Consider the following 42914-nt stretch of genomic DNA (forward strand, 5'->3'; position numbering starts at 1 on the left):
CGGGAAACTTTCACGGCGTTCGAACTCAGAATTAGCGTATTAGGAGTGCTCTCATGGCACGCGTATGCCAAGTAACTGGGAAAGCGCCGATGAGCGGCAACAACGTTTCCCACGCGAATAACAAAACCAAGCGCCGGTTCCTGCCGAACCTGCAAAACCGCCGTATTTGGGTGGAAAGCGAAAACCGTTGGGTGCGTCTGCGTATTTCGAACGCCGGCCTGCGCCTGATCGACAAGAACGGTATCGACGCTGTGCTCGCAAACTTGCGCGCACGCGGTGAAGCCTAAGGAGTAAATCATGGCGAAAGGCGCACGCGACAAGATCAAGCTGGAATCGACCGCAGGCACGGGTCACTTCTACACGACGACGAAGAACAAACGCAACATGCCGGAAAAGATGCTGATCAAGAAGTTTGATCCGGTCGTCCGTAAGCACGTTGACTACAAGGAAACCAAGATCAAATAAGTCTTGGCTCCTGCCGCCTGACGACGGCAAGACATACAAAAAGCCTCGCATTCGTGCGAGGCTTTTTTTGTTTCTGGCTTATCAAAACAGCCCACTCCTGATCGCCATTTTGCGCGATAGCAGTCCTATATCGTTCAGCCAACTTTCCGTCGACCGTCGCGGCGCGTATCCTTTCTCGTTTTGGCAGCGCGTGAATGGCACGCTGTCACAGCAAAACGAAAGACGGAGATGCAAGCGATGGAATTCGATGTGGCAATTGTCGGTAGCGGCCTGGCGGGACTGAGCGTCGCGCTCAATCTCGCGCAGACGCGGCGGGTTGCGGTGATCGCCAAGCGGTCGATGACCGAAGGTGCAAGCGATTGGGCGCAAGGCGGCATCGCTGCGGTGCTCGATTCCGCGGACAGCATCGAAAATCATGTGCGGGACACGCTGATTGCGGGCGGCGGCCTCTGCGACGAAGCCGCGACGCGCTTCATCGTCGAGCACGGGCGCGCGGCGATCGAATGGCTGATCGAACAGGGCGTGCCATTCACTAAGGACGACGCAGCGGAACTCGGCTTCCATCTGACTCGAGAAGGCGGCCATAGTCATCGGCGGATAATTCATGCGGCGGATGCGACGGGCCACGCGGTGGTCGCAACGCTGAGCGAGCGTGTGCGCCAGCATCCGAACATCACGTTGCTCGAAGATCACTGCGCAATCGACCTGATCACGTCCGACCGGCTGGGACTGCCCGGCCGCCGTTGTCATGGCCTGTATGCGCTCGATGTGCAAAGCGGACGCACCGTCACAATCGAAGCGCCGCACACAGTGCTCGCCACCGGCGGCGCCGGCAAGGTCTATCTGTACACCACCAATCCCGATACCGCGACGGGCGACGGCATCGCAATAGCTTGGCGCGCAGGCTGCCGCGTGTCGAACATGGAGTTCATCCAGTTCCACCCCACCTGCCTGTTCCACCCGTACGCCAAGTCGTTTCTGATCTCGGAGGCCGTGCGCGGCGAAGGTGGCGTTCTGAAACTGCCGGACGGCACGCGTTTCATGCCGAATCACGATGAACGCGCCGAACTGGCGCCGCGCGACATCGTCGCGCGGGCGATCGACTTCGAGATCAAGAAGCGCGGCATCGATTGCGTATATCTGGACATCAGCCATCAACCGGCCGATTTCCTCCGCGAGCATTTTCCGACGATCATGGCCCGTTGCCTCGAATTCGGCATCGACATCACGAAGGAAGCCATTCCCGTGGTGCCGGCGGCGCACTATACGTGCGGCGGCGTGGTGACCGACCTGGCGGGCCGGACCGACCTCGCGGGGCTTTATGCAGTCGGCGAAACGTCTTGCACCGGATTGCATGGCGCAAACCGTCTCGCCAGCAATTCGCTGCTGGAATGTCTAGTGATTGGCCGTTCGGCAGCATGCGCGATCGAGGAAGAAGGCTTTAGTGCAGCGGTCCACGCACCCCTGCCCGATTGGGACGAAAGCCGCGTTTCGGACCCCGACGAAGAAGTGGTCGTCGCGCACAACTGGGACGAGCTTCGCCGGCTCATGTGGAACTACGTCGGCATTGTGCGCACGGACAAGCGGCTCGCGCGCGCCAAACACCGGCTCGCGCTACTGCGTGACGAGATTCACGAGTACTACGCGAACTTCAAGGTAAGCCGCGACTTGCTCGAGTTGCGTAATCTGGTTGACGTGGCGTCGTTGATCGTCGAGGGCGCGCGCTCCAGGCGCGAAAGCCGCGGCCTGCACTTCAGCCGCGACTGGCCGGCAACGCTGCCTAAAGCGCTGCCAACCGTGCTTTCGCCCGAGCATGTGCGCAACCGCAACGTGTGATGTGAATCGGAACGCCATCGCCGGCTGGCAAGCCTGCGATGGCGTTTCATAAAAGGCAATCGCTCGAAACTTGCGTCAGACGATTCGCAACGAGTAGTCAGTCGCCCGCACGTCTTTCGTCAGGGCGCCGATCGATACCCGGTCGACGCCTGTTTCCGCGATAGTCCGCACCGTTTCGAAGTTCACTCCGCCCGACACTTCGAGCACGGCGCGCCCGGCTGTGATGCGCACTGCCTCACGCATTGCATCGAACGAAAAATTGTCCAGCAGGATGGATCGCGCACGATGCGCCAATGCGGTTTCCAACTGCTTGAGCGTTTCGACCTCGATCTGGATAGAGACACCTGCGTTGAGCGCAAGCGCCGCACCCATCGCCGCGCCGACCCCACCAGCGGCAGCAATGTGGTTTTCCTTGATCAGAATGCCGTCGTACAAAGCGAGGCGTTGATTCGCTCCGCCGCCCACGCGCACCGCGTATTTCTGCGCGAGCCGCAAGCCAGGCAGGGTCTTGCGCGTATCCAGGACGCGCGTGCGCGTATGGGCGATCGCGTCGACATACCGGCGCGTTGCGCTCGCCACGCCTGATAGAAGCTGTAGAAAGTTGAGCGCGTTGCGTTCGGCGGTGAGCAGCGCACGGACCGGTCCGCGCAGTTCGCACACCGGCGTGTCCGCAGCCATGCGATCGCCCTCACCGTAGAGCCACTGCGCCTCGATCCGCGAGTCCACTTGCTGCATTACTGCGTTGAACCACGGCACGCCGCACAACACCGCGTCCTCCCGGACGATGACGCGTGCGTTGCGCACTTCATCGGCAGGGACGAGACGGCCGGTTTGGTCGCCCGCGCCGATGTCTTCCGCAAGCGCGTCGGCTACGTTGCGTGCGAGCGCTGCGTCGAAGGCCGCGCCGTACTGCGTATGGATCTCCGCGAAAAGCGGCGACGCCGCTCCCGCCTGGCTGTATGAAACCAAGCGGGGCTCTGCCGAACTCTGCACCGCGGCGTTCATCAGGCGGCTCCCACGTTGGCATACAACTGCGCGTCGCGCGTCAGATCGCCGCTTGCCTGCACGCGCTTCTTGTGACGCGCCGCAAAGTCGAGCATGCGATCGATCGGTACTCGTGCCCGCTCACCAATAGCACGTTCGACGAAAATCTCGTTGTGGCCGCGCTCCAGGACATCGGCGAGATTCGCGAGGCCGTTCATGGCCATCCACGGGCAGTGCGCGCAGCTCTTGCATGTCGCGCTGTTGCCGGCTGTAGGCGCGGCAATCAACGTCTTGCCGGGCGCGGCGAGTTGCATCTTGTGCAGGATGCCGAGGTCCGTCGCCACGATGAAGTGCGTCGCGTCCAATTTCTGCGCAGCATCGATCAACTGAGTGGTGGAACCCACGACATCCGCTTGCGCAACCACGTTGGCCGGAGATTCCGGATGCACCAGCACCTTCGCGCCCGGATACTCGGCGCGCAGCAAATCGAGCTCAATTCCTTTGAATTCGTCGTGCACGAGACACGAGCCCTGCCACATCAGCATGTCAGCGCCGGTCTTGGTCTGGATGTAACCGCCGAGGTGCCGATCCGGTGCCCAAATGAGCTTTTCGCCGTGCGCGTGCAGGTCGGCTACGATCTCAAGTCCAATCGACGAGGTCACCATCCAGTCCGCGCGGGCCTTCACCGCCGCGCTTGTATTCGCATAGACGACCACCGTGCGATCCGGGTGAGCGTCGCAGAAAGCCGAGAATTCATCGACGGGGCAGCCGAGATCCAGCGAACATGTCGCGTCGAGATCCGGCATCAGAATGCGCTTGTCCGAGCTCAAAATTTTAGCCGTCTCGCCCATGAAACGCACGCCGGCCACCACCAGGGTTTGGGCTTCGTGGTCGCGTCCAAAGCGGGCCATTTCGAGCGAATCGGCCACGCAGCCACCGGTTTCGTCGGCAAGCTCCTGCAGTTCGGCATCGACATAGTAGTGGGCGACGAGCACGGCCTTCTCGCGCTTGAGCAATGCGCGAATGCGCTCTTTCAGCGCCACTTTTTCCTGCGCCGACGGCATGTCGGGCACCTTCGCCCACGCCTGTCCGATCCCGCACGATGTGCCTTGCGCCTGCGGCCGGTCGTATTCGACGGTCCTGATCGCCTGCTGATCCATGATCTCCTCTGCCCTCGCTCTGCCGCCGTAGACTGCGAAACGCCTCATGCCAATTCCACGGCCCAAAAAGCAAAACCCCGCCAACGCGGGGTTTTGTGACGTAACGAAATTTTAATGGATTTCGTGGTCAAGCATAGCGGCGCAGTCGCATCGCGAATTCCTGCAGCGTTTTAATGCCGCTAGCTTCAGCGCGATGACACCAGTCCTGCAACTGAACGAGCAACTGATCACGGGACGCGTTCGAACGCTCCCACATTGCCGCAAGTTCGTTGCGCATGTCGATGTAGGTCTTCAGCTTCTGGCTGTTCGCAAAGATTTGCGGCAACAGACGCTTCTGCGGCTCGTCCAACCCGGCTTCTTCCTTATGGAACCAGCCGCGCGCGCTGCGCATGACCTGATATTTCTCACGCGCACCGACTTCCTTCAGATGCGCGAGTTCTTGGCGATACGCACGCTTGAGCGCCTTGCCGTAGCGCGCCATCACTTCGTAGCGGTTGGCCAGCACGGCCTGCAACGTGTCCTCGTCGGGCACCAGTTTGCCCGTAGTCAGACGCGGAGTAGGCGCGATCTTCTTAACTTTCGCGAGGCGAAACGCCGACATGATGCGGATGTACATCCAACCGATGTCGAACTCGTACCACTTGTTCGACAGCTTCGCCGACGTCGCATACGTGTGGTGATTGTTGTGCAACTCTTCTCCGCCGATGATGATGCCCCACGGGAAAATGTTCGTGCTGGCGTCCGACGAGTTGAAGTTGCGATAGCCCCAGAAGTGCGCGAGACCGTTGACCACGCCGGCCGCCCAGAACGGAATCCACACCATCTGCACAGCCCAGATAGTCAGGCCGACCACGCCGAACAGCGCGACGTTCAGCACCATCATCAGGCTCACGCCCAGAATCGGGTACTTTGTGTAGACGTTGCGTTCCATCCAGTCATTCGGCGTGCCGTGACTGAACTTGCGCATCGTTTCTTCGTTTTTGGCTTCGGTGCGATACAGTTCCGCGCCTTCGAGCAGCACCTTCCAGATGCCGCGCGTTTGCGGGCTGTGCGGATCTTCTTCCGTCTCACACTTGGCGTGGTGCTTACGGTGGATGGCCGCCCATTGCCCAGTCAGCATGCCGGTGGTCATCCACAGCCAGAACCGGAAAAAATGACTGACGACAGGGTGCAACTCCAGCGCGCGGTGCGCCTGGCAGCGGTGCAGATAAACCGTCACGCCGATGATCGTGACGTGCGTCACGGCCAACGTGAACAGAACAAGTTGCCACCACGAGAAGCGCATCAGACCGTGGGCAAGGAAATCGAGCAAAGAATTCAACAAGGCAATTTACCTGTGGAACGAGAGACACGAGACACCCGCGAACCGCGTGTGTCAAGAAAGTGAAAGCATACAGCGGGATTGGACGATATTCTACTGGAAGCGTTCCAAGTGTTTGTAACAAATAGGGATTTTTTGTGCGGTATCAACGCGCAGAGCCCCGCACCAAGCCATTTTAGACTCGCCGCAGGCTTGCGAGTGCCCGTTAAATAGCGTTGTCCGCCTGATTCGCCGCCGCAGCGGTCACAGTTACCGACTGCGGGACGGCGCCGCCGACATTTGCAATATTGGCGACATTGCCCACGATCCGCACTTCGCGTTGCGCGAAGGGAATGGAGATGCCGTGTGCGGAGAAGAGCTGCCAGATATTGCGATTGACCGCCGAGCGCACCGCCGACGTGCCCGTTGCCGCATCGGCGATCCAGAAACCGAGTTCCAGATTGATGCCGTCGGCGCCGAATCCCGCCAGATACGGCGTCGGCGTGGGATCGGTCAGCACGCGCGGCACGCCGTCGGCGGCCTGGACGAGCAGCGCCATAGCCTGCTCGACGTCTGCGGTGTAGGCGATCTGTACCGCCGCCTTCGCATAACCGCGAGTCAGATATGACGACTGGTTCTGCACCACGTCGGTAATCAGCTTCTCGTTCGGAATCAGCGTTTCGATGCCGTCGAGACCGCGCACGACCGTGTAGCGGGTGCGGATCTGCGTGACCATGCCTTGCAGGCCGCTCACATTGATCGTGTCGCCGATTCGCAGCGACCGGTCGATCAGAATAATGAAGCCCGACACATAGTTGCTGGCGATCTTCTGCAAGCCGAAGCCGAGCCCCACGCCGAGCGCGCCGCCGAACACGCCGAGCACCGTGATGTCGATGCCCACGAGCGACAGGCTGATCAACACCGCCGCCAGCACGAAAGTCGCCCGGCCGACACGCGCCACCACGACCTTGAGATTCGCATCGAGCGTCGCGGCGCGCATCAGACGGTCTTCGAACGCCGAACCAAGCCACATCGCGACGATCATCGTCACGCACACCCACACCAGCCCCGTGACGAGCGAAAGCAGCGTCATGTGCGCGTTGGCGAGACGGAAATGCACGCTCGCCATCCATGCGATCACGTCATCCTGAATGCCCATCACGGTGAGCACCATCGCCACCCACACGACCAGCGAAACCATCTTTTCGACGAGGAAGAGCCACGCGTGCGTCTCGCCGTCGTGACTAAAAACCCGCCGCGCAAAGAAAAACACGATGTAAATCAGGCCGATGCCAAAGAGCGGCACCAACGCCAGATCGAGCAGCGACGTGTGGATGAACTGGCCCGCGATCGTCCGTGCGAGCCACACGAGCACGGCGCCGATCAGCGGGAAGAACGCACGGTTGAGGCTCTCCGCGCCGAAACGCAGCGTCTGGTACCGCGTCTGACGGCGCAAATCGAGCGCCCGGCGCAGCACGCGCGCGAGCAGCCACGCGAGCGCGAGCGTCGCGATCAGCACGCCCGCTTGCCAGAGCATGACGGGGTGACCGAAGTCGCGCGCGAGATCGCCGAACAGATGAGAAAAAATACGGTTTTGCATGATGTCGCCGGAATGGCCGGCTCGCGGTTCGGACAATCGATCCGCGAGCCGGCTGACAGACGGTCGCCCTTAGCTCTGGCGTTCGAGCACAGCGGCGAAGAAACCGTCGGTCGCGTGGCGGTGCGGCCAGAGCGACAGATAATCGCCCATTTCCAGGTCGATACGTTGTTCGGCCAGCACCTCACGCGCCGGCACCAGCGCAAAGTCCGGGTGATCCGCGAGGAATTGCTGCACGACCGCTTCGTTTTCCGCTTCCAGAATCGAGCACGTCGCATACACCAGGCGCCCGCCCTTTTTCACCAGACGCGACGCGCTCGCCAGAATCGACGCCTGCTTCGGCGCGAGTTCGGCAACCGACTCCGGCGACTGGCGCCACTTCAGGTCCGGATTACGGCGCAGCGTGCCTAAGCCGCTGCACGGCGCATCGACCAGCACGCGGTCGATCTTGCCGGCAAGCCGCTTGATCTTGGCGTCGTGTTCACTGTCGATCAGCACCGGATTCACGTTCGACAAACCGCTGCGCGCAAGGCGCGGCTTGAGCTTGGCCAGACGCCGCTCGGAGATGTCGAACGCGTACAGACGCCCGGTCGAGCGCATGGCCGCGCCCAGCGCCAGCGTCTTGCCGCCCGCGCCCGCGCAGAAGTCGACGATCATCTCGCCGCGCTTGGGCGCCACCAGCGAGCACAGCAACTGGCTGCCCTCGTCCTGCACTTCGACCCAACCCTGCTGGAACGCGTCGAGCTTAGTGAGCGGCGGCTTGCCGACCACTCGCACGCCGAACGGCGCGAACGGCATCGCGCCGCCTTCGATGCCGGCCTTCGACAGCGCGTTCAGCACGTCGTCGCGGCTCGCCTTGATCGGATTTGCGCGCAGGTCCAGAGGCGCTGGGTAGTTCAGCGCGGCGGCCAGTTGAGCCAGTTCCGCGGCTTCGAAACGCTTCGCAAGCGCCTGATAAATCCAGTCGGGCAGGTTCAGCCGAATCCGTAGCGGCAAACTTTCCGGGTCGATCATCGCGACGTGTTCGAGCCACTTCGACTCGGCGTCCGACACGAACGGTTTGAGCGCCGTGCGGCCGGCCGTCTGCATCAGGCCGAGCAAGGCCATGCGGCGGGCGGGGCTCCCCGCGCCGCTTTCGGCCAGATGCGCGAACTCCATCCGGCGGCGCAGCACCGCGAAAACCGCCTCGGCGATCACGCCGCGCTCGCCGTGCCCGAGCTTCGGATGCGCCCGAAAAAAGCGGCTCGTCGTGGCGTCGGCGGGGCCGTTCAGTCTTAGGACTTCAGCCAGCAAAGTCTCAGTTTGTCCAATCAAAAAACCATGCAATCTCATGCGCCCTCTCCGGCGGTGTGACCGGCAAAGAGCCATTGCGGCTCCGGCGGCGTAAGCGTGACACGCAGGCCGTCGAGAGCGAGACGCCCTTCGACGAACCAGCGCACCGCGCGTGGATAAATAATGTGTTCGGTCGCCAGCACGCGCTCGGCAAGCATGGCGGGCGTATCGCCGGTTTCGACGGGCACAGCCGATTGCGCGACGATCGGCCCATGATCGAGCCGCGAAGTGACGAAATGCACCGACGCGCCGTGTAGCCGCACGCCGGCATCGAGCGCCTGCTGATGCGTTTTGAGACCAGGAAAGCTTGGCAGCAGCGACGGGTGCACGTTCAGCATGCGCCCCGCATAGCGGTCGACGAAACCGTCCGTCAGCACGCGCATGAAGCCGGCGAGCGCGACGAGATCGGGCGAGAAACTATCGATTTGTTCGGCGAGCGCGGAGTCAAAACTGTCGCGATCGGGAAACTGGCGGTGATCGACCACCGCCGTGGCAATGCCGTGCGACGCCGCGAACGCAAGGCCCGCGGCATCCGGACGGTTGGCAATCACAGCGGCGACCTTAGCCGGCCAACCTTCGTCCGAACAGGCTCGAACGATGGCTTCCATGTTGCTTCCCCGCCCTGAAATCAGGATGACGAGTTTTTTCATGCGCGGATTTTATCATTCGAAGACACCCAAACCGCGACGCGCCGCCGTCCGCTGCGCCGAGCGTTTATAATCGTTTGTTTTGCGGCACCTCGCCCGCTCTATCCCGACGCGCTATCGTGAGAGTCTTCCGCGGTCTTCCCAACGCCGAAAGCCGTGCGCCCTGCGCACTGACCATCGGCAACTTCGACGGTGTCCACCGCGGCCATCAGGCGTTGCTCGCGCACGTGCGCGCGGCGGCCAACGCGCGCGGCCTGCCCGTCTGCGTGATGACCTTCGAGCCGCACCCGCGCGAGTTCTTCAATCCGGCCGGCGCGCCGCCGCGCATCGCGATGCTGCGCGACAAGCTCGAGGCGCTGCGCACCAACGGCGTGGACCGCGTCGTGGTGGAGCACTTCAATCACACGTTCGCGAGCCAGTCGCCGGATGCGTTTGTCGAACGGATCATCGTCAACGGGCTGCACGCGCGCTGGGTGATGATCGGCGACGACTTCCGCTATGGCGCAAAGCGTGCCGGCGACTTTGCGTCGCTAAAGGCGGCGGGCCAGCAATACGGTTTCGAAGTCGAACAAATGGCCACGGTCGCCGATCCGTCCGGCGCGCGTATTTCCAGCTCGGGCGTGCGCGCGGCGCTGGTAGCGGGCGATCTCGACGCGGCGCGCGCCGCGCTGGGCCGCGATTATCTGATCAGCGGCCACGTCGTGCACGGCATGAAGCTCGGCCGCGATCTCGGCTTTCCCACGCTCAATGTGCCGATTGCGCATAAGCGTCCGGCGCTTGCGGGCATTTTCGTCGTGCGCGTGCATGGCGTGGCGGATGAACCGCTGCCTGGCGTCGCGAGTCTCGGCCTGCGCCCCACCGTCGACGATTCCGGCCGTGTGCTGCTCGAAGTGCATCTGCTCGACTGGCACGGCGACGCATACGGCAAACTCGTGCGCGTCGAATTCCTGAAAAAGCTGCGTGACGAGGAAAAGTACGTCGACCTCGAAACGCTCACCGCCGCCATTGCGCGCGACGTCGCCAACGCGCGCGCATGGTTCGCGGCCGTTGGCGCGGGCACGCCGGGCAGTCGTTCCACCGGTTTCGCCACCTCGGCCACCGACCGAATTAGATAGTCGCCGCGGTTCCTGCGCGCGTTCGAATGCCGCATGGACCGCCGCTCCCGCGCATCGAAAGGCGTCCGTGCATCGCGCGACATGCCTGCCGGGCGCGCCCTACGCTCTCGCGCATCGTGCGCAACCCGCGCCTAGCTGCGCTTATAAAGAATTCACCGCGACCACATCATGAGCAACAAGAAAGCCGATTCGAAACCGCAGTCACGTTACCCGGTGAACCTGCTCGACACGCCGTTCCCCATGCGCGGCGACCTGCCCAAGCGTGAGCCGCAATGGGTGAAGGAATGGCAGGAGCGCAAGGTCTACGAGAAGATCCGCGCCGCCAGCAAAGGCCGCAAAAAGTTCATCCTGCACGACGGCCCGCCGTATGCAAACGGCGACATCCACCTCGGCCACGCGGTGAACAAGATCCTGAAGGACATGATCGTCAAGGCGCGCAACATGGCGGGCTTCGACGCGGTCTACGTGCCGGGCTGGGACTGCCACGGCATGCCGATCGAAATCCAGATCGAAAAGCAGTTCGGCAAGTCGCTGCCGGCCGCTGAAGTGATGCAGAAAGCGCGTGCTTACGCGACCGAGCAGATCGAGAAGCAGAAGGTCGGCTTCCGGCGTCTGGGCGTGCTCGGCGAGTGGGACAATCCGTACAAGACGATGAACTTCGCGAACGAAGCCGGCGAAATCCGCGCGCTCGCGAAGATCATGGAAAAGGGTTACGTGTTCCGCGGCCTCAAGCCGGTCAACTGGTGTTTCGACTGCGGCTCGGCGCTCGCTGAAGCGGAAGTCGAGTACAAGGACAAGACCGATCCGACCATCGACGTGCTGTTCACCTTCGCCGAGCCGGAAAAGACCGCGCAGGCGTTCGGCCTCAAAGCATTACCGCGCAACGAAGGCGGCATCGTGATCTGGACCACCACGCCGTGGACCATCCCCGCGAACCAGGCGCTCAACCTGCATCCGGAAATCGTCTATGCCCTGGTCGACACGGCACGCGGCCTGCTCATCCTCGCCGAAGAGCGCGTCGAAGCATGTCTGAAGACGTACGGCCTGGAAGGCTCGATCATCGCCACCACGCCGGGCGCGAAGCTCGTCACTCTGCGCTTCAATCATCCGCTCGCGTCCGCGCATCCGGGCTACAAGCGCACAGCGCCGGTCTACCTCGGCGACTATGTGACGACCGAAACGGGCACAGGCGTGGTGCACTCGTCGCCGGCTTACGGCGTGGAAGACTTCGTGTCGTGCAAGGCGCACGGCATGGCCGATTCGGACATCATCAACCCGGTGATGGGCGACGGCCGTTACATCGAATCGCTCGCGCTGTTCGGCGGCCTGTCGATCTGGGCGGCGAATCCGCAGATCGTCGAAGCGCTGCAAGGCGCCGGGTCGCTGTTGCGCACCGAGAAATACACGCACAGCTACATGCACTGCTGGCGCCACAAGACGCCGATCATCTATCGCGCGACGTCGCAGTGGTTTGCCGGCATGGACGTGAAGCCGAACGACACCGACAAGACACTGCGCGAAACGGCGCTCGCGGGCATCGAGAACACAGCGTTTTATCCGTCGTGGGGCAAGCAGCGGCTTTTCAGCATGATCGCGAACCGTCCTGACTGGACCCTCTCGCGCCAACGCCAATGGGGCGTGCCGATGGCGTTCTTCGTGCACAAGGAAACCGGTGAACTGCATCCGCGCACGCTGGAGTTGCTCGAGGAAGTCGCCAAGCGCGTCGAAGAAGCCGGTATCGAGGCGTGGCAAACGCTCGACCCGCGCGAACTGATCGGCGACGACGCCAATCTGTACGAAAAGAACCGCGACACGCTCGACGTGTGGTTCGATTCGGGCACCACGCATTGGCACGTGCTGCGCGGCTCGCATAAAGACGAACTGCAATTTCCGGCTGATTTGTATCTGGAAGGCTCGGACCAGCATCGTGGCTGGTTCCATTCGTCGCTGCTTACCGCGTCGATGCTCGACGGTCGTCCGCCGTATAACGCGCTCCTGACGCACGGCTTCACCGTCGACGGCGAAGGCCGCAAGATGAGCAAGTCGCTCGGCAACGGCATCGATCCACACGAAGTGGCGAATCGCCTCGGCGCGGAAATCATCCGCTTGTGGATCGCGTCGACCGATTATTCGGGCGAGCTCGCCATCTCCGAAGAAATCCTCAAGCGCGTGACGGAAGGCTATCGCCGCATTCGCAACACGCTGCGCTTTTTGCTCGCGAATCTGTCTGACTTCGACTTCGAAAAGAACGCGCGCCCGGTGGAAGACTGGCTCGAGATCGACCGCTACGCAGTGGCGCTGTCGGCGAACCTGCAAAACGACATCCTCTCGCACTACGACAAGTACGAGTTTCACCCGGTGGTCGCCAAGCTGCAGACGTTCTGCTCAGAAGATCTGGGCGGCTTCTATCTCGATGTGCTGAAGGATCGCCTGTACACCACGGCTGCGGATTCCGTCGCGCGCCGCTCGGCACAGACCGCGCTGTATCACATCGCCCAAGGCCTGCTGCGCCTGATGGCACCGTTCCTGTCGTTCACCGCCGAAGAAGCGTGGAAGGTGTTTCAGCCGAACAGCGAGACCATCTTCACCGAGACGTATCACGCGTTTCCGGCGGTGCCGGACGCCGGCATGCTGCTCGACAAATGGACGCTCTTGCGCGCTGCGCGCAGCGACGTCACGAAGGCGCTGGAAGAAGCGCGCGTTGCGAACCTGATCGGCTCTTCGTTGCAGGCGGAAGTGGAAATCCGCGCGAGCGGCGCACGTTATGACGCGCTGACGAGCCTCGGCGACGACCTGAAGTTCGTGCTGATCACGTCGGCCGCTACAGTCGTGAAGGTCGACAGCGAAGCCGAAGAAGGCGTCGAAGTGACCACGTCGAAGTATCTGAAATGCGAGCGCTGCTGGCACTATCGCGCGGATGTGGGCACGGACGCGGAACATCCCACACTGTGCGGCCGCTGCATCAGCAATCTGTTCGGCAACGGCGAAGCGAGGAGCGCGGCATAATGGCGAGAACCGTGTCGAAGACCACATCGAAAGCTTCAGCTGGAAACAGTTCGCTGGCGCCCTGGCTGGGCGTCGCGCTGATCGTGATCCTGTTCGATCAGTTGACGAAAATCGCGGTGCAAAAGGTGTTTGCCTACGGTGTCGCACATGAGGTCACGTCGTTCTTTAACTTGATCCTCGTGTACAACCGCGGCGCCGCATTCAGCTTCCTCGCGATGGCGGGCGGCTGGCAACGCTGGGCGTTCACGGCGCTTGGCGTCGTAGCCGCGCTGGTGATCTGCTATCTGCTGAAGCGCCACGGCGGGCAAAAGATGTTCTGCACCGCGCTTGCGCTGATTCTCGGCGGCGCGCTTGGCAATGTGATCGACCGGCTCGCGTACGGTCACGTGATCGACTTCCTCGATTTTCACGTGCGCACGTGGCACTGGCCGGCGTTCAACCTGGCCGACAGCGCGATCACGGTCGGCGCGATCCTGCTCGTGGTCGACGAATTGCGGCGCGTACGCGGCTCGCGCTAATGTCGCCTCGTCCGGAGGCTGAGGTCGAGGTCGAGGTCCGGTATTGCGACCTCTCGCCTCGCGCCAGTAGTCCGCTTTGACGGCCGGCAACGGTGCAAGCGCGCCGCGCTCGGCCACCACGCTTTGTCGGAGGCTTTCGTTGGCAACCGCAGAACTCGCAGGAAAGCACCTCGTCCTCGGCATGACGGGCGGTATTGCCTGCTACAAGATCGCCGAACTCACGCGCCTGCTGACGAAGGCCGGCGCGACCGTGCAGGTCGTGATGACCGAAGCGGCCACGCAGTTCATCACGCCGGTGACCATGCAGGCGCTGTCGGGCCGGCCGGTCTACACAAGCCAGTGGGACGCGCGGATTCCGAACAACATGGCGCATATCGATCTGTCGCGTGAAGCAGACGCCATCGTGATCGCACCCGCCTCCACCGACTTTCTCGCCAAACTCGCGCACGGCATGGCCGACGATCTGCTCGCCACGTTGTGCGTCGCGCGCGATTGTCCGCTGCTGGTCGTGCCCGCGATGAACCGGCAGATGTGGCAAAACCCGGCAACGCAACGCAACGTCGCGCAGCTGCGCGCAGACGGGGTTGAAGTGCTCGGCCCCGACTCCGGCCCGCAGGCCTGCGGCGAAATCGGCGACGGCCGCATGCTCGAAGCCGCGGCAACCTACGAAGCGATTGCATCGTTCTTCGCGCCAAAGATTCTGTCCGGCCGGCGTGTATTGCTGACGGCCGGGCCAACGTTCGAACCGCTCGATCCGGTGCGCGGCATCACCAATCGTTCGAGCGGCAAGATGGGTTTCGCGCTGGCCCGCGCCGCACAACAGGCGGGCGCCGAGGTGCATCTCGTGGCCGGTCCGGTCGCGCTTGAAACGCCGTGGGGCGTGTTCCGCGAAGACGTGCAAACCGCCCAGCAGATGCACGACGTGGTAATGCGCTCGGTCACGGATGCGGACATTTTCATTGGCGTCGCCGCAGTCGCCGACTGGCGCGTCGATCACGCGAGCGATCACAAGATCAAGAAGAGCGCGGACCGCGCGCTGCCCACTTTTTCGTTCGTCGAAAATCCGGACATTCTGGCCTCGGTCGCGAAGTTGCCACACCCGCCGTTCACGGTCGGCTTCGCTGCGGAAAGCGGTGATCTCGAACTGCATGGCGAGGAAAAACGCGTGCGCAAAAACGTGCCGCTTCTGGTCGGCAATCTCGGGCCGCTCACGTTCGGCATGGACGACAACGAGGTCGTCCTGTTCGAAGCGAGCGGCGCCACCAGGTTGCCGCGCGCCGACAAGCAGACGCTCGCGCGCGCACTGATCGCGGAAATCGCAAAGCGTCTGCCCGACACAAGCCTGATTCGCTGAGCTTGCCGCGCGCCATAGACATGCGGTCGCCGCGCGCCGCGCCGGTGAAGCGAACCGGATCATCTGGAGCACACTGACATGACGCTACTTTCCGTGCTCGATCAAACGCCCGTGATTTCAGGGCACTCGGTAGCGGACGCGATTGCCGCCACGGTCGAACTCGCGCAACTCGCCGACGACCTCGGCTACACGCGCTACTGGTGCGCCGAGCATCACGGCTTGCGCGGCGTGTCGAACCCATGTCCCGAAGTAATGCTCGCGCGCCTTGGCAGCGTCACGCGACGGATCCGGCTGGGCTCCGGCGGCATCATGCTGCCGTACTACAGCCCGTTCAAGGTCGCCGAGCAATTCATGATGTTAGAGGCACTGTTCCCGAATCGCATCGATCTCGGCGTGGGGCGCGCGCCGGGCGGCGATATGCGCACGGCTCAGGCGGTCGCCGCCGGCGACTACAACCGCGGCGAAATTTTCCCGCAGCAGGTGGCCGATCTGGTCGGCCTGATGCACGGCACGCTGCCTGCCGATCACATCGCGCAAGGGGTGCTGCTGCAACCGCAAGTCGCCACGCGCCCGCAGCTGTGGATGCTCGGCTCAAGCGAATTCGGCGGGTTGCTTGCCGCGCAGCTCGGCATCCGCTTCGCGTTCGCGCATTTCATCAACGCGCATTTCGGGCATCAGGTCGCGCATGCGTATCGCGAGCGTTTCACGCCGAGCCACGAAATGCAGCAATCGTATCTGGCCGCTGCCGTGTTCGTGATTTGCGCGGACACCGAACAGGAGGCCGCCGATCTGGCGAAAGCCGTCGATCTGCGTCGGGTGCAAATGGCTTATGGCCTGAACGAGCCGATTCCGACTATCGAACAGGGCATCGCGCAGGAGTACGGCGAGCGCGAGAAACTGGTGATCGACCGTGAAAAACCGCGCAGTATCATCGGCACGCCTGAAGTCGTGACCGAGCGGCTCCAAGCATTGCAGGAACAATTCCAGGCCGACGAACTGATCGTGCTGACCGTCGCGGGCAGCTATCGCGCGCGCCTGCGTTCCTATGAACTCCTTGCCGAAGCGTTCCAACTCGGGCGCCCGGCTTCAACTCCTTAAACCTTTGAACCTGCATGAAACTCGACCTGAAGATTCTCGATGCGCGCATGCGCGACCAGCTTCCCGCCTACGCGACAAGCGGCAGCGCAGGGCTCGATCTGCGCGCGTGCCTCAAAGAGCCCTTGACGCTCAAACCTGGCGAGACCGCGCTGGTGCCGACAGGGCTCGCGATTCACGTGGGCGATCCCGGCTACGCCGCACTGATCCTGCCGCGCTCGGGTCTTGGACATAAGCACGGAATCGTGCTCGGCAATCTGGTCGGCCTGATCGATTCGGATTATCAAGGCGAACTGATGATCTCGACGTGGAACCGCGGCGAGACCACATTCGTGCTCAACCCGATGGAGCGTCTCGCGCAACTCGTGATCGTGCCCGTCGTGCAGGCCGAGTTCAATATCGTCGATGAGTTCGAGCAAAGCGAGCGCGGCGCAGGCGGCTTCGGCAGCACCGGTAAGCACTGAATTCGAGCAGCGCAAATAAAAACGGCGTGGACCTGGGTCCACGCCGTTTTTTCTTTGCTGAGTCCGCTTGACGCTTACTCGACTTCGACCGCTTCCGGATTCGGATTGCGCGGCGCCGGATGTTCGTCGAAGGTCAACTGCACCTTGTCTTCCGCATCCACGTCGACCGACACGCGGCCGCCGCTCATCAGCTTGCCGAACAGCAGTTCGTCGGCCAGCGCGCGACGGATCGTGTCCTGAATCAGACGCTGCATTGGCCGCGCGCCCATCAACGGATCGAATCCGTGCTTCGCGAGGTGCTTGCGCAGCGCGTCGGTGAAGAGCGCGTCGACCTTCTTCTCGTGCAACTGATCTTCCAGCTGCATCAGGAACTTGTCGACCACGCGCATGATGATCTCTTCATCGAGCGCACGGAAGCTGATCGTCGCGTCCAGACGGTTACGGAACTCCGGCGTGAACATGCGCTTGATGTCGACCATTTCGTCGCCGGTTTCCCGACGATTCGTGAAGCCGATCACCGACTTGCCCATCGCCTCGGCGCCCGCATTCGTCGTCATGATGATGATGACGTTGCGGAAATCCGCCTTGCGGCCGTTGTTGTCCGTCAGCGTGCCGTGGTCCATCACCTGCAACAGCACGTTGTATATGTCCGGATGCGCTTTCTCGATTTCGTCGAGCAGCAACACGCAGTGCGGCTTCTTGGTGACAGCCTCGGTCAACAGGCCGCCCTGGTCGAAACCGACATAGCCCGGAGGCGCGCCGATCAAACGGCTGACCGCGTGACGTTCCATGTACTCGGACATGTCGAAGCGGATCAACTCGATGCCGAGCGTGAACGCCAGCTGCTTCGCCACTTCCGTCTTGCCGACGCCCGTGGGGCCGGAGAACAGGAACGCGCCGATCGGCTTGTCCAGCTTGCCGAGACCCGCACGCGCCATCTTGATCGCGGCCGACAGCGCGTCGATAGCCGGGTCTTGCCCGAATACCACGCTCTTCAGATCGCGATCCAGCGTTTGCAGCTTGCTGCGGTCGTCTTGCGACACGCTTTGCGGCGGGACGCGAGCGATCTTCGAGATGATTTCCTCGATCTCGTTCTTGCCGATGGTCTTCTTCTGCTTCGACTTCGGCAGGATGCGTTGAGCCGCGCCCGCTTCGTCGATCACGTCGATCGCCTTGTCCGGCAAATGACGATCCGTGATGAAGCGTGCCGACAACTCAGCCGCCGCCGACAGCGCACCCGACGAATACTTCACGCCGTGATGCTCTTCGAAACGCGACTTCAGGCCGCGCAGAATCGCCACCGTCTGCTCAACGGACGGTTCCGTCACGTCGACCTTCTGGAAACGACGCGACAATGCCGCGTCTTTTTCGAAGATGCCGCGATATTCGGTGAACGTGGTCGCGCCGATGCACTTGAGTGTGCCCGACGACAACGCCGGCTTCAGCAGATTGGACGCGTCCAGCGTGCCGCCCGACGCGGCGCCCGCGCCGATCAGCGTATGGATTTCGTCGATGAACAGAATCGCGTGCGGGCGTTCCTTCAATTCCTTGAGGACCGTCTTCAGGCGCTGTTCGAAGTCGCCGCGATACTTGGTGCCGGCGAGCAGAGCGCCCATGTCGAGCGAATACACCTGGGCGTCGGCCAGAATATCCGGCACTTCGCCGCGCGTGATGCGCCAGGCGAGCCCTTCTGCGATCGCCGTCTTGCCGACGCCCGCCTCACCGACCAGCAGCGGATTGTTCTTGCGACGGCGGCACAGCACCTGTACCACGCGCTCGACTTCCGACTCGCGCCCGATCAGCGGATCGATGCGGCCGTCTTTCGCCATCTGGTTCAGATTCTGCGTGAACTGGGCAAGCGGCGTTTCTTTCTGCGCAGCGGCTTCGTCGGACTCGGCATTCGCATCGCTCGCTTTCGCGGCGTCCGTGCTGCTGGTCTTGGCGATGCCGTGCGAAATGAAATTCACCACGTCCAGACGCGTCACGCCCTGCTGCTGCAGGTAGTAGACAGCATGCGAGTCCTTCTCGCCGAAGATCGCAACCAGCACATTCGCGCCGGTCACTTCCTTCTTGCCATTTGAGGTGGACTGCACATGCATGATCGCGCGCTGGATCACACGCTGGAAACCCAGCGTGGGCTGCGTGTCGACGTCGTCCGTGCCGGGCACGGTGGGCGTGTTGTCATGAATGAAGTTGCGCAGGTTCTGACGCAGATCCTCGATATTGGCCGCGCATGCACGCAACACCTCCGCCGCTGTCGGATTGTCCAACAGTGCCAGCAAAAGATGTTCGACCGTTATGAACTCGTGCCGCGCCTGGCGTGCTTCCATGAACGCCATGTGCAGGCTGACTTCCAGTTCCTGGGCAATCATGCTTCCTCCATCACACACTGCAGCGGATGCCCGGCCTGCCGTGCGTGGGTAACGACTTGCTCGACTTTGGTCGACGCGATGTCCCGCGTATAGACCCCACAAACTCCCCTGCCCTCGCGATGCACCTTCAACATTACCTGTGTTGCGGTTTCACGATCTTTATTGAAGTATTCCTGCACGATCATCACGACAAATTCCATTGGCGTGAAGTCGTCATTCAGCAGCACCACCTTGTACATGGACGGCGGCTTGAGCTTTTTCTCCTGTCGCTCCAGTACGGTGCCGTCCTGCTTGTCCGGGATAATTGCCATACACCCATTCTAAACAACTAGGACAGGCCCGCAATCCTGTCAAAACCCGGCTAACCGGCCGGTGAGCCCGTTCGCGACCGCCCGGCGGAAATCAACCGCCTGCGTGTGCCATTCGACGAGCCGATTGCGGAGCCGGCTCCTGTGCAGATCATGCGTTGCGGCCGTGCTGCGCCGCAGTCGGATCGAGTATCGCACAACCTGCCGGAGCTGGCTGACCGGCACCCGCCTGACACAACCGGCAGCGGGCGACTCGCAGAACAGCATGTGAGACGATTATGCGACTTTTCAAGACAGCCCGCTTGCGCAACCGCACATAACAAAAGCGGGAAAAACCCTGGAAACCGCCCGTTTGCAACGCGTGAACCGACGTCTCAAAATTTTCTTGACACTCGAATAAAGAGCCTCAACAATCAAGCTGGCACTTTTTTCACTGCGCCAAATTCGAAAAAATGCCGATGGTGAGCTTGTGAGGAGGGAGCGGCTGCATCACGCGGTCGTCGAGCTTTTCGAGGGCTCGTGGTAGTGACATGAGTTACAGGGGAAGTTGGAATGGCAACTGGTACGGTCAAATGGTTCAATGACGCAAAAGGTTTCGGATTCATCACGCCTGATGAAGGTGGCGAGGATCTGTTTGCACACTTCTCGGCCATCCAGATGAATGGGTTCAAGACCCTCAAGGAAGGCCAAAAGGTGACCTTCGAGGTCGTGCAAGGCCCGAAAGGCAAGCAGGCATCGAACATCCAGGCACCTGCCTGATACCTGTTCGGTACCCGTCCTTTTGAAACCCGGCTTCGTGCCGGGTTTCTTTTTGGCGTCCACATGGCCTGTGATGGACACATCGGCGTCCCAAATAACGGGCCGCCGGAACGGACAGACGGCCGTGCGAACTAGCGTGCGGCGCCCTGCGTCATTGCACGCTGTATCGCGAGGCTGCGCGACAGGTCGCCTTCGTAAACGGCGATGCCCTGATGGCTGAGCTTGGAGCGCGTGTCGATGGCCGCCGTGATGCCGATGCTCTGCACGAGCTGACAGAACCAGTAGTCCTCCGATAGATATGCGCGAGTCTGCGGATCGATGCCCGTGTCGAAAAACACATAGAGAAAATCGGCGGCCTTGCCGCCGTCGAACTCGGGCTGGCCCACGAACGGTGAGCCGTCCGGCCACGCATCTCAATAACGGCATCTCTGAAATCGCGTCGACATAATGAACGGCACGCGTAAAAAAACCCGGCCGCCTGAGGAGGGCAACCGGGTTTCTTCGACAACGTCAGCCGGGCAATATCCCGCCGTGCTGCTTACATGTTTTCGATCATCACCTGCCCGAAGCCCGAGCACGAGACCTGGGTCGCGCCTTCCATCAGACGCGCGAAGTCGTAAGTGACGCGCTTTTGAAGGATCGACGTTTCCATCGACTTGATAATCAGATCCGCGGCCTCGAACCAGCCCAGATGGCGCAGCATCATTTCCGCCGAGAGAATTTCCGAGCCCGGATTCACGTAGTCCTTGCCCGCGTACTTCGGCGCCGTGCCGTGCGTAGCCTCGAACATCGCGACCGAATCCGACATGTTCGCCCCCGGCGCAATGCCGATGCCGCCCACCTGCGCGGCCAGCGCGTCCGACACGTAATCGCCATTCAGGTTGAGCGTAGCGATCACGTCGTACTCAGCGGGGCGCAACAGGATCTGCTGCAGGAACGCGTCGGCGATTACATCCTTCACAACGATGTCGCCGCCCGTCTTCGCGTTCTTGACCTTCATCCACGGACCGCCGTCGATCAGTTCCGCGTTGAACTCCTTCTGCGCGAGCGCATAACCGTAGTCACGGAACGCCCCTTCCGTGTACTTCATGATGTTGCCCTTGTGCACGAGCGTAACCGAGCGGCGATCGTTGTCGATCGCATACTGAATCGCCTTGCGCACCAGGCGCTCCGTGCCCTCGCGCGACACCGGCTTGATACCGATTCCGGATGTTTCCGGGAAGCGGATCTTCTTCACACCCATCTCTTCCTTCAGGAACTTGATGACCTTCTTCGCCTCTTCCGATTCGGCCGGCCATTCGATACCCGCGTAGATGTCTTCCGAGTTCTCGCGGAAGATCACCATGTTGGTTTTTTCCGGCTCGCGCACCGGCGACGGCACGCCCTTGAAGTATTGGACGGGACGCAGACACACATACAAATCGAGTTCCTGACGCAGCGCGACGTTCAGCGAACGGATGCCGCCACCGACGGGCGTGGTGAGCGGCCCCTTGATGGAAACCACATATTCCTTCAGCACCTGAAGCGTTTCTTCCGGCAGCCATACGTCGGGACCGTAGACCTTGGTCGACTTCTCGCCCGCGTAGATTTCCATCCAGTGGATTTTCTTCTTGCCCGCGTAGGCTTTTTCCACCGCGGCGTCCACGACCTTGATCATGACCGGCGTGATGTCGAGACCGGTGCCGTCGCCTTCGATAAACGGAATGATCGGCTGATCGGATACGTTGAGCGAGAAATCCGCATTGACGGTGATCTTGTCACCACCGGTCGGAACCTTGATGTGCTGATACGGCATGATCGGACTCCAGTGAAGGCTGTGCTGAAAGCTGATGGGAGACTGCGAAAATGGGCGTTCCTCGCTACGCGCAATGCCGGGCGCCCGCAAGCGGCCTGGCCGTTATTCTAGCCCACGCGGCCGCTGCATCGCGGCGAGGGCGGCTCGGGGTTTTCCAACATACAGCGGTCAACGACGGCGGCGGCCACGCGTGATGTCTTCTATCGGCGTCACGGCTTTGCGACGCGCATTATGCTTTATGATCCGGCCATCGTTCACAGGCACCGGCGCCTCGTGCATCAGCGTCGGCGCGTCACGCCGCGACGGGCGCCGCGACCTCACCATTTCCTTATGCGTCTTCTCGCCCTCAACAAGCCGTTCGGCACCATCTGCCAGTTTTCTTCGCACGAGACACGCGCGTCGCTGGCCGACTGGGTCAAGGTGCCCGGTGTTTATCCGGCCGGACGTCTCGATTCGGACAGCGAGGGCCTGCTGCTTCTCACCGACGACGGCGCGCTGCAAGCGCGTATCGCAGAACCGCGTCACAAGCTGGTGAAGCGCTATTGGGCACAAGTGGAAGGCGCGCTCGATTCCGCCGCATTGAACACGCTGGCCCGCGGCGTCGATCTGGGCGACTACGTGACTCAGCCGTGCCGCGCCGAATATGTCGAGCCAGCCGACACACTATGGACGCGCACGCCGCCCATTCGCTATCGCGCCGCGATTCCGACCACCTGGATCGAGTTGTCGATCACCGAAGGCAAGAACCGCCAGGTGCGCCGCATGACGGCCGCAGTCGGGTTTCCAACGCTGCGTCTCGTGCGCGTGGGCATCGGCGCGCTCGATATTTTTTTGCTCGGCCTCCAGCCGGGACAAAGCGCCGATCTGCCGCTCGACGCACCGTGGAAAGGCCTCGCGTAAATCGCTAACTCGTTGTCTGCGCGAATAAAACGGCGCGTGAAACGGGCCGGCGAAAAGCCGTGAAACAGTGGCCCCGCAGCGCTCATGCAACGCCTTTTCAATTGAACGTCCCACATCGAAACTTTCCGGAAAATTCACGTCAACCGCTGCGCGAGCTCACGCGTTATTCGACGCAGATGCCGCCCGAAGCTGTCCGGCATTCAGCCTTAAGAGCCTTTGTACACGCCGCTTGCGCGGTCAGTGCAGGCAGTCTGAGCGCTAGGCAGACGTGTCGAAAATTTGTTCGATGCGGCTGTCAACCGAAAGGTGGATGGCACGTTTACCGACATGACTCCTAGATAACCGGGTCATTTGGTTAATTAACTAATGCTGAGGATTTTCAAAATGAACAAACTGATCGCCGCTCTGGTCGCTGGCCTCTTCGCAACGGCAGCATTCGCACAAGCTTCGGCACCGGCAGCAGCTTCGGCAGCTCCGGCAGCAGCTGCTTCGTCGGCAAAGAAGACCACGAAGCACGCTCACAAGAAGTCGCACAAGAAGGCAGCAGCAGCTGCTGCAGCTTCGGCCGCTTCGGAGTAAGTTGGTTGTAAAGACGCAGTCAAGAACTAGCTTCATTGCCGTTCTTACGGCGTTGAAAGGCAGATCACCGCAAGGCGATCTGCCTTTTTGTTTTTGACGCGCTCGCGTAACATTCCCCGGTTAATTTCAGCAAGGAGTCATGCCGTGCGATTTCACATGCGCTCGTTGATGGCGCGTTTCGCCGTTGCCGCAATCCTGCCGTTCGCGGCGATGTCATTCGCCGCGCTGAACGCGGCCCCCGCTCACGCACAGCAAATGCCGGCCGGCGCGAAACAGCCCAGCGAATTTCCGCGCGCGAAACTGACTGCGGGCATGTTCGTGATCGACGCGGCCGTGGCCGCCAACGACGCCGATCGCGAGCAAGGTCTGATGTACCGCACCACGCTGGCGCCGAATGAGGGCATGCTGTTCGTCTTCAACGAAAACGCCGTGCATTGCTTCTGGATGAAGAACACGTTGATTCCGTTGTCGATTGCGTTTATCCGCGCAGACGGCACCGTCACCGACATCGACGAAATGCAGGCGGAGACGACCAACAATCACTGCCCGAAGAACAACGGCGTCTACGCGCTCGAAATGAGCAAGGGCTGGTTTACGTCGAAGGGTATCAAGCCTGGAATGAAGATTCAGGGTCTGCCGGCGGCGCAGTAACTCGCGCGCGAGTTCGCGCGGTGATTCGCCTGGTGTTGCCTGGTTTGCCTGGTGTTGCCTCGCGATTCGCCTGATAGCTCACGCAACGGTTAGCCTAAAACACGGCATCGTTTCACAGCGGCAGTTCTGCTCAAACGCCAGCCGCTTGTCCACACCGCTCACCGCAAAGCCGGTGCCTTTTCAAAAGGCTCCGGCTTTTGTCATTCCTGCCGAGCACCGCCCGCCATTCCTGCAACGTCCTGCACCGCAGTGCCGCCCCCTCCCGTACAGCCGCATCGCAGCGCCGCCATCGCCCGCCCGCCCCGGCCTGGCAAGATTCCTGCAAAAGACGGGCCGACGCGCTATCCTAGTATTCTTAGCAACACAGTATCCCGCGGTCCGGGCGGCACAGACTGTCGCCCGGCAACCGTTTCAGGCGCGCTATTCCAAGGAGGTTCACGTGCCCCGCAAGACTCCCATCGAGCGCTACCGGAATATCGGCATCAGCGCTCACATCGATGCCGGCAAAACCACCACGACTGAACGCATCCTGTTCTACACCGGCGTGACCCACAAGATCGGTGAGGTTCACGACGGTGCGGCGACGATGGACTGGATGGAACAGGAGCAGGAGCGCGGCATCACGATCACGTCGGCAGCTACCACCGCCTTCTGGAAAGGCATGGCCGGCAACTATCCCGAGCATCGGATCAATATTATCGACACGCCGGGGCACGTCGACTTCACGATTGAAGTCGAGCGTTCCATGCGCGTGCTCGACGGCGCCTGCATGGTCTACGACTCGGTGGGCGGCGTGCAGCCGCAATCTGAAACCGTCTGGCGTCAGGCGAACAAGTACAAGGTGCCGCGCATCGCATTCGTCAACAAGATGGACCGCGTCGGTGCAGACTTTTTCCGCGTGCAGCGCCAGATCGGCGAGCGCCTGAAGGGCGTCGCAGTGCCGATCCAGATTCCTATCGGCGCGGAAGAACACTTCCAGGGCGTGGTCGATCTCGTCAAGATGAAGGCAATCTTCTGGGACGAAGAGAACCAGGGCATCAAGTTCGAGTACCGCGACATCCCGGCAGAACTTGCGGACACCGCGAAGGAATGGCACGACAAGATGGTCGAGGCCGCGGCCGAGGCGAACGAAGCACTGCTCGACAAATATTTGGGCGGCGAAACGCTGACTGAAGAGGAAATCAAGCACGGCATTCGCGCGCGCTGCATTGCCAATGAAATCGTGCCGATGCTGTGCGGCAGCGCGTTCAAGAACAAGGGCGTGCAGGCGATGCTCGACGCGGTGATCGACTATCTTCCGTCGCCGGTCGACGTGCCGGCAATTACCGGCCACGACGAACACGACAAGGAAATCGAGCGTCATCCGAACGACACCGATCCGTTCTCGGCGCTCGCCTTCAAGATCATGACCGATCCGTTCGTGGGCCAGCTGATTTTCTTCCGCGTGTACTCGGGCGTCGTGAATTCGGGCGACACGGTCTACAACGCGATCAAGGAAAAGAAGGAGCGCCTCGGCCGGATCCTGCAGATGCATGCAAACGAGCGCAAGGAAATCAAGGAAGTCTACGCGGGCGACATCGCCGCGGCAGTCGGTCTGAAGGAAGCGACCACCGGCGACACGCTGTGCGATCCGAACCACGTGATCATCCTCGAAAAAATGATCTTCCCCGAGCCGGTGATCTCGCAGGCCGTCGAGCCGAAGACCAAGGTCGATCAGGAGAAGATGGGCATCGCGCTGAATCGTCTCGCGCAAGAAGACCCGTCGTTCCGCGTGCAAACGGACGAGGAATCCGGCCAGACGATCATCTCCGGCATGGGCGAGCTGCACCTGGAAATTCTCGTCGACCGGATGAAGCGCGAGTTCGGCGTGGAAGCAACGGTCGGCAAGCCGCAGGTTGCTTATCGCGAGACGGTGCGCAACAAGGTCGAAGACGTGGAAGGCAAGTTCGTCAAGCAATCGGGCGGCCGCGGCCAGTACGGCCACGCGGTGATCACGCTCGAGCCGGCGCCCCAGGGCAAGGGCTATGAATTCGTCGACGCGATCAAGGGCGGCGTGATTCCCCGTGAATACATCCCGGCCGTCGACAAGGGCATCCAGGAAACACTGAAGGCCGGCGTGCTCGCGGGCTATCCGGTGGTGGACGTGAAGGTGACGCTGACCTTCGGCTCGTACCACGACGTCGACTCGAACGAAAACGCATTCCGTATGGCCGGTTCGATGGCCTTCAAGGAAGCCATGCGCAAGGCAAAGCCCGTTCTGCTCGAGCCGATGATGGCCGTCGAGGTGGAAACGCCCGAAGACTTCATGGGCAACGTGATGGGCGATCTTTCGAGCCGGCGCGGCCTCGTGCAAGGCATGGAAGACATCGCGGGCGGCGGCGGCAAGCTCGTGCGCGCCGAAGTGCCGCTCGCGGAAATGTTTGGCTATTCGACGTCGCTGCGCTCGGCGACGCAAGGCCGCGCCACCTACACGATGGAGTTCAAGCATTACGCCGAAACGCCGAACAACGTCGCGGAAGCCGTGATCAACGCGAAGCACAAGTAAGCGCCTGCGCCAGTGAACACAGCCTGCGTGCCGCAGCAAGGCCACTCAGGCTGAACATACGAAGCCCGTCCTCTGGACGGGCTTTTTTTCGCCAACGAAGGACCCAGACGCGCCCGTCCCCACGCACGTTTTTGAACGTGTAAAAATGCCGGACGGCTCCGCGGCCATTGCCACGACGAATGCCAAACGCAAGCCCACGAGGAGAGATGCGATGAGCCAGGATCACGAACATCCGCATTACAACGAGGAGCGCGACCAGGAAGCGGCGCCTGTCGATTGGCGCGAGCACGGCGTGAAGGTGATTCGGGGCGATCAGCTCGACACCAACACCGCGCAGACGCCGGGTATGAATCGCGCGGCCGCGATCAACGCGGCACGCGTCGGCGCGCAAAAAATCTGGGCCGGCACAGTGACGATCCATCCGAATGCGAAGACCGGCGCTCACCATCACGGCGCGCTCGAAAGCGTGATCTATGTGGTGCGCGGCCACGCGCGCATGCGCTGGGGCGAGCATCTGGAATTCACCGCCGAAGCCGGTCCCGGCGACTTCATCTTCGTGCCGCCGTATGTGCCGCATCAGGAGATCAATGCGAGCACCGACGATCCTCTCGAATGCGTGCTGGTGCGCAGCGACAACGAAGCGGTCGTGGTCAATCTGAATATCGATGCTGTCGAACAACCCGAAACGGTGTACTGGGTCGATCCGATCCACAAACATCCGCACGATCACTAATCACTTTCACGCGACTCATGACGCCGACTGCTTCGCTGCGCCCTCGCCTCGTCACGCTGTACGCCGCTCTGATCGCGGCTAATATCGGCGCATGGACGTGGGCGCTAATCGCGTTTCGCCACTATCCGCTGCTGCTCGGCACCGCATTGCTCGCATATGGTTTCGGTCTGCGCCATGCGGTCGACGCGGACCACATCGCCGCCATCGACGCCGTCACCCGCAAGCTGATGCAAGCCGGCAAGCGGCCGCTCGGCGTGGGCCTGTCGTTTTCGCTCGGACATTCGACCATCGTGATCGTCGCGACGCTCGGTATCGCATGGACCGCGCATTCGCTGCACGGCCGCTTCGAAACCTTCAAGGCGGTGGGCGGCACACTCGGCACACTCGTTTCGGCGACGTTCCTGCTCGTGCTCGCGGCTGTGAACCTCGTGATCCTGCGCGACGTGTGGCGCCGTTATCGCCACGCCGGGCATGACGGCGAATTGCCCGCTGCCGCGTCGGACGCTTTCCGCGCGGCCAGTCCCGCAGGTCTTCTGTCCCGGGCATTGCGGCCGCTTTTCCGGCTCGTGACGAAAAGCTGGCACATGTACCCCGTAGGCGTGCTCTTTGGCCTCGGCTTCGACACCGCAACCGAAATCGGCTTGCTCGCAATCGCCGCGTCTGAAGCGGGCAAGGGCCTACCGTTGTATTCCATCCTTGTGTTCCCCGCGCTCTTCACCGCGGGTATGACGCTGGTCGATTCAACGGACAACGTGCTGATGGTCCATGCGTACGGCTGGGCTATGGACGACCCCAAGCGCAAGCTCTACTACAACGCGAGTATCACGTTGGTGTCCGCTGTCGTCGCTATTGTGATTGGCGGCGTCGAGGCGTTGGGGCTGCTGTCGGACAAACTCGGTCTCAGCGGCGGCATGTGGGACGCGGTGGCGAACATGAACGAGCAGTTCGGCGTGCTCGGCTACGGCATCGTCGCTGCGTTCATGGCGTGCTGGATCGGCTCGGTGCTGTTCCATCGCTGGAGGCGGCCGGGCATCGCCGCGCGGTAAATGCAACCGCGTTGGAACGATGATTGCGACGCGGTCGGTAAGCTTTGCGCCGCCGCGTTGTGGGTTGTTTCGCTATAGCGTCTGAGGTGCATCTGTGCCGCGTGCAACGCATGGCTCCTGTGTGCACGATGCCGCGCCGGGCGCTGCGGTGAGCGTTGCGGTGACTGTTGCGGCAAGCGCCGCGCCGACCGTTGTGACGACGACACACACGCGCCCTTTTATCTGCGGATCGCCAATGCGAGACCGCCGCGAGCGCTCCAATCCGCGAGCAATCGCTTAAACTGAAGTCGCCTTGCATCGCCGCAATCGCGCCGCCTCGCAGTCAGCCTGCCGCGCATCCGGCGCGGCTTCTCAGAACCGGCAACCGAACGGACTGGACATTCCATCGATGAAGACTCCCGCTGACCGATTCCCCGCTCTCGACCTCGCCCGCCGCACCGCCGACGCCTACGGCAATCACGCAGTCGACGAATTTCTCGCCGGCCGCATCACGCGTCGCGATCTGCTGCGCTATGCGAGCGTGATCGGTTTGTCGCTCGCTGGCGGCGGCGTGCTGGTTGCGCCGCGAGCGCACGCACAAGGTCAGGCGGGTGCGGGTGTTCCTTCAAACCAGACGATTCGCGTCGCGCATCTGACGCCCGCTGGCGCGGTGGACCCGCTCACCGTAACCGATGCCGCGAGCCTCGCGTTGCTGAACCAGACCGGCGAATTCCTGATCGACGACGACGGCGAAAAGCTCATGCTGAAGCCGGCCCTGGCGCTCTCGTGGAAGCCGAACGACAAGGGCGACGTGTGGACGTTCAAGCTGCGCGAGAACGTCAAATTCCACGACGGCCAGCCCTTCACCGCCAAAGACGTGGTCACCACGTTCGACCGTCTCGCCGACCCCGCAAGCGGATCGGCTGCGCTCTCCGTGCTAAAAGGCGTGCTGTCCAAAGGCGGCGCGAAGGTCGTCGACGAGCACACCGTCGCGTTCCATCTCGATGCGCCGAACGGTAACTTTCCCTACTACGTTTCCTCGGACAATTACAACGCCGTGATCTTGCCCGCGAACTATGCGGGCGGTTATGAAAAGAGCTTCATCGGTACAGGTCCGTTCAAGTTCGAGAAGTATCAGCCGAAGGTCGGCGCATCGTTTGTGCGCAATCCGGATTACTGGGGCCAAAAAGCGTTACCACAACGCGTACAGTTTTCGTTCTACGCCGATCAGCAGGCGCAACTGCTTGCGCTGCAAGGCCATCAAGCCGACGTGATGGGCACCTTCACTGTTCAGGGCGGCGCGGCCATTCTGAACAATCCCGACTACAAGGCGATCGGCGTGAAGTCGAGCGCGCATCGGCAGATTCATATGCGCAACGACAACCCGCTCTTCAAGGACAAGCGCGTGCGTCAGGCGCTCGCATTGTCGCTCGATCGCGACGTGCTGGTGCGCGGCCTCTTCAAAGGCCGCGCGCAACTCGGTAACGACAGCCCGTTTGCGCCGGTGTTTCCGTCGTCGGACGCTGGGGTCCCGCAGCGCAAAATCGACGTAGCCAAAGCGAAACAGTTGCTCGCGCAAGCAGGCGTGCCTAATGGTTTCGACGTCACGCTCACCACCGAAAAGTACATGGAGATTCCCGATCTCGCGGTCGTCGTGCAGAACGCGGCGAAGGCGATCGGCGTACGTATCAATCTGAAAGTGGAGAGCCAGTCGCTGTATTACGGCGCGGGCACGCCAGGCAAATCGGATTGGCTCGACTCGCCGCTCGGCATCACCGACTACGGTCATCGCGGCGTACCGAACGTATTCCTGAATGCGCCGCTCACGAGCACCGGCACGTGGAACGCCGCGCATTTCAAGAACCCGCAATACGATCAGCTGGTCGCGCAGTTCGTCGCGGCCATCGACCTCGCATCGCAGAAAAAAATCTCCGGACAGATTCAGACGCTGCTGCTCGATGAAACGCCGATCATCATTCCGTTCTTCTACGATCAGCTGATCGCGATGCGCAAGGGCGTGAATGGCGTGCGCTTTACCGCGCTCGCGCAGCTCTATTTCGACCGCGCGGTGTTGAGCGCGTAAGCGTCTCACATGGCCGCCCAATCATTCGACAAGCGTTCACGATGTCGACCACGGTGAATCGTTCCGCCCCGGCGCCGGCCCCGAACCGCAACGCCGGCCGCGTCGTGCGTTTTCTTGCGACGCGCGTCGGGCTGTCGCTGATCACGCTGTGGCTGTTGTCCGTGATCGTGTTCGCGGGCGGACAACTGTTGCCCGGCGATATCGGTCGCGCGGTGCTGGGGCCGCTCGCCGATGCGCGCGCGGTCGCCGCGCTCAATCATCAACTCGGCGCCGACCGTCCGCTCATGACGCAATACGTCGAGTGGATTTCGCATTTCGTGCGCGGTGACATGGGCCTTTCGTACGCGTATCGCGAGCCGGTGGGACCGTTTATCGCCGACGCGCTCGCGCATTCCGCGAAGCTCGGCCTGCTCGCGTTCATCGTGGTGGTGCCGCTCGGCATCGCGGGCGGCGTGTGGTCCGCGATGCATGCGGGACGCTGGCTCGATCGCACGATCAGCATTGCCGGTTTGTCGGCGACTGTGGTGCCGGAATTCGTGTCGTCGATCGTGCTGATTCTGGTGTTCGGCGTGTGGCTGCGCTGGCTGCCTATCGAAGCTTCGTATCCACCCGACGCCGGCGCGCTCGAACAATTGCGTCATCTGATTTTGCCGGTGCTGCCGCTCGTGCTCGTGTTCTTCGGTTACATCGCGCGGATGGCGCGCGCCGGCACCGTCGAAGCGCTGGACGCCGACTACACGCGCACCGCGATCCTCAAGGGCTTGCCGCGTCATATCGTGATCTGGCGGCACGTGTTGCGCAACGCGCTGCTGCCGACCATCACCGTGGCCGCGACGCAACTCGGTTATATGATCGGCGGTCTCGTGGTGGTCGAGACGCTGTTCCGCTATCCGGGCATCGGCTCGCTGATCTACAACGCCGCCAAGGCCAAGGACTTTCCTATGCTCGAAGCCGGCGTGCTGACCATCGGCGTGGTCTACACCGTCGCCAATCTGGTCGCGGATGCGTTGCACGTGCTGCTTAATCCGCGCTTACGCGTGAGGAGCGCCGAATGAGCACGATCGTTCCACCGGCCGCGCCGCGCGCCGCGAGCGAGCCGCGTTTCGACCAGTTGCGTGTGCTGCTGCGCTCGCCCACGTTCGTGGTGGGCGTGCTCATCGTCGTGTGGTGGATTGTGTGCGCGATTGCCGGGCAATGGTTCGTGCCCGTCGATCCGTATGCATCCGACCCACTCAATTCGCTGATGCCGCCCGACCGCGCGCACTGGTTCGGCACCGACCAACTCGGCCGCGATGTGTTCTCGCGTGTGATTGTCGGCGCGCGCGATATTCTCACCATCGCGCCGCTCGCCACGCTGCTCGGCACGGTCGCGGGCACGGCGTTGGGCTTGATCGTCGGTTACTTCGACGGTTGGGTCGATAACGTGGTGGGCCGCGGGATCGACGCCATACTCGCGCTGCCGCTCGTGATCGTCGCGCTGCTCGCGCTGGCTGCCGTAGGCGCATCGAATTTCACTGTGATACTCGTGATCGGCATCACGTTTGCGCCGATCACCGCGCGCACGGTGCGCGCCGCCGTGTTCGCCGAGCGGCATCTCGACTACGTTGCCGCCGCGCAGCTGCGGGGCGAACGCGCGCCGTACATCATGTTCGCGGAAATTCTGCCGAACGTACTGCCGCCGATCATCGTCGAGGCGACTGTGCGGCTCGGTTACGCGATCTTCGCGGTGGCCACGCTGTCGTTTCTTGGCTTCGGCATTCAACCGCCTTCAGCCGACTGGGGCCTCGCGCTCTCCGAGTCGTACACGCTGATGGCGGGCGGCGCATGGTGGACCGTCGTGTTCGCGGCCGGCGCAATCGCGACGCTGGTCGTAGGCGTGAATCTGATCGCCGACGGCGTACAAGGCGTGCTCGACCGATGAACGGACCGCCGCCCTCCTCGTTCCCTGCCTTCGACGTATCGAAAAGCGACCGCACGGATGCGCTGACCGTGGTCGGCTTGACGGTGACATACCGCATGCGCGGACGCGATCGCGAAGTGCTGCAAGACGTGTCGTTCCGTGTCCGACGCGGCGAAGCGTACGGGCTCGTCGGCGAATCGGGCTGCGGCAAGTCGACCGTCGCGATGGCGGCGCTGCGCTATCTGCCGCGCAACGGCAAGGTGAAGGCGGGCAAGATCCTGATCGCCGGCGCCGATGTCAACAAGCTCGACGCCGACGCTTTGCGCATGATGCGTGCAAACACCATTTCAATGGTCTATCAGGATCCGGGGCGCGCGCTGAATCCGTCGTTGACCATCGCGCGGCAAGTGTCCGAAGCGTTCGAAGCCGCAGGCGTCGCGCGGGACGAAGCATTGCAACGCTCGCTCGAGATGCTGCAACGCGTGCGCATTGCATCGCCCGAACGCGTGATGAACAGCTATCCTCATCAATTGTCGGGCGGCATGCAGCAGCGCGTCGTAATCGCGATGGCGCTCGCGTCGAACCCGGCGCTGCTGATTCTCGATGAGCCGACCACCGGGCTCGATGCCACCGTCGAATCGGAAGTGCTCGACCTCGTCGCGCAATTGCGCGCGGAACTCGGCACGGCCGTGCTGTTCATCAGCCACAATCTCGCGGTGATCGGAAGAATGTGCGAGCGCGTCGGCGTGCTTTACGCAGGCAAGCTCGTCGAGGAAGGCGCGACGCAAGACGTCTTTACGCGGCCGCGTCATCCGTACACGGTCGGGCTGTTGCGCTGTCTACCCACCGCCGGCCGTAGCAAGGATACCGAGCGGCTCGATACGATTGCGGGCGGGCTGCCCTCGCCGGGCTCCGTGACGCAAGGCTGCATCTATGCACAGCGCTGCCGTCTCGCCGACGACCGGTGCCGCCGTGAAGCGCCGCCGCCGTATCGCGTGAGCGCGGCGCATGGTGATCAGATGTCGCGCTGTCATTATCACGAGCGGGCCATCGAGTTGCCGCGTGCGGTCGCGCAAGCATTGCCCGAACATGACGGCGTGGATGCGGGTGTAAAGCGGGGAGAGCTCGTCCTGCGCGCCGAAAATTTATCGAAGACTTTCCATGTGTCCGGCGCAGCGCTGCGCGCCGTCGACCATGTTTCGCTCGATCTCGCGGCCGGCGAGACCCTTGGCCTCGTCGGCGAATCGGGCAGCGGCAAGACGACGCTTGCAAAGCTGATGCTCGGACTCCTCACGCCCGACGCCGGCAGCGTACTCGAACTGGACGGCGCGCCGCTCGCCGCACGCGTCACGCGGCGCAACGACGAGCAGGTCAAGTCGTTGCAGATCGTATTCCAGAACCCGGATTCGGCGCTCAATCGCGCGCATTCGGTGAAGCGGCTGATCGGCCGCGCGCTGTCGCGTCTTGCCGCGCTGCGTGGCGCCGCCATCGACGAGCGGCTCGCCACGTTGACGGCCGCCGTGCGTTTGCCAGAACGCTACCTGGGCTCGCGCACCCGGCAACTCTCCGGCGGACTCAAGCAACGCGTTGCAATCGCCCGCGCGTTCGCCGGCGAGCCGCGGGTGGTGGTATGCGACGAACCGACTTCCGCGCTCGACGTGTCCGTGCAGGCGGCGATTCTCAATCTGCTCGCCGATCTGCAGCGCGAGCGTGGCGTCAGCTACGTATTCATCTCGCACGATCTGCATGTGGTGCGTTATTTGTCCGATCGCATCGCCGTGCTCTATCTCGGCCGACTGCTGGAAATCGGACCGGCTGCGGCAGTATTCGATGGACCGCAACATCCCTATACGGAAGCGCTGTTGTCCTCGGTGCCAACACTCAATGGCCGCGCGAGCGGGCCTCGCATTCGCCTGTCGGGCGATCTGCCGAGCGCCGCGTCGCCGCCGTCCGGCTGCGTGTTTCATACGCGTTGTCCGCGTAAGCTCGGCGCGATCTGCGAAGAGCAGGACCCGCCATTTGCCAATGCAGCCAACGCGGCCGATGCAACCAACGCAGCCGATGCGACCCGCGAGGCCAAGCGCGCCATGCATCTGATCCGCTGCCATATTCCCGCCGACGAACTGCGCGCGCTGCAAACCGCGTCGCGCAATGAAGCGAGCGATGTTGCTCCTGACAAGCCGACGGGTTCGGCCAGCGGTGCCGGGCGCACCTCATAGGAAGCGCTATTCCCAACGATGTGAGCGGGCTGGCGGCTGCGCGGTTTTCAGCGCTCGCACATTTGCAGTGCGTTGTTCGTCTGCTGTCAAGATGCCGCTTTCGCGCGGGCACGAGCCACAATCGCCACAAGCCATCACCGCGTGCACGCTCCGGAACCAAAGCGCGGCGATTGCCTCATATCAGATTCAACGTTCGATATGAGGGCACCACAACATGCAACGAAACGTCCCCTGCTCCGCGGCGCGCGCGGTCGTCGGCCTCGCCGCGGCGCTGAGCTTCGCCTCGCTTGCCCATGCGCAAACCGGCGCGCAGAACCTGGCACCGACTGCGCAGCCGCTCTCGCCCACGTTGTCGCAAGCCGCGCCGCCCGTCGATCCCAGCTTCTCCGCGTATTCGCTCGCGCAAACCTGTAAGCAGAAGAACGACAACGTCGCGCATGGCCAATGCGTCGGTGCGATCCGCGGCATCATCCACGGTTACCAGTATGGTGTGCTGTTCCTCGGCCAGCGCACGTCCTTGCCGGCCAACGAAACGCAGCGCGTGTCACTGTGTTTGCGCGACACGCCGGTCTCGTCGATCGTCGATGAATTCGTCGCGGACGCGGGCCAGGTCAACGACGAGTCCCTCAAGCACACGCCCGCCGAAGTCGCGGTGCTGGGCTCCGTGCACATGCATCACAGTTGCAATTGACGATGCGCAGCGCCTGAGCCGCGCCGCCAAACATGCGGCAAGCGGCTCCGCATGTCATTCGGGCAATCGCGATACGCGGCGCGTGTGCGATGCTCACTGCGCGGCTGACCGGCTCACCGGCTCACCGGCTCACCGGGCAATGTCGCGCAACACGTCCGCGAACAGGACAGCCCGGCTCACAGCATTTCGAGCGGGCGCTTGCCGCGTGGCGGCTTGAAGTAAGCGTCGATGGCGGCGACTTCTTCAACGTCGAGCAGCAACTGCAATGCACGATGGTTGTCGCGCACGTGCTCGACGCGGCCCGCTTTCGGAATCGCGAATACGCCCGGCTTGAGCAGCACCCACGCGAGTGCAACCTGAAACACCGAGACGCCGCGCGCGCCGGCGATGTCATCGAGCGGCGAGCGTTTCGGCAGACGCGCGTGATCGACGGGACTGTAGGCCATCGCGGGCATATTCCGTTCGGCGAGCCACGGCAGTAGATCGAACTCCGGCCCGCGCCGCACGACGTTGTAGAGAATCTGGTTGGTCGCGCAGGCCGAGCCGCCGGGCGTCGCCACGAGCTCCTCCATGTCGTCGGTATCGAAGTTGCTCACGCCCCAGTGGCGAATCTTGCCGGCATCGCGCAGCGCTTCGAAACCGGCAACCGTTTCCTCGAGCGGCACAGAGCCGCGCCAATGCAGCAGATACAGGTCGAGCCGATCCGTCTTCAGGCGTTTGAGGCTTTGCTCGCACGCCGCGATCACGCCGCGCCGGCTGGCGTTATGCGGATACACCTTGCTGACGAGGAACACCTGCTCGCGCAACCCCGCGAGCGCTTCGCCCAGCAGCGACTCGGTCGCGCCGTCGCCGTACATTTCCGCCGTATCGATCAGCGTCATGCCGAGTTCGACGCCGCATCGCAGTGCGTCGATCTCGGCCGCGCGGCGCGCCGGCTGTTCACCCATTTCCCACGTGCCTTGCCCGAGTTTGGGGATGCGCTCGCCGTCGGGCAGGCTCACGCTTGCGATATCGCTCGTCATGCTGACTCCCTGAAGTGACTGACTGTGGACTGTGGCTGAATTTGTGGCCATGCGCTGCTGTCGAGCAAACGCATGGCGATGCTGCACAGATGTATCGACGAGTTTAGCGGCTGCAACGCCGCTCGACCGGTCACCAGGCAAAAGCCCGCTATAACGCGGCGCGCCGATGTCTTAGAATTGCTCCTCGCCCTTCTAGCGTAAGCCCCATGACCTCTGCCTCGGAAGACCGCTGGCGCGATCTGCGCCCGGACCCGGAAAACGACACGCCGCTTTATCTGCAACTTGCCCGCAAGCTTGGCACGGCCATTCACGAGAACCGCTGGAATGCCGGCGAGGCGCTGCCTTCGGAGCGCGTGCTCTCGGAGGCGCTCGGCGTCTCGCGAATTACTTCGCGCAAAGCGATCGCACTGCTCGTCGAGCAGGGATTGATTCGACGCACGCAAGGCGCCGGCAGTTTCATCACGCCACGCTATGAAGATCCGCTGTCGCGCCTGTCGAGTTTCAGCGAAATGCTGCGGCGGCGAGGCTTTACGCCAAGTTCCAAGTGGCTGTCGCGCGAAATTCTGCCGGCCAATCGCGACGAAGTGATCCAGCTCGGGCTTTCGCCGGCTGCGGCCGTGACGCGTCTGCGGCGCTTGCGTCTCGCCGACGGCATCGTGATGGCGGTCGAAAATTCCACCTTTCCCGCAGCGGTGATTCCCGATCCGCAGGCCATTGGCGATTCGCTGTACACGTATCTTGAGAACCGCGGATTGACGATCGTCCGCGCGCTGCAACATTTTCGCGCGGTGAATGCCAGCGAGGAGATCGCGCAGCAAATGAGCATCGCGCCGAACGAGGCATTGCTGTTGATCACGCGCGTGGGCTATACGGCGGATCAGCGCGCTATCGAATTGACCGACACATACTGCCGCAACGACTACTACGATTTCGTCGCGGAATTGCGGAAGTAGGCGGTCGTCTCGTGTGATGTTTTGATGCGGCGGTTCTGATGCGGCCGCATCGTACCGTCATAGCCATTTTGCCTCATGCGCGCCGATGGGCGACGGCGGCAGCGCAAAAAACGCCGGCGTTTCCTCCAGCTGTTCGGCCGGCTGCACGGCCTGCACGCGGCCGAATTCGGACTGGGTCGTATCGAGGCAGTCGCGCACGTCTTCGAGCGTGATGTCAGGCGCTCGCCATCCCTCGGTAATCTTGCCGAACGATTGCAGCCACTGGCCTGTCTGCGCGAGCGAGACCTTTACGTGCCAGCTTCCGCCTTCGGTTGCGCGTCGCGCCAACGCGGCCATTGCGCCGAAAGCGGCAAGATAACCGGTCGCGTGATCGAGTGCCTGACACGGCAGATGTTTCGGCTCGGGCGATCCGGCCGCGTGCTGCTCGTCAACCGCGATGCCGCTCGCGGACTGCACGAGACTATCGAAACCACGCCGCGAGGCCCACGGCCCTTCGTATCCATACGCGCACACCGACACATAGACGATGCCGGGCCGCAAGCGCGCCACATCTTCGGCACTGAATCCGCGCGCCGCAAGCGCTCCGGGACGATACGCCTGGAGAAAAACGTCAGCATCGCGTGTCAATCCGCGCAGAGTCTCACGTCCCGCCGCGTCGCGCAGATCGACCACGGCCGAGCGTTTGCCGCGCCCATTATCGATGACGAGCGGCGCAATGTTCGGCAGATGCGGCCCGTTGATCATCAGCACCTGCGCTCCGTGCTGCGCGAGCGCTCGCCCGGCCACCGGTCCCGCGATGATGCGCGACAGGTCCAGCACTCGCACTCCGGACAGCGGCCGGTTGGTGACGTTATCGGACCGCGACCGCGGGTCGGGCCGCCTGGTTGGCTTGGCCGTTTCAGGCGGCGCATCGCCGATTCGCTCTATTTCGAAGAGCGGCAAACCCGCGATTGCTTTCGCCTGATCGAGCGCCGCCCACTCGTCGGGCGTGCGGATCAGCGCCGCGCATAGGCCTGCGTCGGCGAGCGTCTGATCGAGCGTGGCGCCGTCCCAGCCGCGAATCGCCGCCGCAACCGCGGCGCGATCGTTTTCGCAGCCGAGCACCTTCAACACGCCGTGAAGGTGATGCGCGAAATTCGTATGCAGTTGAATCCAGCGGCCGTCTCCTGTCTCGTAGAAACCCATCACCGGATCGCGCAGCGCGGGCGGCGGCCCGTCGTCGATGCGCAAGTAACGTTCACTGCGAAACGAAGCGAGCGCGCGCCGCATCTCCACCGTCACCCGCTGCCCGCGCCCAGTACGCAACCGATGATACTCAGCCGCCGCCAACCCCGTCGCAGCAATGGTCGCGCATGCCAGCGCCCCGACGCGGAACACCGATGACAGTCCCGGCTCAGAGCCGGTGAAATGGACCGAACGGAGCGCGGCTGGCTCGCAGTTGGCAAGGGTCCAGATGTGATCGAGCGCGAGTTCAGGTGTCATGGCATCTCACATTTGAGTGGCGAGGATGCGCCTGAGTCTAGGATTGCAGCTTGCGTTAATCAACCTTGATTATGATAATCAATATATATTGATTTCTTTGGTTGTCATCCACTTTGCCGCGTATTCCGATGCCTCCGTCCGACTGGTTGACCGCCAGTGAAGCTGCCGCCGAACTCGGCATCAGTCTCGCCACGCTCTATGCGTATGTGAGCCGCGGCTTGCTGAGTTCGACGCCGCACGCGCAAGGCAAGCATCGCCGCTATGACGTGCGCGAAGTACGGCGGCTCGCGCGGCGCAAGGAAGACGGCAAACGCGCCGGCAAAGTCGCGCAGAAAGTGCTGGACTGGGGCGTGCCGGTGCTCGAATCGTCGATCACGCTCGTCGCGAACGGGCGTCTGCTGTACCGCGGGCACGATGCGATGGCGCTCGCGCGCACCGAATCGCTGGAAGATATCGCCGCGTTGCTATGGGAATGCAGCGCGGCGCGCATTGTGAACGCGCCCGCCGTTCTGATCGCCGCTGCGCAATGGGCGGCATGGCTGAAGCTGTGGGGCGACAGCACACCGCTCGATCGCGCGCTCGTACTGCTGCCGGCGGCCGCTTCGCAGATGCCGCGGGTTTGGGCGCTCGGTCGCGATGCACAGCTGGACAGCGCCTGCGCCGTGATGCGACTGCTCGCGGCCGCGATGATCTCGGCGGCGCCGTCGAATGCGCCGCTGCATCGGCAACTGGCATCGGCCTGGCAGGTGCGCAGCCGACAACAGGCCGGGCTGCTGCGGGCCGCGCTCGTGGCGTGCGCGGACCATGAGCTGAACGCGTCGACGTTTACGGTTCGCTGCATCACGTCGACCGGCACTCATCTTTTCGGCGCCGTCGCGGGAGGTCTCGCCGCGCTTGCGGGCCCGCGTCACGGCGGCGAAACCGTGCGCATCGCCGCGCTATTGGACGAAGCGTCGCGCGCCGCCGATCTCGACCGCTACCTGGCTACCCGTTTGTCGCGCCACGAGCACGGCGTGCAAGGGGCGGTGCTGTCCGGCTTCGGGCATCCGCTTTATCCGGTAGGCGACCCGCGAGCGCGGCTCCTGCTGGAGTTGCTGCAAGACTGCGCGCCGGCGCGCTCGCCGCTCGCTCAGGTGCTGGCGCTAGCGCGGGCAGTCCGCGATACGACTGGCGCGGAGCCGACCGTCGATTTCGCGCTTGCCGCGATCGAGCGTGTCCTCGGCTTGCCCGCGAACGCCGCGTTCACGCTGTTTGCGGTGGGGCGAGTGGTCGGTTGGATTGCGCACGCAATGGAACAGGCACGCGACGGCGGGTTGATCCGGCCGCGGGCCCGTTATGTTGGGGAGCTTGAGGCGCGGTAGGCGCCGGCTCTTTCGGATGATGTGAGGGTGGGTTGGGACGCGTGCGGTGCGGTGAGCGGGTTGCGTTGGGGGTGTTGTGAGCGCGAACCCCAACGCTCGTGTTTCGCCTGGCGACTCTCGTCAACCTCGTTCCTGCGTCCCCTACCGCCAACGGTTCCGCAACTCTCGCAGCCCTCGCGCCGATGATCTCCGTCAGGCGGCGCCAAGCCAGCGCGGCAGCCAGTTCGGCGCCGGCATGCCGCGCGTCGGTCTCGTGGTTCCGCGTTCCGAACCGCTTGCGAGCGCGAAGCGCGCACCGGTCCGCCCTGCACTGATCCACGCCACTGCCCGGCGCGGCAACTCGATCGATTCACCGGTAGCGAGCCAATAGTCCTCGCTGTCGCCTTCGATGGTCAGCCAGATTTCACCCGAGATCACCTTGAAAGTGGACGGGCGCGCGACGCGCCAAGCCGCAGCCGGCTCATCGTGTTCCAGTTCGAAAATCCGCACTTCACGCATTGCCGTTCTCCTTCAAAGGGCTTTTCTGTTGTCTCGATTATTGACGTGCGATGATCGGATACCCATGCACAGTTCCGAACACTTTTGTCAGAACTGTGCAGTCGAAAAACCGAACAGTTGGCGCGAGGCGGCTCCATTAGCCCACGCAATTCGTCGGGGAAGGAAACCGTATGCGACTTGATATACAGCTTGATAGAGACAATGGCGTACCGCTGACCGAGCAGATCGTCACCGGTGTCACTGCATGGATCCGCTCGCGCGCCGCGCATCCCGGCTCGAAATTACCGTCGATTCGCCAGTTCGCAGCCGACTATGGCGTGAGCCGCTTTCCGGTGATCGAGGCGTATGACCGGTTGGTATCGCTTGGTTACGTCGACTCGCGCCACGGCTCGGGCTTCTATGTGGCCGACCGGCCGCCGGGCGGCGCGCAGTGCGACGGCACGTCGGACCCGCGTCGAGCCGAGGACGAGTCCGACCACCTGCTCCAGCAGTTCAATCATCCGGGCGAAACGCTGAAACTCGGCAGCGGCTTCATCCCGGAAGCATGGCGCGACACTGAAAGCATTGCTCAGGCGATACGGCACGTATTGCGCACCGATCCTGCGAGCATGGTCGACTACGCGACGCCACTCGGCAACCTGAGCTTGCGCGAGCATTTGCAGGCACGAATCGCGCAACTGGGCATCCGCGCGGACACTTCGCAAATTGTGATTACCAACGGCGCAAGCCAGGCGTTCGATCTGCTGATGCGTTACATGCTGAAGGCGGGCGATACGATCTTCGTCGAGGATCCCGGCTACTACAACCTGTATGGCCTGCTGAAATTGCACGGCGTCCGGCTGGTCGGCATTCCGCGCACGCGCAGCGGGCCGGACGTCGACGTCATGCAAGCACAACTGAAGCTGCATAGGCCGAAACTCTTCTTCATCAACACCGTGTTCCACAATCCGACCGGAACCACCGTTGCGCCGCCGGTGGCGTTCCGGCTGCTGCAACTCGCGCGCGAGCACGGTTTTACGATTGTCGAAGACGATATTTACGCCGACTTTCAGACCGATGTGACTGACCGCCTCGCCACCCTCGATCAGTTGGAACACGTGATTTATATCGGCGGGCTGTCGAAGACGCTGTCGTCGTCGCTGCGGATTGGCTGTGTGGTCGCGAGCCACGCGATCATCAAGGATCTCGTCGATATCAAGATGCTGACGAGCATCGGCGGGTCGCTTTTCGCGGAAACAGTGACGGCGTCGTTGCTCGAACGCGGCGCATACCGCAAATATCTCGAACGACTGCGCCGTCGCATGCGCGATGCGCTGGGCTCGACGATTCAGACGCTCGAAGATGCCGGCTGGGAGGTGTTCGAGAAGCCGGTCGGCGGTAAATTCCTATGGGCTCGCGTGCCGCATGTGGACAACGCCGAGCGGCTGGTGGAATGTGGTGCGCCATTGGGCGTGACTGTTGCGCCGGGCAGCTACTTCCGGCCGGGGATGGAGCCGAGCCCGTGGATCCGGATCCACGCAGCATTCGGGAACGAGCCACGGGCGCAAGCGTTTTTTCGTGCAGCGGCGGAGTTGCGGGGGTAGGGGTGGGCGGGGGGCCCAGGCTTGGACCGGGGCGTGAGTCGGGCTTGGTCGGGGCTTGGTCGGGGCTTGGTCGGGGCTTGGGCCGCGGGCTGCGTCGCGGCTCCGAGTAGGAGACTTGGCTCCTCTGAGTCGGTTGACTCGCTTGGTTCGCTTGGTTCGCTTGGTTCGCTTGGTTCGCTTGGTTCGCTTGGCGGGTTGGCTCGGTTGGCTCGGTTGGCTCGGTTGGCTCGGTTGGCTCGGTTGGCTCGGTTGGCCGATTGGCCAGTTGGCCCGGCTGCGCAGCTGGCGCGGCTGGCCTGCTGGCTCGGCTGGCGCAGTTGCCGCAGTTGCCGCAGTCGGAGGTGTCAGAAATTTCGTGTGCTGAGGCCGGTTAAAAATCTCAGCTGATGGCGGCGGTGAATCGCTCACCGAACAGNATGGCGAACTGATTGACAGCTTGCCGCCAGGTGATAGGCGGCATCTTCCAATCCTTTTCAATGTTGCGCAAGGCCAGATACAGCAGTTTGCTGGCGGCTTCGTCGCTCGGGAAGTGGCCACGATTCTTGACGATCTTGCGCAACTGCATGTGCATGCTCTCGATGG

The 42914-nt window shown here is 62.6% G+C and carries 38 protein-coding genes; 24 read left to right on the forward strand and 14 right to left on the reverse strand.

Going from position 1 to position 42914, the window contains the following annotated elements; translation table 11 throughout:
- Positions 1 to 53: 53 nt before the first annotated feature.
- From rpmB to nadB, 3 genes are all read left to right on the forward strand, one after another.
- Positions 54 to 287 carry a 50S ribosomal protein L28 gene (rpmB, locus tag F759_RS0120575; protein ID WP_027801539.1) on the forward strand — a complete coding sequence of 78 codons (234 nt, stop codon included), beginning with the start codon at positions 54 to 56 and terminating at the stop codon, positions 285 to 287.
- Between the two features lie 10 nt (positions 288 to 297).
- Positions 298 to 465: a 50S ribosomal protein L33 gene (rpmG, locus tag F759_RS0120580; RefSeq protein WP_006050116.1), complete on the forward strand. Its 168-nt coding sequence runs from the start codon at positions 298 to 300 to the stop codon at positions 463 to 465.
- Positions 466 to 702: 237 nt separating this feature from the next.
- A complete protein-coding gene (gene nadB / locus F759_RS0120585; protein ID WP_027801540.1) occupies positions 703 to 2301 on the forward strand; it encodes an L-aspartate oxidase in 1599 nt (532 codons plus the stop codon).
- Between the two features lie 75 nt (positions 2302 to 2376).
- Here nadB and nadC read toward each other — a convergent pair whose 3' ends face one another.
- The 6 genes from nadC to purN all read right to left on the reverse strand — a co-directional run bounded on the left by nadC (position 2377) and on the right by purN (position 9324).
- A complete protein-coding gene (gene nadC / locus F759_RS0120590; RefSeq protein ID WP_027801541.1) occupies positions 2377 to 3306 on the reverse strand; it encodes a carboxylating nicotinate-nucleotide diphosphorylase in 930 nt (309 codons plus the stop codon).
- Positions 3306 to 4445, reverse strand: a complete 1140-nt coding sequence (gene nadA, locus F759_RS0120595) for a quinolinate synthase NadA (protein ID WP_027801542.1) — start codon at positions 4443 to 4445, stop codon at positions 3306 to 3308. The genes nadC and nadA overlap by 1 nt, the downstream gene beginning before the upstream one ends.
- A gap of 127 nt (positions 4446 to 4572) precedes the next feature.
- Entirely contained in the window at positions 4573 to 5769 is a 1197-nt protein-coding gene (locus tag F759_RS0120600) for a DesA family fatty acid desaturase (RefSeq protein ID WP_027801543.1), read from the reverse strand.
- 202 nt (positions 5770 to 5971) lie between these two features.
- Positions 5972 to 7345, reverse strand: a complete 1374-nt coding sequence (locus F759_RS0120605; protein WP_027801544.1) for a mechanosensitive ion channel family protein — start codon at positions 7343 to 7345, stop codon at positions 5972 to 5974.
- 69 nt (positions 7346 to 7414) lie between these two features.
- Positions 7415 to 8674, reverse strand: coding sequence for an RsmB/NOP family class I SAM-dependent RNA methyltransferase (locus F759_RS0120610; RefSeq protein WP_027801545.1), 1260 nt, complete (start codon positions 8672 to 8674; stop codon positions 7415 to 7417).
- Positions 8671 to 9324, reverse strand: coding sequence for a phosphoribosylglycinamide formyltransferase (gene purN, locus F759_RS0120615; RefSeq protein ID WP_027801546.1), 654 nt, complete (start codon positions 9322 to 9324; stop codon positions 8671 to 8673). The genes F759_RS0120610 and purN overlap by 4 nt, the downstream gene beginning before the upstream one ends.
- Before the next feature lie 116 nt (positions 9325 to 9440).
- Between purN and F759_RS0120620 the strand changes: the two genes are divergently transcribed.
- The 6 genes from F759_RS0120620 (at position 9441) to dut (ending at position 16873) form a co-directional block, all read left to right on the forward strand.
- Positions 9441 to 10436, forward strand: coding sequence for a bifunctional riboflavin kinase/FAD synthetase (locus tag F759_RS0120620; protein ID WP_027801547.1), 996 nt, complete (start codon positions 9441 to 9443; stop codon positions 10434 to 10436).
- A gap of 168 nt (positions 10437 to 10604) precedes the next feature.
- On the forward strand, positions 10605 to 13442 hold the full coding sequence (gene ileS / locus F759_RS0120625) for an isoleucine--tRNA ligase (protein WP_027801548.1): 2838 nt from the start codon (positions 10605 to 10607) through the stop codon (positions 13440 to 13442).
- Positions 13443 to 13453: 11 nt separating this feature from the next.
- On the forward strand, positions 13454 to 13960 hold the full coding sequence (gene lspA / locus F759_RS0120630; RefSeq protein ID WP_209440503.1) for a signal peptidase II: 507 nt from the start codon (positions 13454 to 13456) through the stop codon (positions 13958 to 13960).
- A gap of 139 nt (positions 13961 to 14099) precedes the next feature.
- Positions 14100 to 15314, forward strand: coding sequence for a bifunctional phosphopantothenoylcysteine decarboxylase/phosphopantothenate--cysteine ligase CoaBC (coaBC, locus tag F759_RS0120635; protein ID WP_027801550.1), 1215 nt, complete (start codon positions 14100 to 14102; stop codon positions 15312 to 15314).
- A gap of 78 nt (positions 15315 to 15392) precedes the next feature.
- Positions 15393 to 16412, forward strand: a complete 1020-nt coding sequence (locus tag F759_RS0120640) for an LLM class flavin-dependent oxidoreductase (RefSeq protein ID WP_027801551.1) — start codon at positions 15393 to 15395, stop codon at positions 16410 to 16412.
- Between the two features lie 14 nt (positions 16413 to 16426).
- On the forward strand, positions 16427 to 16873 hold the full coding sequence (gene dut, locus F759_RS0120645) for a dUTP diphosphatase (RefSeq protein WP_020069122.1): 447 nt from the start codon (positions 16427 to 16429) through the stop codon (positions 16871 to 16873).
- Positions 16874 to 16947: 74 nt separating this feature from the next.
- Here the strand turns inward: dut and clpA are convergent, their stop codons facing one another.
- Together clpA and clpS are read right to left on the reverse strand one after the other, a co-directional pair.
- On the reverse strand, positions 16948 to 19245 hold the full coding sequence (clpA, locus tag F759_RS0120650) for an ATP-dependent Clp protease ATP-binding subunit ClpA (RefSeq protein ID WP_020069123.1): 2298 nt from the start codon (positions 19243 to 19245) through the stop codon (positions 16948 to 16950).
- The gene (clpS, locus tag F759_RS0120655; protein WP_006050100.1) at positions 19242 to 19556 is read right to left on the reverse strand and encodes an ATP-dependent Clp protease adapter ClpS; all 315 of its coding nucleotides are present in this window, start codon (positions 19554 to 19556) and stop codon (positions 19242 to 19244) included. The genes clpA and clpS overlap by 4 nt, the downstream gene beginning before the upstream one ends.
- A gap of 549 nt (positions 19557 to 20105) precedes the next feature.
- Here clpS and F759_RS0120660 point away from each other — a divergent pair.
- A complete protein-coding gene (locus tag F759_RS0120660; protein WP_007180614.1) occupies positions 20106 to 20312 on the forward strand; it encodes a cold-shock protein in 207 nt (68 codons plus the stop codon).
- A 131-nt stretch (positions 20313 to 20443) separates the two neighbouring features.
- Here the strand turns inward: F759_RS0120660 and F759_RS0120665 are convergent, their stop codons facing one another.
- Both F759_RS0120665 and icd read right to left on the reverse strand, forming a co-directional pair.
- On the reverse strand, positions 20444 to 20698 hold the full coding sequence (locus tag F759_RS0120665) for a hypothetical protein (RefSeq protein WP_027801552.1): 255 nt from the start codon (positions 20696 to 20698) through the stop codon (positions 20444 to 20446).
- Between the two features lie 152 nt (positions 20699 to 20850).
- Entirely contained in the window at positions 20851 to 22107 is a 1257-nt protein-coding gene (gene icd / locus F759_RS0120670) for an NADP-dependent isocitrate dehydrogenase (RefSeq protein ID WP_027801553.1), read from the reverse strand.
- Positions 22108 to 22437: 330 nt separating this feature from the next.
- On the opposite strand from icd, the gene F759_RS0120680 reads away from it, so the two are divergent.
- From F759_RS0120680 to F759_RS0120730, 11 genes are all read left to right on the forward strand, one after another.
- The gene (locus F759_RS0120680) at positions 22438 to 23007 is read left to right on the forward strand and encodes a pseudouridine synthase (protein WP_027801554.1); all 570 of its coding nucleotides are present in this window, start codon (positions 22438 to 22440) and stop codon (positions 23005 to 23007) included.
- Positions 23008 to 23391: 384 nt separating this feature from the next.
- Positions 23392 to 23586, forward strand: a complete 195-nt coding sequence (locus tag F759_RS44170) for a hypothetical protein (RefSeq protein ID WP_027212290.1) — start codon at positions 23392 to 23394, stop codon at positions 23584 to 23586.
- Between the two features lie 144 nt (positions 23587 to 23730).
- Complete coding sequence (locus F759_RS0120690; RefSeq protein ID WP_027801555.1) at positions 23731 to 24237, forward strand: DUF192 domain-containing protein; 507 nt, start codon at positions 23731 to 23733, stop codon at positions 24235 to 24237.
- A gap of 439 nt (positions 24238 to 24676) precedes the next feature.
- On the forward strand, positions 24677 to 26782 hold the full coding sequence (gene fusA, locus F759_RS0120695; RefSeq protein WP_027801556.1) for an elongation factor G: 2106 nt from the start codon (positions 24677 to 24679) through the stop codon (positions 26780 to 26782).
- Positions 26783 to 26993: 211 nt separating this feature from the next.
- On the forward strand, positions 26994 to 27515 hold the full coding sequence (locus F759_RS0120700; RefSeq protein ID WP_027801557.1) for a cupin domain-containing protein: 522 nt from the start codon (positions 26994 to 26996) through the stop codon (positions 27513 to 27515).
- A gap of 17 nt (positions 27516 to 27532) precedes the next feature.
- Positions 27533 to 28561 (forward strand): HoxN/HupN/NixA family nickel/cobalt transporter, encoded by a 1029-nt coding sequence (locus tag F759_RS0120705; RefSeq protein WP_027801558.1) that lies wholly within the window; start codon positions 27533 to 27535, stop codon positions 28559 to 28561.
- 388 nt (positions 28562 to 28949) lie between these two features.
- Entirely contained in the window at positions 28950 to 30623 is a 1674-nt protein-coding gene (locus F759_RS0120710; protein WP_027801559.1) for an ABC transporter substrate-binding protein, read from the forward strand.
- Between the two features lie 41 nt (positions 30624 to 30664).
- Positions 30665 to 31678 (forward strand): ABC transporter permease, encoded by a 1014-nt coding sequence (locus F759_RS0120715; RefSeq protein WP_027801560.1) that lies wholly within the window; start codon positions 30665 to 30667, stop codon positions 31676 to 31678.
- A complete protein-coding gene (locus tag F759_RS0120720; protein WP_027801561.1) occupies positions 31675 to 32544 on the forward strand; it encodes an ABC transporter permease in 870 nt (289 codons plus the stop codon). Before F759_RS0120715 ends, F759_RS0120720 begins: the two co-directional genes overlap by 4 nt.
- Positions 32541 to 34742, forward strand: a complete 2202-nt coding sequence (locus F759_RS0120725; protein WP_027801562.1) for an ABC transporter ATP-binding protein — start codon at positions 32541 to 32543, stop codon at positions 34740 to 34742. Before F759_RS0120720 ends, F759_RS0120725 begins: the two co-directional genes overlap by 4 nt.
- 214 nt (positions 34743 to 34956) lie before the next feature.
- A complete protein-coding gene (locus tag F759_RS0120730) occupies positions 34957 to 35433 on the forward strand; it encodes a hypothetical protein (RefSeq protein ID WP_027801563.1) in 477 nt (158 codons plus the stop codon).
- 176 nt (positions 35434 to 35609) lie between these two features.
- Here F759_RS0120730 and F759_RS0120735 read toward each other — a convergent pair whose 3' ends face one another.
- Positions 35610 to 36455: an aldo/keto reductase gene (locus tag F759_RS0120735; RefSeq protein ID WP_027801564.1), complete on the reverse strand. Its 846-nt coding sequence runs from the start codon at positions 36453 to 36455 to the stop codon at positions 35610 to 35612.
- Positions 36456 to 36661: 206 nt separating this feature from the next.
- On the opposite strand from F759_RS0120735, the gene F759_RS0120745 reads away from it, so the two are divergent.
- Positions 36662 to 37408: a GntR family transcriptional regulator gene (locus F759_RS0120745; RefSeq protein WP_027801565.1), complete on the forward strand. Its 747-nt coding sequence runs from the start codon at positions 36662 to 36664 to the stop codon at positions 37406 to 37408.
- A gap of 57 nt (positions 37409 to 37465) precedes the next feature.
- On the opposite strand, the gene F759_RS0120750 is transcribed toward F759_RS0120745, so the two are convergent.
- A complete protein-coding gene (locus F759_RS0120750; RefSeq protein WP_027801566.1) occupies positions 37466 to 38890 on the reverse strand; it encodes a CoA transferase in 1425 nt (474 codons plus the stop codon).
- A gap of 128 nt (positions 38891 to 39018) precedes the next feature.
- Here F759_RS0120750 and F759_RS0120755 point away from each other — a divergent pair, with 128 nt between their 5' ends.
- Entirely contained in the window at positions 39019 to 40251 is a 1233-nt protein-coding gene (locus F759_RS0120755; RefSeq protein ID WP_027801567.1) for a citrate synthase family protein, read from the forward strand.
- Positions 40252 to 40443: 192 nt separating this feature from the next.
- Here F759_RS0120755 and F759_RS0120760 read toward each other — a convergent pair whose 3' ends face one another.
- The gene (locus F759_RS0120760; protein ID WP_027801568.1) at positions 40444 to 40749 is read right to left on the reverse strand and encodes a DUF2917 domain-containing protein; all 306 of its coding nucleotides are present in this window, start codon (positions 40747 to 40749) and stop codon (positions 40444 to 40446) included.
- 170 nt (positions 40750 to 40919) lie between these two features.
- Here F759_RS0120760 and F759_RS0120765 point away from each other — a divergent pair, with 170 nt between their 5' ends.
- Positions 40920 to 42332 carry an aminotransferase-like domain-containing protein gene (locus F759_RS0120765; protein WP_027801569.1) on the forward strand — a complete coding sequence of 471 codons (1413 nt, stop codon included), beginning with the start codon at positions 40920 to 40922 and terminating at the stop codon, positions 42330 to 42332.
- A 379-nt stretch (positions 42333 to 42711) separates the two neighbouring features.
- Here the strand turns inward: F759_RS0120765 and F759_RS38100 are convergent.
- Positions 42712 to 42914 (reverse strand): transposase (locus tag F759_RS38100; RefSeq protein WP_161633325.1); only part of this gene is annotated, 203 nt, incomplete at its 5' end.

It is taken from the genome of Paraburkholderia dilworthii, assembly GCF_000472525.1.
GTDB lineage: Bacteria > Pseudomonadota > Gammaproteobacteria > Burkholderiales > Burkholderiaceae > Paraburkholderia > Paraburkholderia dilworthii.

Bases quoted from the DNA above. Each gene is read 5' to 3' on its own strand.
- F759_RS44170 (WP_027212290.1), top strand. From the start codon at position 23,392: ATGAACAAACTGATCGCCGCTCTGGTCGCTGGCCTCTTCGCAACGGCA.
- F759_RS0120760 (WP_027801568.1), bottom strand. From the start codon at position 40,749: ATGCGTGAAGTGCGGATTTTCGAACTGGAACACGATGAGCCGGCTGCG.
- F759_RS0120745 (WP_027801565.1), top strand. From the start codon at position 36,662: ATGACCTCTGCCTCGGAAGACCGCTGGCGCGATCTGCGCCCGGACCCG.
- F759_RS0120700 (WP_027801557.1), top strand. From the start codon at position 26,994: ATGAGCCAGGATCACGAACATCCGCATTACAACGAGGAGCGCGACCAG.
- rpmG (WP_006050116.1), top strand. From the start codon at position 298: ATGGCGAAAGGCGCACGCGACAAGATCAAGCTGGAATCGACCGCAGGC.
- F759_RS0120610 (WP_027801545.1), bottom strand. From the start codon at position 8,674: ATGAGATTGCATGGTTTTTTGATTGGACAAACTGAGACTTTGCTGGCT.
- ileS (WP_027801548.1), top strand. From the start codon at position 10,605: ATGAGCAACAAGAAAGCCGATTCGAAACCGCAGTCACGTTACCCGGTG.
- clpA (WP_020069123.1), bottom strand. From the start codon at position 19,245: ATGATTGCCCAGGAACTGGAAGTCAGCCTGCACATGGCGTTCATGGAA.
- nadC (WP_027801541.1), bottom strand. From the start codon at position 3,306: ATGAACGCCGCGGTGCAGAGTTCGGCAGAGCCCCGCTTGGTTTCATAC.
- F759_RS0120750 (WP_027801566.1), bottom strand. From the start codon at position 38,890: ATGACACCTGAACTCGCGCTCGATCACATCTGGACCCTTGCCAACTGC.
- icd (WP_027801553.1), bottom strand. From the start codon at position 22,107: ATGCCGTATCAGCACATCAAGGTTCCGACCGGTGGTGACAAGATCACC.
- F759_RS0120605 (WP_027801544.1), bottom strand. From the start codon at position 7,345: ATGCAAAACCGTATTTTTTCTCATCTGTTCGGCGATCTCGCGCGCGAC.
- F759_RS0120755 (WP_027801567.1), top strand. From the start codon at position 39,019: ATGCCTCCGTCCGACTGGTTGACCGCCAGTGAAGCTGCCGCCGAACTC.
- rpmB (WP_027801539.1), top strand. From the start codon at position 54: ATGGCACGCGTATGCCAAGTAACTGGGAAAGCGCCGATGAGCGGCAAC.
- nadA (WP_027801542.1), bottom strand. From the start codon at position 4,445: ATGGATCAGCAGGCGATCAGGACCGTCGAATACGACCGGCCGCAGGCG.
- F759_RS0120710 (WP_027801559.1), top strand. From the start codon at position 28,950: ATGAAGACTCCCGCTGACCGATTCCCCGCTCTCGACCTCGCCCGCCGC.
- purN (WP_027801546.1), bottom strand. From the start codon at position 9,324: ATGAAAAAACTCGTCATCCTGATTTCAGGGCGGGGAAGCAACATGGAA.
- F759_RS0120725 (WP_027801562.1), top strand. From the start codon at position 32,541: ATGAACGGACCGCCGCCCTCCTCGTTCCCTGCCTTCGACGTATCGAAA.
- F759_RS0120660 (WP_007180614.1), top strand. From the start codon at position 20,106: ATGGCAACTGGTACGGTCAAATGGTTCAATGACGCAAAAGGTTTCGGA.
- clpS (WP_006050100.1), bottom strand. From the start codon at position 19,556: ATGGCAATTATCCCGGACAAGCAGGACGGCACCGTACTGGAGCGACAG.
- F759_RS0120735 (WP_027801564.1), bottom strand. From the start codon at position 36,455: ATGACGAGCGATATCGCAAGCGTGAGCCTGCCCGACGGCGAGCGCATC.
- dut (WP_020069122.1), top strand. From the start codon at position 16,427: ATGAAACTCGACCTGAAGATTCTCGATGCGCGCATGCGCGACCAGCTT.
- F759_RS0120730 (WP_027801563.1), top strand. From the start codon at position 34,957: ATGCAACGAAACGTCCCCTGCTCCGCGGCGCGCGCGGTCGTCGGCCTC.
- F759_RS0120715 (WP_027801560.1), top strand. From the start codon at position 30,665: ATGTCGACCACGGTGAATCGTTCCGCCCCGGCGCCGGCCCCGAACCGC.
- F759_RS0120705 (WP_027801558.1), top strand. From the start codon at position 27,533: ATGACGCCGACTGCTTCGCTGCGCCCTCGCCTCGTCACGCTGTACGCC.
- F759_RS0120640 (WP_027801551.1), top strand. From the start codon at position 15,393: ATGACGCTACTTTCCGTGCTCGATCAAACGCCCGTGATTTCAGGGCAC.
- nadB (WP_027801540.1), top strand. From the start codon at position 703: ATGGAATTCGATGTGGCAATTGTCGGTAGCGGCCTGGCGGGACTGAGC.
- F759_RS0120680 (WP_027801554.1), top strand. From the start codon at position 22,438: ATGCGTCTTCTCGCCCTCAACAAGCCGTTCGGCACCATCTGCCAGTTT.
- F759_RS0120720 (WP_027801561.1), top strand. From the start codon at position 31,675: ATGAGCACGATCGTTCCACCGGCCGCGCCGCGCGCCGCGAGCGAGCCG.
- F759_RS0120765 (WP_027801569.1), top strand. From the start codon at position 40,920: ATGCGACTTGATATACAGCTTGATAGAGACAATGGCGTACCGCTGACC.